The organism is Paenibacillus vandeheii (genome assembly GCF_030433635.1).
Lineage (GTDB): Bacteria > Bacillota > Bacilli > Paenibacillales > Paenibacillaceae > Paenibacillus > Paenibacillus vandeheii.
Genome location: NZ_JAROCD010000004.1, coordinates 1 through 57,671 on the forward strand (window position 1 = coordinate 1; position 57,671 = coordinate 57,671).

The following is a 57,671-nucleotide window of genomic DNA, read 5'->3' on the forward strand; positions in this document are numbered from 1 at the left end:
GCGCGCACCGATTGAATATCGATGCGCACTGGCAGCATAGCTTTTTTCATCTGTCTACTTGACAGGGGTATGACCACGATGGATCGTGAAGGATACGGCTTTTTTATAGGAACTTATAGATGCCCTTTGTATGGTGTACTCATGATATGGCGCAAATAGGACGCAGTCGATCTAATCCGGATCTGCAGCTCCGTGTTACACGGATGCCCTGGCTGCTCCTTTGGCTGAACGTACCTCCGTACGAATTAGATTGAAGATCATCAAAATCAGCACAACCAATTGTGGGATGAATGTCTCCCATGTCGGATACATGCCAAGCCAGCCAATCGTCGGCAGACTCGGTGCGACATGCGCACCAAGCGTTGCCGAGACTTGAAGGGAATGAATGCTCTCACCAAGGAATCGAAAGACCAGATAATAAATCAGCAGCGTAGCGGTCAGGAAGAACCAACGTACAGGCAGACGTACACTGAACTGAATGATCGCCACAGCCAATATAATCAGGATGAGCAACGCTGCTCCCATACCAATCAACATCTGCGAGGTCTCAATTGCAGGCGCCATACCGATATAAAAGATTGCTGTCTCCGCACCTTCACGCAATATGGCGAGACCCGCCACAGCGAAGAGTGACCACAGACTGCCCCGGGCAAGTGCACCGCCTACCTGTCGCTGTACATAGCTATTCCAGGAGCGGGTATTCGATTTGCTATGCATCCATTGTCCAACCGTCAACATCAGTACAACCGCTGCAAGCCCTGTATACCCCTCAATCATCTCCCGTGTGCTGCCCGAAGATGCCACTGCCAGGGTCAGCGACAGTACAATGGCCAGCGCCGCGCTGAGCAGCAGACCACTACCCGCTCCAGCCCAAATCCAGCGCCGGGCCGCAGTCTCTCCACTCTTCTTGGCATAAGCTAACAATGCAGCCAGTACCAGAATGGCCTCCAATCCTTCGCGAAGCAGGATCAAAGCCGCGTCCCAAGCCGTATATGAGGTGGTAGCCGTTAACGGCTCCAGACGATTGATCATTCGGGATACAACCTCGGCTGCCTTCGCCGTGTTTGGCGGGTTCGAGACGACGTATCCGGATGCTTCCGCCATTTCATTCTCAATGGCCGTATATGAGGCCGGAGATGATATCTGCACCTGACCTTCAACCAAAGGCCAGGCAACAATGAACTGCTCCAGCCCCGTCGCAGCAGAAGTGGTGTCCCCCGCCTGAATTTGCTGCTTTATTTGCTCCAACAATTTCAGCAGGTCGGACAATGAAGAAGCACCTGACGATGCCACCGCATCCTCAACTTCCCCTTCCTTGAGCGTCCCTGCACTGTAGTCTGTAAGCAACGTAACTAGATCCTGCATACGCTCTGTTGCCTGCTCTTCCTTGCGTGGCTCCGCCTGCATGGATATACGAACCAGACTGATGTCTTTCTCCAACTGGCTGTAAACACCAAAATGATCCTGACGGATCGGAGCTTCGGTGCTTTTCCAGGCTGTAACGATCCGTTTATAGGCAAGCTCTGCCTGTGTCCAGTCACCCTGTTCCATTGCACTCAAGCTTTTACGTGCATCCGGCAATAGCTTTTCGGCTGCTTTACGGCCTGCGCCACTGCTCTCTTCCGCACCCTGAAACGCCTCAATATACTGATTGGTCGCACGGGCCAGATCGGCCAGTGCTTTCTTGGCTGCATCAGAATCATTGCCAGACAGTGCCTGTTCCGCTTTGGACAAGGCATCGCCTACACTACTTACGGCCGTGTCAACCTGATCTGCGTTCTGCTCAGGCTCCAACGTGCTGGCACTATCCCACAGTTGCCGGAATTCGGCAACGTCCTTCGTGGCTTCTGCCAGCTTGCCTTGTCCCGCTTCAACCAAGGCGCTGCCCACAGGCGGTAATAGACCATCTAGTTGCTTTTGCACAGACAGCTCATGGTTTTGCAGCCCCTCGGCAGAAGCGTGTGGGACTCCCTGTAAACGCATCACCCCGGACCCCACCATCAGGAACACCAGCAGCATCAGCAAGGAGCGCATAAGCCCTCCTTTGTACTGCCGCTTTTGCGCCTTCCGCTCTGTGATCCTGCCCATCATTTCATCCTCCCCATTTCTCTGAAACCGTTCATTGCCATCTATATAAATTGAACAAAAGAATATTTACACTTGCCACTTCGATGACAGAACAACCTTCCGATCGCTGTTATCCCCAGTTTTTTTATTTCTATTTTCCATCGGGAAAAATCCGGGGATAAAGGCGAACGCTCCGCTTCTTCAGGTTATTTCTGTCCCCTACGTTCTCGTGTAAATGTTTAGTTCAATCTATATAGCTATTTATTAAATTAAGGTGTCCCCAATATATCCGCCATTGGTAGTCCCAGGGAAACAGGCAAATACAGCACTGCCTGTGTGCACGGTATATTCATTCAGCTTATCGTTCTTTGCCAGTCGTTCCTGAATCGGAATAAACTGCTTCTCCAGGTCCCGTTGATAGCTAATGAAAAGCAAGCCTGCATCCAGCTGTCCGGTCTTGGCATCGAGTCCACTCGAATACGAGTAGGAGCGGCGTAAAATCTGCTGGCTGCCGTCACCCTTCGCTAGACGCAGATGTGATGTTGCCGGAATGACAGGCTGTCCATCGGCGGACTTGGCCTTCAGATCTACCGGATCGAACTCGCCGCGGCTGCCGAGCGGCGCACCGCTGTCCCGGTGGCGTCCAAAAGTCGCCTCCTGGTCTTTGAGTGTGGAGCGGTCCCACACCTCCACACGCATGCGAACCCGGCGGACGGCCATATAGCTGCCGCCGGCCATCCACCCCGGACCGTCAGCCGGCTGTGCCCAGACGGTCTGGTCCATCAGCACCGCATCCGTGGTATCCGGATTGCCGGTGCCATCCTTGAAGCCGAGCAAGTTGCGCGGTGTTCCACCCGCAGGATCAGCTCGGCCCGTGCGCTGGAAGCCTTCCTGCGTCCAGCGCAATACCGCATGCCCGCGAGCGATGCGCGCGAGATTGCGGATGGCATGGAAGGCGACCTGCATATCGTCTGCGCAGACTTGTACGCACAGGTCGCCACCACACCACTGCGGGTCCAGCGCATCTCCGGTGAATGCCGGCAGATCGCGCAGGCCCTTGGGCTTCCGGCCCTGCAGCCCGAAGCGCCCGTCAAACAAAGAGGGCCCCACACCAAACGTCAACGTGGTACGTGACGGTGTCAGGCCTGCCGCTTCACCCGTATCGGTGGGCGGCGTATTCAGCGTTGTATTATGTTCGCCGATCATCTCTCCGGCGGCCATGGCAGCGGAAGCCGCCGTCCAGTTCTTGAACAGGCGGCGAAGATCATCCGCACTTCCCGCCGTTACATCAAAGGCGGCAAAGCAGATGAAATCCTGAGCCGGGGTAATAATGCCCGCCTGGTGCTTGCCATAGAAGGGCAGTGCCTTGTCCGGCGTGTTCACGTCCACACCCAATGTCGCCGGACTGCTTTTGCGGCCCAGCGCCATCAGACCGCTGGCACCGCCTCCACCCAAGAGCAGACCCAGCCCGGCCACGCCGGTCAGCTTCAGCATTTCACGCCGTGACAACGGCTTTTTCAGCGAATCCTTTTTCTGATCAGTCATCGTTCTACACTCCCAGTACCTGTCCCATGTTCGACAGTGGCTCGGCCAATGCATCCAGGTTCTGGCTCAGTTTTTTCACGTCCTCATCCTTCAGCTTCTCATAGGAAACATACCCGTCTCCATCCTTGAATGGAGCAAGCTCTTTCTCGAGCGCATCGAATCGGTCCGCAATCTGTTGATTCAGATCTTTGTCCTGGGCAGCCAGATCATCCTTGACCAGGTTATAAATCTCGCGTGCTCCCTCTACATTCGCCGCAAAATCATACAGATCCGTATGGGAATAACGTTCCTCTTCACCGGTTACCTTGCTGGAGGAAACCTCATTCAGCAGTTCTACCGCACCCGTTACCATCAGGCTTGCATCAATGTCCATCGTCTCAACTTTGGCACGCAGCAGCTTCGCATCACTCAACAAGGCATCCGCAAAGTCAGTCATGCCTTCGGTCGTCTTATCTTCCCAAAGTGCTTTCTCAATCCGGTGGAATCCACGCCAATCAGCTGCCTCCACATCTCCGTCACGCGCATCAATATTCGGGTCCAGATCCCCAAGCGCCTCGGCTACCGGTTCAATTCGTTCATAATACATACGAGCTGGTGCATATAATGATTTGGCAGTCTCCAGATCACCGGCTTTCACGGCATCCGTGAACTTCTCCGTTTGCTTCACGAATTCATCAATCTGCTCGATTGCAAATGAGCGATAGCCATCCACTGCAGTTGTATAATCGTCCCCGGTCACTTCCTGATCTGCTGTATCCGCAGTTTCGGTGGAAGTTTGATTTTCGCTTTGAGCAGCAGGTTGTTCTACCTGCTTGTCCGAAGCTGCTTCATTGTTGCCGCAAGCGGCGAGTAAAACCGAAGTTGCCAGCACAACGGCTGGCAATGCCAATATTTTTTTCAACGCGATGCACTCCCTATTGGTTAAACTGATTTGCCTGTACGTACACCGCACATATTATGTCGATGAGTACAAAGCTTGGATTAACGTTCACTTTGTGATAATGATTATCAATTTCGGTAATGACATCATAATTCCAGCGTATACTTATGTCAATATGAAAATAAGGGACCGGTTTAGCCGCATACTCATGTGGAAAATACCGGATACTATTTCCTTTGAAAACATAGACAAACTTCGTCATCAACCGTTAAAATGAGACAAAATGTCTATATGATCTTAATTAATGAAATTGGAGGCTCATGTCATGAAATGCCCAGTATGTAATCATGAAAATGGAAATGCCAGTTTTTGCGAGAGGTGCGGCTCTAATCTGACTCCTTCCTCCCCTAATACAAATAACGCTCAGGATCAACATTCTGCTGCTGCCGAACCTGAATATACCCGTTGGTCCAGCACACAGGCGACACCGTCCCATACTCCCGTTTCATCCAGCACACCTTCTCCTCCCAGACATGTACAGCACGTATCTGATTCTTCCAGCTCAGACGGCCATACGTCTTCGGAAGACAACAACACCAATCAGTGGAACAACATCGTACAAAATGAGAAAGTTCAGCAAGCCAAAGAAGTAAGCAAACAGTATCTATCCTATTTCCTTAGCGTTCTCACCCGTCCTTATCAAACCATGAAAACCGTTGGAGAACAGCATTCACTTAATGGTTGGATCACGATGGCTCTGATCGCAGTTCTATCCTCTACATACTTTTTAATCACATTTAGCCGGATGGAAATGGACGGATTGTTCATTGGCGGGTATATCAGACCGCTATTGTTCACCGCCATTTCTCTGGTCGTAGCTGTCGCATTGATCTATGCCATATTGAAGATTGAAAAAATAACGTTTCGTCCCAAAATACTGGTTGCCCAGTTCGGTACATTACTCGTACCTGCTATAGCGTCGCTTGTTCTGGCGAACCTGTTTATTGTTATCTCGTATTCCATCGCCATCTTCTTCCTTGTTGTTTCATATGTAATTATCTTTGTATCTCTTAACGCGGTGCTGTTCCAGTATCCGCTTAATCGTACCAAGGCAGCCATCGACAGCATGTACAGCGTGCTGATTGCCAACGTTGTTTTGTTTTATATGTTATATCGCTTGATCGGCGGAACGATCATTGGAATGATTAGCCTGATGTTTTCTCCATACGGTCGTATCTAGTATCTAGTTCAAAAAACTTTTACGATGACTCTCCCTGCTTTTACAAGGAGGGTCTTTTTTTGTGCTTACACCGTCGCAGATTGCACTCGTTGCGTTTTATACACTATAATGTGTAGTGTAAAAGGTATGTTCTTTTTTACGTAAGGATCGGAGGCAAGAAACACTCCATACTCACACGGACTATTACTTTTACTATTGCCAATAACACTACACAATGTAGTGTTTTGCTCATCCAATTTTACTAAGGAAGGAAGAGGAAATCGATATGGATATGGATATGAATATGAATCATATGCAAATGGAGCATGATGCAGGGACATCTTACCTTTGGCTTATCGTTGGTGCAATCGTTCTGTTGCTCTCCATCGCAGCTTATATCTGGTCTTCACGCACCCGGAAGTCTGTACTGGCACATATGAAGAAGAATGAACGAGCTGTGATTAAAAAGAAAACCCGGTCCATCCGCCTGGCTGCTCATGCACTACTGGGGGTGTCGATCGTTGCTTTTGTTCTTTTCTTCATGCAGGGCGCACTCACCAAGTATGATGTAGCAGATCTGAATGCTGGTGCTGCCATCGACGTGACGGACGATAAATACTACGGGGCAGATCATACGGAAGAACCAATCCAATATGAGATGACCATCCCAACGTCTGGACCTCATAACCCGCATGATATCAAGTTTGGATTTTACACCGATTTCCCCGGCTATCCTTATCTGGTACATAATCTGGAACACGGTGATATCATCATTTATTACCGTGAGAATGCAAGTGATGAACTGAAGGAGCATCTGAAATACCTTGCCAAGTTCCGCAAAGCTGGATCAGGTATCCTCGCTGTACCGAACAAGGACATCCCCGAGGGCAGTGAGGTCGTTGTGACGGCATGGACCAAAACCATGAAGCTGGACCAATTCGATGATGCCAAAGTAGGCACTTTTATTAATAAATATATTAATCAGGGACCGGAAAAGATCCCTGCTTCCATTCGTCAGGGCGGTGGAACGATGTAACGAGCACTTCCGCTGATTGCTTCAACATTTGAACACGAGAAATCACCCATCTCGTTGTAGAGCGGGGCGAGTTGAATAGGCACCAGGGTAACATAACAAAGCCGCATGGCGGAAACCGGGGTATCCCCGGCTACTCTGCCTGCGGCTTTATTTTGTTGCCATCTTCATGGAGGCTGGCCTCGCGGCTGCCTGAATTAGTAGCGCTGCGGAGCAGCTTTTTTGCCCAAATCCGTCATGTACGTGAAGAACGCTTCCGGATCAGTATCATACACGAGCTGTACTGGACGTCCGTCTGCTTGTTCCACTGTACGGCCTTGGCTTGGACCATCCGGGATAACGATACAGTTCACCGTTTTCTTCTTCACGATGTCCTCACGCCCAACCGAAGCTGTAGTCAGCACATCCCACAGGTAGTATGTGGAATTCGTTTCACTGTACACCAGTGGCGGACATCCTGCGTAACAGTTGCCCAGGAAGTCAACGCCTTCGAAGCGACGCTCTGCAGCCCAACGGTTACGCACAGCAGGTGTCAGAGGTACTTTATTCGTACTTTCCAGCGCAACCAGATCAATCTGGATGCCGCTCTGCCATACACGGTAAGCCGCTTCCGGGTCCCAGAATACGTTCCATTCTGCTGTACCATCGTGCTCAGGCTCTTCGACGTTCCCTCTTTCGAACGTACCACCCATCCACACGAGCTTGTCGATTTTCTCTTCAATATCTGGTGCTTCGTCCAGTGCACGCGCGAGGTCCGTCAGCGGTCCTGTGAACAGGAGCAGCGTTTTGCCTTCGGTGCTGCGCACTTTCTCAATCAGATGCTGGTGAGCCGGAACGGCAGACAGAGGAGCGTCCATTTTGCCGGATTCATTCAGTACTGGAAGTGCATCTACATAGAAGGAATGCAATCTCCACGCCGCAGGAAATGGATTTTTCCCTCTGGAGTTGGATTTTGATACCTCTACGGAATATGTGCCGAAGCGATCGATAATTTTACGGCTGGCATCTGTAGCTGGCTCCAGATATCCGTCTGCCGGAATAACCGATACACCGGTTACATTTACATTGTCCATTTGCAGAAGCATGAACAGCGATACGAGGTCATCCACGCCGCCGTCATGGTTAAAATACACATTAAGTTGGTTCGTCATGCTTGTTTTCATCCTTCCCCCTGGTTGTCCCATTGATGTTCATCCCGTCCGTCTGCCTGTGGCTGACGTTACCTCTATTATGTCCCAAAACCCTTCGCTACGTAAACCTTCCACATCTAAAGAAAGCAGGAAAAACGCCTTGCTCTGCGGATATTTTACAGTTCCACCATTCCATCTCAGGCCTTCCCGTTCCAATCTCCAATTTTGAAAATGGTAAAAAGATAAGGACAGCAGGCTTGAGGCCCCACTGTCCTTGTCTGAATCCATCCATCGATTACATGGATTGATTTTGTTTCTCTTTGGATTTCTCTGCAACAGGCATGTACTTGCCTGGCCAGAAAGCCCATTTGCCCAGCAGAGCTGTAATGGCTGGCACCATGAACGGTCGAACGAGGAACGTATCGAGCAAGACACCCGCAGCCGTGATGATCCCGAACTGCACTAGCACCTGAATCGGCAGTGTTGCCAGTACGGCAAACGTACCTGCGAGAATCAGACCCGCGGAAGTAATAACCGATCCGGTTTCACCCACACCTTCCTTGATCGCTTGGCGAAGCGGCATCGTTTTGCGTTTTTGCCAGATGCTTGAGATCATGAAGATGTTGTAGTCCTCTCCCAGTGCCACGAGGAATACGAAGGAATACAGCGGAATCGCTCCCTGAATGGCATCTGCGCCGAGTCCATAGTGAATGATAAGCCATCCCAGGCCTAGCGCCGAGAAATAGGACAAGACTACTGTGGCAATCAGATACGCCGTCGCTACAACCGAGCGCAAATATAACAGCAGCAATAATGTGATCATCCCGATCACCACCGGAATAATGATGCTGGCATCCCGCTCTCCAGTGACTTCGATGTCATACTGCTCAGCCGTCTGACCGTCGATCCAGACATGGCTGTCCACACCTGTAATCCCTGCGTCTGTTAACGCCTGTTCGGCCGTTGCCCGCAGATCCGGGATATGCTGCATCGCTTCCATGGAGTATGGATTGAGATTGAACTCTACATCGTAAGCAGTGATGTTCGCATTCTCGGCACCCTGCTGCGCTTCACCTACCTTACTTACGTAATCCAGCGATTCCAGACGCTGTTTCAGATCCGTTTCTTTGCCCTCGGTGTCGATCATTACTTTGGCAGGAGCCAATTCACCTTCCGAGAACTGTTCCCCAATGACCTTGAAGCCTTCGCGAGAAGACACATTCTCGGGGAAGGACGATAGCAAGTCATACGTGAATTTGATTTGGCTAGAGAAAGCAGCCAGTCCACCCAACAACACCAGCGTAATCGCAAGAACTGTCCAAGGTTTGGTTACCACCGTACGGCCAATCCAGCTTTCCTTGATTTTGCGCGGTGCAGGAGCCGGTTTGCCTTTTTTCTTGGCACGCTCCACTTCCATCTCGTGTGTACGCGGTACAAACGGGTAGAAGGAACCCCGACCGAAGATCGCCAGCAATGCCGGAACCAGGGTCAGGCTCGCAATAAACATGATGAAGATGGATAAACTGAATGGTACGGCAAAACGGTGATACGCACCGTATTCAGCGAACAGCAGCACCAGCAGCGCTGCTACAACTGTAAATCCACTCATGGCAATTGCACCGGACGATCCGGTAATCGCCTGGAAGAGTGCTTTCTTTTTATCCGGCTCATGATAGAGAATTTGACGGAATCTGGAGATCATGAACAGGCAGTAGTCCGTTCCTGCACCGAATAACAATACCGTCATAATAGAGATGGACTGCGCGTCCACTGTAATCCAGCCCTGATCCGCCATAAATCCGAGAATCGGACTGGTGACCATATAGGCGAACCCAACTGCAATAATCGGGATAATCGCCAGTACTGGCGAACGATAGATCAACAGCAACAGCACAAGTACCAGCACAACGGTTGCAATCAGCAGGGATACATCCGCGGATGAGAACAGTCCACTCGCATCAATCGATATCCCAACCGGACCCGTGACCCGTGCACTTAGTGCGCTGGCATCATCGATGGCAACGTCAAATGGGTTGGAACCGAAAATATCTTTCGTTTTCTGCTCCAGTGCTTTAATGCCTTCCTTCAACTGTGACGAATCAGCTTCCTTATTAAAAAAGAGCGGCATAACCAAGGTGCTTCCGTCCTCCGAAAGCTGACCTTTCAGAGCCTGTGGCGGCAGCTGATATAGAGGTACCACAGATTGCTGCTGCTCGACCGGATCCTGATCCAGTCGCTCCGTTAACGCTTGAATGTTCTCAATCTGTTCATCCGTCAGCCCGCCGGCTTGACGCCATACGATGAGCGCGGGAATGCCTTCGCCGCCGGGAAATTCTTTCTGGGCAACTGCTGCCGCCTGCACCGATGGCTTGGAATCACTCAGATCCTGAGCGTTATTCGTTTCACGGTCACCTACAGCAGGCCACACCACACCAAGAACAACCGCGATGATGATCCATACCAACAGTGTAATCCATTTGCTTCGTTTGCCGGCAACCCAGCGGCCGTAGCCCGAACCTTCTTGCATTGTCTCTTCATCTCCCTATTCTGGTTCTATGAAGCCGTTTTTATGTGATAAATATAGAAATGAACCACGGGTCATAGTATAATTGATTTAATTATATATACCGGAAGGTTAATATTGCAAATACTAATTTTGTGAACACTTTTAGTACAGCCAACATGAATAAGTAAAGAGGTATGCAGCCATGAGCAATAAAACGAACCCTCCCCGCTCGCCGGGCAGACCCAAAGCCGGTGCCGATCAGGCATCAGCTCAGTCAAAAATTTTGATGACCGCCTCGCGGTTATTTATGGAATACGGGTATGAACCCGTCTCCCTTCAGCAAATTGCCTCGCTATGCGGTGTGACCAAGGCATCGATCTATTATCATTTTTCCAGCAAACCGCAGTTATTCACCGTCGCCATCACCAGCATGATGGCCATGGGCATGCAGCAAACAGCTCTTCGTATGGATGAACCCGGTACATTGCAAGAGAGGCTGGAGAAAGTCGCAGAAGGACGGATGCAGCAATCCCATGTCGATACCGAGACCATGATGCGTGAAGCCAATATGTATCTGGATGCAGATCAGCTAGCCCAGATCCGGGAAGCCGAGGTCCGCATCTATGAAGTCCTCGCCACCCACTTCAAACGGGAGATGGATAGCGGATATTTACGTTCAGCCAATCCCATGTTGCTTGCTCACGCATTCACGTCCTTGCTGATGCTGGCAAATCGAGAAGGCGTGCGCGACATGCATGAAACGATTGCCGATCTGGCACGTGAGCTGGTCGCTTTATTTTTGGACGGAGCCGCTCACAAGGTATAAACATCTTTCCAGGCCTTTGCCAATGCGGCGATCCGCTCAATCGTCTCGCGTCTCGGCAGCAATTTGAACTCACAGGAGGAAAAACCCATGTCCCAACCAACACCATCCCCACGCATTCCACGTCTAATGGAAACGAAGCGCATCTATCTGCGTCCTTTTGAATCGACAGACGTTGATGGCTATTTCCCCGGATTGTTTGACGCCGAGATGCGCAGACTCACCGGGACACAAAACAGCTTCACCCGTTCCCAAGTAGAACGTTACATCGAAAACGCAGCACAAGATGACTCGCGACTAATGATGCTAATTGCCTTGCAGGAAAATGACCAGGTCATCGGGGATATTGCCCTAATGGACATGCATACCAAAAATCGGAGTGCGCACATTCGGATCGCTATCGATAACACAGAGCACCAAGGCAAAGGCTATGGAAGCGAGGCTTTGCTACTCATGCTGGATTATGGCTTTGGTATCTGCAATCTGCACCGAATCGAGCTTGAAGTGTATGCCTTCAATCAGCGTGCAATTCGTACATATGAGAAGCTCGGATTTCAACGCGAAGGTGTACGGCGAGATGCCTTGTTTTACAATCATCAATATCACGATGCCATTCAGATGAGCATACTTGAGGATGAATTCCGGGAACGGCACGTCAGTAATGCTAGCAATCAGGTAGCGGAGAGCTAACGATTAGTCCATTTACCTGTTCAAAAAGAAAAAACCGCGGATCCACAACCATCCCCGGTTAGAAAAGATGACCCGCCTGCATCAACGCTCGGCGGTCGGGTGTCTTTATATTCAAGTCCCATTCATATTGTCTGCCCCCATCCCATCCATCTTATCAAAGAACGATTTGGAAGGAATGCTTCGGGCTGCGCTTAATTCTCCTCAAGCGGGTCCGGGTTGTAAATAGATCCTGCAAATACCCATGCATCTGTAGACTCATCTACTACAGCGATCATAAATGGACGATTCACATTCATCTTCACCGGATCTGTTGGCGGAGCACTTCCAGCCTCCATTCCCACCATTGTTGCAGCAGCGGCTACAGTACCTTGCTCGTTAACCTCCATCACGGCGCGATGCTGTATCTGACCAATGTATGCCTGCAAGTTCGGCCCGGGAGAAATCATTTCCGTGAAATTAGCAGCATAAGGGTCAAAGGCCATTTCCATACCCAGCTGTTGCAATGTTTCTCTTAGGTTCACGCCATACTCCGCACGAAAACGCGGCAAGGACAGATCAACTAGGCTGTATTCGGAGCCACGATCAATCCGTTTCGGAGCATCCAGCAACTGCTGCTGAACCTGATCCAGCGTACGTCCCTCTCGCGGCAAGACGACGAGCAGATGCATCTGCCCTTCTCCGTAAGGAAGCCTAACCGCCTGCCAGTCCTTATTCTCCGAGTATTGGAACTGCTTCTTCTGATGCATCATCGGCACAGATAGTGCCTTTCCATTTGCCAGCTTGAACTCGTCGTCCGTCGTGTACTCCGGGTCAAACTCATCCATCCAGTTGCCATCAAATGCAATAGCATTCACGAGAATCATCAGCGCTTCTTTTTCAGGCGGCTCCTGCATCAAGTTTAAAATCATGCCTTCGGTGTGCTGCTTCACCCATTGATTGATCTCTTCTTTTGCTTGTGTTGGTTGTCCATTGAGTGTCCTGAGCTCAGCTTCATAGGTTTGCTGTATGGTAGTTTTATACGTTTCCTCTACCGGAATTCCGTCCTTCATCCACATAGAGTTGGCGATGCCAATCTCAATTCCATTACCCGGATGGGTCAACAACTGCTGTAAAGCAGCCTGAGAAGCATTCACGCGCTCCATTTCTAGCCCCGACCAACCCATCACCTCCGCCATCTCTTGCCTAGTCTCACCTACGCTACCGTTATAGGCCATGCCAATCGCCGCCGCAATGCTGTAAGGGGAGATCAGCAGATTATTTCCGTCACCCTTCTCTTTTGCGCTCATCTGTTGAAGGATGTGCAGCCCCATGGTGTTCATCGCTTGAATTCTTTCGGGCTCGATCTCTTTCAGAGCAGCATTTCGTTCTGACTCGAATAGCTCCTGATCCGAATTGAATTGCATCTTATTTGGGTCCTCCTTTGCCGAACAGCTTGTAATGATTAGCCCACATATCCAACATACTAACAGTAGCGCTCCTAACCTTGTATGCATCGTAATCCCCCCTCATCCGTAATACTCAGATACCCGTCATAGCGATTCAGTGATTTCCTTTTTTTACTAGACGTACGGTTGAGAAAAAAGGTTACTTTACACTCATATGCCAAGGTCATCAATTTCTACTGTAGAAAACACCATTCAAAACGACTCAAAACGGTTATATCTATACCATATACGAATGGAGGGATTCCCTATGATTCCGGCAACGTTGGAACAATTGGAGCAAGTTCGCAAGGAATGCCGCACCATGGTCAAAAAGAGAGCTACCGCTTCCGCTGGTACAACACTCGTTCCTCTTCCCGGTACAGACGTACTGGCCGATGTGGGGATGCTCATGCAGCTATTGCCTGCCATTAACAATAAATTTGGATTATCTCAAAAGCAGCTCGATGGTATGGACCCTGAGACCAAATCCATGATTTACGGATTCGTCATGTCGATTGGAAGCAAAATCATCGGACGTATGGTCACCAAGGAATTGGTGGTACAGGTACTGAAAAGAGTCGGGATACGCGTAGCCACCAAATCGGTCGCCAAATTTGTTCCGTTTGCAGGGCAGGGATTGGCTGCCGCGCTCAGCTTCACAGCCATGCGTTATGTCGGCAACAAACATGTTGATGACTGTTATGAGGTCGTGAAACGCATGATCGAGCAGCGTGAACTGATACCGGGCGAGCCGGCACCTTCTGCGCTTGAGGAGTCAAACGAAGATCCAAAGCTGGAAGTAAAGACGTCATCCGGCGACAACGCAGATGCACCTGCGAAGGAGTCTGACGATCAGTAAGAAATAAATAAATAATTTATGATAGTAGTGGATAAACGTCTAACGAATCGAGCACGCTCTATTTCGTCCAATTCCACCATTCCAGTGTTGTAACGAACCTCAGACACTTTATTTCGCCATTCGGTGCGACTTTCGCTGCTTTTTTACTACTCTTCTGCGAGTTAGCGTGTCTCCAGTTCGTTAGCTTTGACATTCCACGCTAATCACCAATATAAGCCGTCCTCGATTCGTTAGCGTCGGGAGACAAGACACCATACCTTGCACCGTGCATTGCATCGCATGATACACTGCCTGCTGCCCACAAATCACACCATTGGGCAGACAAATAGCCGGGATCACCCAGAGGGTGCCCGGCTATTTTTAACGCTGCCTGCAATCAGATCGCCTGTGGCTGCTGCTCACTAAACTGACTGTTGTACAGATCAGCATAGAAACCCTGTTTCTCCATCAGTTCCTCATGATTGCCCTGCTCAATTACGTTACCATGATCCATGACAAGAATCAGGTCGGCTCCGCGAATGGTGGACAATCTGTGGGCGATGACAAAACTGGTGCGATCCTTCATCAGATCATTCATCGCTTTCTGGATGAACACTTCGGTCCGTGTATCAACACTGCTCGTGGCTTCATCCAGAATCAGAATGGCCGGATTCGCCAGAATCGCTCTAGCAATCGTTAGCAATTGCTTCTGACCCTGGGAAATGTTCGATGCTTCTTCATTCAGCACCGTGTCATATCCATCAGGCAAGGTACGAATAAAGTGATCGGCATGGGCCGCATCGGCTGCCTTGATGACTTCCTCTTCCGTTGCGCCTTCTCGGCCGTAGGCAATGTTGTCACGGATCGTTCCGTTGAACAGCCAGGTGTCCTGAAGCACCATCCCAAACAGGCTGCGCAGCTTGCCGCGTTCCATGTCCACGATATTCACACCGTCAATCGTAATTTGACCATCCTGAATTTCGTAGAAACGCATCAGGAGATTGATCAGCGTTGTTTTACCCGCTCCAGTCGGCCCAACAATGGCTACCGTCTGTCCAGGTTTCACATCAATATTCATATTTTGAATGAGTAACTCATCCGCTTTATATCCAAAATTCACACCATGGAATACAACCGCACCCTGTGGCTGCTGCAATTGTACCGGTTTCGAAGACTCTGGAACCTCTTCCTCTTCGTCCAGCAATTCAAATACCCGCTCCGCCGAAGCGATCGTGGATTGAATGATATTTGAGATGTTGGCAATCTGGTTAATCGGCTGCGTGAACTGACGGGAGTACTGAGTGAATGCAAGAATATCCCCGATGGAGATGGCACCACGCGTAACAAAGATCCCGCCGACCACACAGATCAGCACGTAACCAATGTTACCTACAAACGTCATCAGCGGCATGATAATCCCCGAGATAAACTGGGCTTTCCAACCGGACTCATACAGTTCTTCGTTGACTTTTTCGAACTGCTCTACCGAATGTTCTTCCCGGCCAAAGGCTTTAACCACCTTGTGTCCGGTGTACATTTCCTCAACATGACCATTCAATTCACCAAGTGATTTCTGCTGGCCGGCAAAGTGTTTTTGCGAACGGGATGCCACCAGCATCACAACAACTACGCTTAACGGCAGTGTCAAAATGGTAATGAGGGTCATCCATGGACTAATGGTCAGCATCATGATGATAACCCCGACAATGGTGACGACAGACGTAATGAACTGCGCCAAACTTTGCTGGAGTGTATTACTGATGTTGTCCACATCGTTTGTCGCCCGGCTTAATGTTTCCCCGTGGGTACGGGAGTCAAAATATTTCAGTGGCAGACGCCCAACCTTGGCACTGATCTGCTCACGCATGTCATACACAACTCGCTGAGCTACACCAGCCATCAGGTACTGCTGAATGTACATGAAAGCTGCACTAAACAGATAGAGCCCCACCAGCAGATACAAGACTTTCATCAACGCAGGAAAATCAATTCCGGCCCCCTGCACACCCCGAAGGATGGCAATAGCGCCTTGACTGAGAATATCCGTTCCTTCCGCCATGACCTTCGGACTGATGATGCTGAACACGGTGCTTAGAATGGCTGCGACCAGCACACCCAGCAAACGATAGCTGTGAGGCTGAAGATACCGCATCAAGCGCCGCATTGTACCTTTGAAATCCTTCGCTTTTTCCACCGGAGGCCGCATGCCCATTCCGCCTCCCGGATGACCCGGTCCGCCAGGGGGACGAGGTGACTTGCGTTCTGTACGTTCACTCATGCGATCTCCTCCTCTGTCAGCTGGGAGGATACAATCTCGCGATACACTTCATTGTGCTCCAGCAGCTCTTTATGTGTTCCTGAACCGACAATCCGTCCTTCATCCATAACCAGAATGCGATCGGCATTCATAACCGTACTTACGCGCTGTGCCACAATAAGCACTGCTGCTTCCGTCGTTTCGGACTTCAGGGCAGCACGAAGTTTGGCATCCGTTTTGAAATCGAGAGCCGAGAAGCTGTCGTCAAAAATATATACTTCCGGACGGCGTACAAGTGCGCGTGCAATGGACAAACGCTGCTTCTGTCCACCAGATACGTTGTTGCCTCCCTGCGCAATGACGCTGTCGTAACCGTCTTTCATTTCCGTAATGAAGTTCTCTGCCTGGGCCGTTTGAGCGGCATGAACAATTTCCTCCATTGTGGCGTCATCCTTCCCGTGGCGGATATTCTCCGCAATTGTTCCGGTGAAAAGGACCGCCTTTTGCGGTACAAACCCGATTTTGGCCCGCAGATCTTCCTGCCGAAGCTCACGGACATCTGTTCCATTCAACCGTACACTGCCCTCCGTTACATCATAGAAACGTGGGATGAGACTGAGCAATGTAGATTTCCCTGAGCCCGTACCCCCAATAATGGCCGTGGTCTCACCTGGATGTGCTGTAAATGAAATGCCTGACAACGCAGCATTTTCTGCACCCGGGTAACGGAATGTCACATTATCGAACTCGATCGTACCTTGCAATGCACTCATGCTGCGAGGCTGATCAGGGTTACTCAGATCCGGCTGCATATCCAATACTTCGTTGATCCGCTCTGCCGAAGCTGAAGCTCTTGGAATCATGACAAAGATAATGGAGACCATAATGAGAGAGAACATGATCTGCATCGCATACTGAATAAACGCAATCAGTGAACCGATATCCATATGCCCGCTGTCGATACGCTGTCCACCGAAATAAAGGATGGCTATCATCGAAAAGTTCATGACCAGCATCATGACAGGCATTAATGTCGCCATGAGCACATTCACTTTAATGGAAACGTCCCGCAGATCCGTATTGGCTCCATTAAAGCGGGCACGTTCATGTTCCCCACGATTAAAGGAACGAACGACACGAATCCCTGTTAATTGCTCACGTAGGACCAGGTTGAGTCGGTCCAGCTTTTTCTGAATTTGTTTGAACAAAGGCAGACCCTTCGCACCAATCAGTGCAATGGCTCCCGCCAGCACAGGCAAAACAACCAGGAAGATGGTCGATAATTTGGCATCCTGGGATACCGCCATGAAGATACCACCGATACACATCATTGGAGCCATAACCATCATGCGCAGCATCATCGTTAATACGTTCTGAACCTGTGTAATATCATTTGTGGTACGGGTAATCAACGAGGCTGTACCTAATTTATCAAATTCCTGCAGTGAAAAGTTCTCCACATGGCGGAACACTCTGCTGCGCAGTTTTTTGGCAAAACCGCCCGCTGTGCGGGAAGAAAGATAACTGGCTGTTATGGAACAGGCTGTACCTGCAATCGCGATCAACAGCATCCAACCGCCAATCTGCCAAATATATGGCACATCCCCTTTTACTATACCGTGATTCACGATATCCGCCATCAGGGTCGGCAAGTACAGTTCAGCTAATGACTGTAACAGCACCAGACCCAATATGAAGAAAATGGGGATTCGGTATGGCTTAAGCATGCGAAACAGTTTCATCATGGCTTATCATCTCCTTCTGTAGACGTATCTGTCTGTTGAGAAACTCGTGTATCAAAAAAGGTGTACACCTTGGTTAACAACTCCGCTAATTGAAGACTGTCTTCCTCACCCAGATGCTCAACAAGCTTATTGAAAATCTCCATGCGCTCCTGATGAGCCGCCCGAATAATTTCACGGCCTGCTTCAGTAATCGTAATCCGAACTGCGCGGCGATCCTCCGGGTCCATGGTTCGTTCAACCAGTCCCTCGTCTTCAAGGCCCCGAATGACAGGCGTAATCGTCGGTGATTTTACACGTAATAAAGCACTAATTTCCGATACTTTCAATCCTGGATGATTCGAGTGTAGTGTATCGTTAAAATTTGGAGGATTATCCTGCCAATTCAGTCGTTCTCCCGGATGCACGCCGTGAAGCAAACAACCTAGAACCATAATTTCATTATGATTGCGCCCATGAGGTTTATGCTGTCTCCATTTGCCTTTACTAAACTGCATGATGGAGTATAAAACCTTCTGGGCGACCGGATTTATACCAGTCATCGATGTCCCCCCCTTTTTTTTATTATCATTCCATAGAGACCCAACATCATAGGATATCTATTAAATAGTATTCCAATTAAATAGCCAATCAATTAATTAGGTGTACTAAGTATATTCCTGTGCAAATTGAAAGTCAAACAACAAATTCACACCAAAAAACCGTGACTTGAAAGCCACGGTTTCGAACCCAATATAGACGAATCAGGACTGCGAAGCAGAGACCGTTTTCAATGCGGATGCAAAAGGGAAATACTCCTTCGCATTGTTGTAGGCAATGCCTTGAACGATTTGTCCAAGTAGTTCCATATCATGCGGTACCTCGCCTTGTTCGGCCCATTCACCGATGAGGTTGCAGACCAGACGGCGGAAATACTCATGTCTTGTGTACGAGAGAAAACTGCGGGAATCGGTCAGCATGCCAACAAAGCGGCTGATTAGACCTACATTCGCCAGCGCCTTCATTTGAGCGAGCATGCCGTCCTTCGTATCGTTAAACCACCAGGCCGCACCAAGCTGAATTTTGCCTGGAATGCCGCCGCCCTGGAAGCTGCCCATAATCGCTGCGAGCACTTCATTGTCCCGAGGATTCAGGGAATACAGGATTGTTTTTGGTAACGCCTGCTCCTGATCAAGTGCATCCAGCAGGCCGATGACGGCTGAGGAAAGTGGCGTATCATTCACCGCATCATATCCGGTATCCGGGCCAAGCTGGGCGAACATCCGACTGTTATTGTTGCGGGCAGCATTAATATGGAACTGCATCACCCAGCCACGATCTGCATACAGTTTACCGAGGAAAGTCAACGTTACCGTCTTGTACTTGTCCTCTTCTTCCCGGCTAACCTTCTGCCCCGCGAGAGCCTTGGCAAATATAGCCCCTGCTTCCTCTCGTGTAGCCACACCGAAAGGTACATAATCCAGTGCATGATCCGATACTCTGCCTCCTACAGAATGGAAGAACTCCACCCGTGATTCAAGGGCAGCAAGAAATGAATCATAATCGGAGATCGCCGTTCCAGCTGCCTGTGATAGCTTGCCCACCCATTCCGTGAAGGTATCCCGGTTCAATTCGAGTCCTTTATCTGGGCGGAATGAAGGCAGTACGGCCGTATCAAATCTTTCAATCTCCTGAATCTTCAGGTGATATTCCAGGGAATCACATGGATCATCGGTTGTGCATACCACGGTGACATTGGATTTGGTAATGAGATCACGTGCACCGAATCCGTCACTGTTCAGCTTCGCATTTACTTTTTCCCAGATGGCGGGGGCGCTCGTCTCATTCAACACTTCATAGACACCGAAATAACGCTGTAATTCCAGATGAGACCACGCGTACAGCGGGTTACCAATCATCATGGGTACGGTTTTGGCATACGCCAGAAAACGATCGTAATCCGTTACGCCTTCTCCTCCCGTAATGTATTGCTCCTCAATTCCGTTTGCGCGCATCAGCCGCCATTTGTAGTGATCACCGTATAACCAAGCCTCTGTAATATTGCCAAAGGTCTTATTCTCGTAGATTTCCTGTGGACTGAGATGGCAATGATAGTCAATAATCGGCATGTCTTTTGCATAATCTTCATATAACTTGATCGCCGTTTCATTATGCAGTAAAAATTGTTCATCCAGAAAAGATTTCATTCGCCTCGCACGCTCCCTTTAGGTGAGTTTACGTTCATATGGGTTCACTTCCCAATCTTTACGCTACACTGTTTGCCCACAAAGTTCAATATAAAATGATAGCGTTATCACAAAAGGTTGATTTAGGCATATATCCTGGAACAAGGTATACTGTTTTTAATTGCAATTATACTGATTTGAAGATTGTGAGAAGGAGATGAATTCAATGAAAATTACATTTCTCGGTACAGGAGACATGTTCAGCGTAGAGCAGCACCACAACAGTATGCTGGCTGAATTCGGCGATACCCATCTGGTGATTGATTTTCCAGAGTCGAATGCGAAAGCATTGAAAGAATACGGGTTTCCAATGACGAATATTCACAATGTGTTTATTACCCATCTGCATGAAGACCATATTAACGGGGTACAGATGCTCGGATATTATTCACAGATTGTGGGCGACCGCAAGCCACGTCTGTTTATCCACGAAGAGCTGGTTGATCCGTTATGGAATATTTTATCCCCAGGTATGCGTTATACAACCGATGGAGAGCGTACGATGAGCGACTATTACTATATCGTACCTTTACCGGATGGAGGCACATTTGAGCTGGGGGGCGTGACGTTTGAGACTTTTCGAACACAACACGTGCCGGGCATGATCAGCAATGGCCTGCTTGCGAAGCCCTACTTCTACTATAGCGCGGATAGCACGCTGGATCAGGAAAGGGTAGAACAGGCCGCCGCAAACGTACAGCTGATTTTCCATGAATGTCATATGCATGACCTGGTGATCAAATCACACACCTCACTAAAAGATCTGCAACAGCTGCCTTCCGAAATAAGACAGAAAACCGTGCTGATGCATTATCATGATGAATACGCCGATGCGGACAAACGGGCACAGTTCAATCAAGAGCATGATCTAAGAATGGCTGGCACGCTGGAGTCATTTGAATTGGGAGTGTAGTTCTGTTTTTGAACGAGAACGAAACATGGGGAACCATTTCCTAATAACCAAATTAACCCAAAGAGGGTATCCCGGAGCCATTTCCACGGCAATGAGACACCCTCTTTGATTAGTGCTGTATATTTTATTCTCCCTGCTCACCCTGATCCGGGAGCGCCCATACGGAGACACCCCCGCCACATACATGAAAGGTAGCCCAGCCATCTTTCTCAATCATAATACTATCCTCACAGCTGTTCGTCAGATCGGTCCAGACTTCGCCAGCGCGGTGTTCGCCAACAAACATCCTTTTCTCACCATCATCACCATTCGAGATAACTACTGCACAACCGGAGCCTTCGATTTCTTCCACCCCACGACGTACCCATCCAATCGTGTTCGCGTGGTCGAAGTAATCCTCCTGCTCTCCATACGCTTTGTCGTAACGGGCGGACATCAGAATGTCCAGAATGTCCTTCTTGCCCTCAACAGGTTCGGGACCCCCAATGCCGTAGTAATCACCGTAAAAGACTACTGGGTAACCGTCACGACGCAGCAGCGTCAGCGCATATGCACTCGGCTTGAACCAATCGCCTACCCAGGATTCCAGCGCTTCATGCGGCTGGGAATCATGGTTATCAACAAACGTTACGGCATGTGTTGGATGCGTCTGTACCAGGGTATCATCAAAAATCTTGGAAAGATCAAAGTCCCGGCCAGCCAGAGAGGCTTCATGAAGTTTATAATGCAGGGACACATCGAACAGATCAATCTGATAGTCCACCGTATCCAGAAATTCACGGCATGCATCGAGATTGGAGTTCCAGAACTCACCTACAATGTAGAAATCCTGCCCCCGTTTGCGGAGCATCTCAGCAGCGAATTCCTTAATGAATTCGTGGTTGATGTGTTTGATCGCATCCAGACGAAAACCGCTGCATTGCAGTGTATCGATGAGCCATTTTCCCCATTGGAGCATTTCCTGCCTTACATCCGGGTGATTGTAATCAATATTGGCGAACATCAGGTAGTCATAGTTGCCGAACTCATCGTCGACATTTTGATTCCAGTTCTTGTTCTCCCCTGCAATGCGGAACACACCGCTCCGTTCTTCCTTTGCATCATAGTCAGTGCCGTTGAAGTGTTCAGCGTTCCATTTGAAAGAGGAATATTGATCCCCGCGGCCCGGAAAAGTGAATTTCGTCCAGCCCTCAATCTCGAACGGTTTGGAGATTTCCTTCAATCGATCATTGGGATCGACCTCAATCACCTTGAAGACTTCCGTCTCATCCGCACCGGCCTTATGGTTCATTACCAGATCCACATAAACGGCAACACCATTCTTCTGGCACTCGGCGATCGCCTCGACCAGTTCCTGCTTGGTGCCATATTTGGTGCGTACGCTGCCTTTCTGGTCAAATTCACCCAGATCGTACAGGTCATAGACGCCATAACCGGTATCCTCGGCAGATACGGCTTTGGTCACCGGAGGCACCCACACGGAGTCGAAGCCTTTGGCTTTCAGCTCTGGCGCCATTTCAGCTAATCGCTTCCAGTGGTTTCCGTCTGCGGCCAGGTGCCATTCAAAAAATTGCATCATCGTATGATTTCTCTTCATTCCCAACCGACCTCCTTGATTGCTTTCGAAGCGGACCATGGCACGGATCTCTATCGTCCTTGTTCGTTCTTCGTATGCTATCCAAGTAATACCCTTTTCGGCCTATGCTTCAATCATGCACAGAAAAGAAAGCTGAAAAATTCTCGGTTGTTCTTTGGCTATAAATTGTTATTAGGGTGAAATCCGTGTGTAGTCCTGCCATTCCTCAGGCAGCAATGAGCGATACGGCTCCTCGGTGAAACGATCATCCACCAGTACCAACACGCCCTTGTCCTCTTCCGTACGAATCAGCCTGCCGCCTGCCTGCAATACCTTGTTCATACCGGGGAAAACATAGGCATAATTGAATCCGTTTCTCCCTGTCCGACTATAATAATCGCGGAGTACGTTGTTCTCCAGACCAATCTGGGGAAGTCCGGCCCCGACGACCACAACTCCATTCAGACGATCACCCGGCAGATCCACACCTTCGGAAAACACACCACCCATAACAGCAAACACCAATCGTGTTCGTTCAGGATGGGGCTGGAATGCGTTCAGAAACGCCTCCCGTTCCTCTTCACTCATACCCTGCTCCTGCATTACGACTTCTGCCTCCCCCGGCTGTTCCATATACGTCCCGTGCACTTCCCGCATATACGGATAGGATGGGAAAAAGACGAGCAGGTTGCTATGGGGCCACTCTGCAACCAACTGGCGCAGCATATTGGCAATAGGCTGTCTGGAACGTTCACGGTCCCGATAGCGAATCGATAATGGCAGCAATCTTACATCCAGCTGCTCCCGCTGGAAAGGCGAAGGAATACGCAAAGTATAATCTTCTTCCTCCGCACCTAGCATATCCCGGTAATAACCAAGGGGTGACAATGTCGCAGAGAAATGAATCGTGGAACGGAACCCTTTGGCAGTCTGTCGCAGCAGCACGGATGGATCAAGGCAGAACAGCTTCACTCGTACTTCACTTCGCACACATTCCGCATAGGTAATGAAGCGTTCATCGTAGAGCTTGGCAATGCGCAGGAAATTCTGTGCGGTGAAATAGGCTTCCAGCAGCAATTCATCCGTCTCAGCATTTCCCGAACCGCCTTCAACAAGGCATTGCTCCGCAACCATGACAAAAGGCTCCAGCAGTTCAATCAGCTCCTCTGGCGCCTCTTGCTGCAGCAATTTGCCCTCTTCCCCGCCATTCTTGCGAAGCGTGATCAAATATTTATCGATGGCACCCGTACGATCAGCAATGGCTTTAGCAGCGGTCACACTATTGCCCAGCGTCTGGAATTCCCTTTTGACATCCAGAAAGACCGCCTTCTCCAGCTCTGCCGAAAACATCATTCGGCCCCGATCGACCAGATTATGCGCCTCATCGACCAGTAGAACCGTCTTACGCTTCTGCTCCTCCAACATGCGTTTGAGAGAGATGCGCGGATCGAAAATATAGTTATAGTCGCAGATCACCGCATCGGCTGCATACGCAGCATCCAGTGAAAATTCAAAAGGACACACCCGATGCTTGCGCGCGTACTGTTCAATAACCGGACGTGTCATTAACGTCTCATGCTCCAGCATATCCAGCACAGCTCCATTAATACGGTCATAGTATCCTTCACACATGCCACATTGTCCCGTATCACAGGCTTCCTCTTCCTTGAAACAGATCTTGTCCTTCGCGGTCAGACTGATCACATGCATCTTCAACCCTTCCGCCTGCATCCGGGCAAACGCCTCTTCTGCCGCAACACGCGTCGTTGTTCTTGCGGTCAGATAGAACAATCGTTTGGCTTCCCCTTCACCAATCGCCTTGACCGTGGGAAAGAGTACCGACATCGTTTTGCCAATACCCGTTGGCGCCTTCGCCATCAGTCCCTGCCCCTCGCGAATCGTCTTATATACCGCTCCTGCCAGTTTGCGCTGTCCCTCCCTGTATTTGCGAAAAGGAAAAGGCAGTTCTCGCACGCTTATATCGCGCTTCTCTTCATAGGCCACAATCATCTCAGCATATGGCGCATAGCCAGCGACCAGCTCTGCTGCAAACTGCTCAAGCTCCTGCCGTTCCAGCATCCGCCGAAAACGTCTTTCTTCATTGTTCACAGTGTTCACGTACGTAAGCTGTACCTGCATACGGGGTTCATCATGCTGAACCGCGTACATATAGGCATACATCATGGCTTGAGCCCAGTGTACCGGGGCCCCATCGCCCAGATCGTCCAGATTTCCCGCAGTGGATTTGATCTCATCCACCGTCAGTTGACCATCCAGACGAATCAGCCCGTCACAACGTCCCTCCACCACGTAGGTCAAATCTCCATGCTGCAGCTCCACTTCGAGAACCACTTCTTTCAGATCCTCTTCTGTGTAATCCTTCTGCACCCGCTGGTGTATCCGGGTTCCCTCCTGCATCGATGCATTGGTGCGAAACCCTGGACGTATGCTACCACTGCGGTACACATATTCCACCAAAGGCCTGACTGATATTCGAATTGCGGTTGTCATGCGATCACCCGTTCTGTTTGTAGTGACTATACTTTATCATGAAATATGCTTTTGGACACAGCATCACCTTGAAGAAGTGGAAAATATTATGAAGAAAGATTGACATCCCATCGCCCCATAAGTAAAGTTAACTTTACGTAAAGCGAACTTTACTTATGGGAGGATATACTTGCACAATTTAATCAGAGACAAACGAATACATATGCACATCACACAGGAAGAACTGTCTCAACGACTAAAGGTCTCCAGGCAGACCATCATATCGCTGGAATCCGGAAAGTACAAACCTTCTCTTGTGCTTGCTCACAAGCTTGCCCAATTATTTGGCTGTCAGATCGAGGAATTATTTATTTTTGAAGGAGATGAGAATATTGAGTTCTGAATTACTGAATCGGATGATCGGGATCGGTGGAATTGTAGCTGGTTTGTTATTTGCAATACTCATTATTTTTTTCACAAGGTTGATTGCAAAAAAGCACAACGGACTGGATGAGCGGTACCTTTATTGTATCACGAGAGCAAAGGCCTTCTCCTGGAATGCAACAACCATCAGTCTTGCTCTGGCGTGGATCCTCGTAGTTATGCTAGACGGGATATCGCTTTCCTTTTTCATTATTACTGCAGTGTTTGTCATTCATTGTTTATCTTCTATTGTAGCAAACCTATACTACTCAGCTCAGAATTAGCCCACCTGTCCGATACATGTGAACCGATTGGACTCGCCCCCTCCCATATGCTATCTTGAGGAAGAATGTACGTAAATAAGGAGGCAGCTTCTATGTATATCTATTTGGTCCCTTCACCGATTCCGGATGCACTTGCTGCATATCCGCATCTGACTTTGCGCAGCGAGGAACAGGTTCGTTTGGCCATTGAATCGACAGAACGTTTGATGAACATCGAGTCCGATGACAACGTAGCGGCATATGAGGCCTTCGATGCCGCAGGCTCCTGGACAGGCGGCGGTTACGCTGTTCTGAACAACATACCCGTAACAGAAGATGGACGGAACGACTTCGAGGAACGCTTCAAAAACCGTGCACGCAAAGTGGAAGACGAACCCGGTTTTGTCGGTATTCGTGTGCTTCGTCCGCTGAAGGATGATACGTATGTAGTACTTACCCTTTGGCAGTCCGAAGATCATTTCAAAAACTGGCAGCAGTCCCAAGCCTATAACCATGCTCACCGCAACCGCAGCAGTAGTGAAGGGCTGACAGCACAGAAGCCCAGCATGTTTCCAAGACCATCATTCGTCACGACATTCACCATAGAGTAAATGAACGGGGAGCAAACCTGATACGGTGCTCCACGATGTACAAGTTTCAAATGTATTGCGATCATGCTTTGGGCAGGTTCATTTGCACTTCAAAATGACAGCCCTTCCCGCCTCTTTCTTAATGGAAGGGGCTTTTTTGTGTCTGGGTGGTACGGAATGACTCCGAGTCCACCTCTATTTTTCCAATAATTACTAGCTGCGAGAGGTTAAGAAGTCAGGTGCTTTTGACACGACATGCCATAAGATAGCATAATACTTGTTAAATGAAACTTCGGAAAGGAAGGAAGGCGATATCTTGTCACGCAATTCACTCACCCGGTTTCTAAGCGGACCGTTTATAGTGTTCACCGTTATTATGATGATCAAAAGCTCTCTGGCCTGGATTGTGATCTTCGATGACATCCCCGTCTGGAAACCGCTGCTGACAGAGTTGCCGCTGATCTGGATCTGCTTCTGTCTGATTGAGTGGTTCGCAGCCAAACGCCGGATGTGGCTGTATCTCGGACTAAATCTGGTGCTATCGGGCATCTTCTTCGCAGCCATCATGTATTACAAATATTATGGTGTTATCGTCAATTATCACGCGCTCGCACAGGTTAATCAGGTAACTTCGGTCAAGAGCAGCATGTTCTCTTTGCTTGACCCATATTATTTGTTTATTTTTGCAGATATTCTGGTTATCGCAGCGATATTGATTCGTCGCCGAATCAAGCTCGGCGGGACTGAACGTCCAGGCAGAGTGCCGCTTGAACGAAGCGCCAGAAGACGAATTGCCTCTGTCATTCTGATCCTGTCGATGATACTGTGCATGCTCAATATATACCCCAATCGCGCAAGCATGAGCGAGATCACACAAGCGGAGCAAATGGGGATTCTCGGATATGAAGCATACACCATCCTGGCGGATCGGCCGGATAAACCCGTGCCCCTTGATCAAATTGATCAGAAACATATCGACGAGATTAAACAAACGACCGCATTACCTTCTGTTGTGGAGCAGGGCGCAGCCAAGGGGCGCAACGTCATTGTCCTCCAGCTCGAATCATTCCAGAACTTTCTGATCGGATTGCAGGTGGACGGACAGGAAGTTACACCCCATCTGAATGAGCTGGCCGCACAAAGCCTGTATTTCCCCAACTTTTATCAGCAAGTGGGACAGGGAAATACGTCGGATGCCGAGTTTGTGGTGAATACGTCGTTTTATACACCACCCAACGGAGCCGCAACTACAGTCTATGCCAATAAGGAGCTGCCAAGTCTGCCCAGACTAATGTCCGCGAACGGTTACCAGACAGCCACATTCCATACGAATGATGTGCACTTCTGGAATCGCGATCAGTTATACAGGGCGCTCGGATTCGACCATTATTATGATATTAAATATTTCGGAACAGAGGATTCCATCGCCTTCTCAGCATCGGATGAAGTGTTGTACAGCAAGACACTCGATAAACTCGAGGCCATGCAGGACACAGGGTCACCCTTCTATGCACAAATTATTTCCATGTCAGCGCATCACCCTTACCATTTACCAAAAGATAAGGTCAGTCTGACGCTGCCAGAACGGTTCAATAATACGTTGCCTGGGGATTATCTTGTATCCCAGCATTATGCCGATCAGGCGGTGGGGCAATTTATTGAGGGACTGAAAGAACGCGGATTATGGGAAAATAGCTTGCTTGTTGTTTACGGTGACCATCTGGGTCTACCTATCTACTCACTGGATCGGACCGATGAGACACTGATGCAGGAAATTTACGGTCGGGAGTACACGTCCGCAGACATGATCAATATTCCACTGATTGTAACGGCTCCTGGCATCACGCCGGCAGCTCAGCTGGAGCAGATCGGAGGACAGGTGGATATTCTGCCTACGATCGCCGGGTTAACCGGTGCCTCTCTCCAGAACCAACTGTATTTTGGGCAGGATTTGCTGCGTGAGGGAAATAATCTGCTGCCAGAGCGCTATTATCTGCCCTCCGGTTCCGTATTAAACGATGCTTCACTATTCGTTCCTGAGACGGGATACGGTGATGGTACGCATTACTCTCTTGCCGATGCCGGGAGACAGGATTTCGTTTCAGCAGATCGTGATCAGGAGACGCATTCGAACAGTCTGAAGGATGAACCCGCAGAACCGGCATCCGTCATGCCAACAGAAGAGAACGAGAAATCGACCGCTTCCGAATATATTACGAAGGAACAGTACGAACGAGCATTGGATCTTCTACACTTGTCCAACAGTTACTTGAGTCAGTTACCGGATCGAAATGCAGTGAAATGATTCATCATGCATAATGAACTTATATTTTAACTATTCAATCCAATGATAAAAAAGACAAGAGCCCATGGAAAGGTCTAATACGGCCTGATTCATGGGCTCTTTCCATTCCATCTAACCTCAGAAATAATTCCAGTTGGTCAGCTATTTTTTTATAATCTAACACTTCCTCCCCCAATCCTCTAACAAAAAGACACCTATAATCACTCAAGTATTCCTCTGCCAACAAATTCCCCTCTTTAGTGAAGACACCTGGACGTTCCTGTTCCTTGAGCAGCGGTTTACAATGAAAGCGTATTATTCCTTGTTGAAGGAGGAGCATTATGAAATTTGACCTGAACTTTGTACCTTTCAGCCGCAGAGAATCGTTCCTTGCTGTCTCTCTTCTACCTGAAAGCAAAAATAGACAGCAGGGCCTCTACCTACGAACTGTGCGGGGTGGAGATGATAAATTTGGTGAGGCGTTCCGCATTGAACTGTTGGATCAGCAGAATCAGACGATTCCATTCACGGCAGAAGCTTCTCCCGAAATCGTCCGGCTGAATTCACCAGTGACGCCGATCTTTGCCGAAATCTGTATTTCGGATAGTCATACCGTCCGATTCCGATCAATAGGCTGCGGGATCCGGTTAACCTTTATCCCGGCAGCCTATGATTATGCATATGAAGTGAATAAGAATAGCTGGGAAGTGAACAGCTTTACTCATGAATGCCGTTTTATGCTGACTGGACTTGTGGGCAGAATGAAGATGGAAGTGCCGTGGGATAAGATCAAGAGCTCACGGGTGATTGCAGAGTTCACCGTGGATATGGACACAAATACGACGGAGTTTGCCGTTGAGGAGTTCCGCACAGTATGGGAGCCTCGGCCAAATTGGGAGTCCTTTGATGATGACGTAGAGGCGATCCGTACTGAATTTAACCAGTGGCTTGACAGTAGTCTTGCGATCCCTGATCGCTGGCAGGATGCACGGGAGCTCGCGGCTTACATTACTTGGTCCTGCCTTGTTCCAGCGGAGGGATGCCTGACGCGTCCAGCCATGTATATGTCGAAGAACTGGATGACGAATATATGGAGCTGGGACCACTGCTTCAATGCGATGGCGCTTGTTCGCCATGATCCAAAGCTTGCATGGGACCAATTCATGATCTTTTTTGATCGACAAGATGAGAGTGGCTTAATTCCTGACTTTGTGAACGATAAATATGAACTTTGGAACTGTAACAAACCTCCTATTCATGGATGGACACTGGCCTGGATGATGAAACGTACGGACTATATCCGCGAGGCACAGCTTCGTGAAGTGTATGGTCCATTGTCCAAGTGGACGAAATGGTGGTTCCGGTATCGTGATGATGATGGTGACGGGATTCCCCAATATAACCACGGTAATGATTCCGGCTGGGATAACAGTACAGCATTTAATAATGGAATTCCCGTAGAAAGTCCGGATTTAGCTGCCTTTCTGATTATCCAGACAGAGCTTCTTGCTGAAATTGCTGGGTTGCTTGGACTTACCGAGGAATCCTCTGAATGGAGAAAGCTGGCGGATGATACATTGGAGAAGATGATCAGCCACTTCTGGAAAGATGGAAGATTTATCTCCTTACGTTCAGGTACACATGAGCCTTCAGCTGGAGACAGTCTGCTGTTATTCGTTCCGATTCTACTTGGTAAACGCCTGCCGGAACCAATCAGAGATGTTCTTCTGAAAGGGCTCGGGGAGGAGAATCGCTTCCTGACGGAAAATGGTTGGGCGACCGAGAGCATAAGCAGCCCTTACTATATACCAGACGGGTACTGGCGCGGACCGATCTGGGCACCCTCGACCATGCTGCTCGTGGAAGGCGTAGCCGCAGCTGGCGACCTGGAGCTTGCTCAGGAAGTATCACGCCGCTTCTGCAATATGCTTAGCCGGAGTGGTATGGCGGAGAACTTCGACGCGCTGAGTGGTGAAGGCCTACGCGACAGGGCATTCACATGGACATCAAGTGTGTTCCTGATCCTTGGGCACGAGTACACAACCTAAAACGAATAATGCACGTCTTCGGCTGCTGTTTTAAACAGCTTTCCGGGGAGGTGCTTTTCCCTTTTCCCCGAAAAATTTTATTGCACACAGCAATTTGAAAGCGTTACCATGAAATGATTGGATTCTTCTATAGACTATCTGTCCATGCTAGAATGCAGGTAGATATAGTTATAGCGAGAGGGGAAGTCGTTTATGAACGTCCAGTGGATCAGGCAGCTTAATAAACGTATTTTCTCTGGTTCCTACCGCAGTATACGAACCAAGCTGCTCTTCTGTTTTCTCATCGTCACTCTGATTCCTCTGCTCTCTCTTGGTGCGTTGTCCTATTACCAATCTGCCAAAATTATTAATTCCCAGTTTGGCAAATATGGAGAAAATGCCGTAGCACAGTTGGAGCAACAAACAAGTTCATCTTTAAGCCGAATGAAACAAATGAGTGAAACGATCTACTCGTATTTACTTGATCCCGCCCATACAGATTTAAGGAATCAGGCCCCTGTGAGCTATAGTGAAATCATTGAGAAGAATGACTTTGAAGCCCTACTCAAATCGCTGCGGACGGATCTAACCGCAGGAATCTATATCATTACACCCTCTGGCTATTATTATGGAGAGAACAATTTGAATGTTGAGAAACTAAAAAATATTCCAGAATGGAAAACAAAACCTGCTTCTTATAAAGGAATATACTGGCTCGGCTTTTATATGCAAAATCACGCAATGAGCAGCACAGGCGATTCGAATCTCCCCGTCCTTGGTCTCGCTGTTCCGATCCATAATTCCAACGGAACGCAAAACGGCAGTACCATACTCATAGAGGAGAATGCGCAGGAACTGATTCATATGTTCAAACTATTTGAGACAGATACGAAGTCACATCTGACCATTAAAGCTTCGGACGGAAGGCTTGTATATGAGAGCGCTTCAGCTTTTACGAAGCAGGATAGTGACATTACATGGAACCGGACCCTTGCCGTGAACCAGTGGACCATAGAAGCAAGATTGCCTGCCAAAGCCTTCTACCTGTCCTCGAGCATTATTCGGTCGAATACCATTGTCGTGGCAGTTATTTCATGTCTGCTTGCTTTTGGACTCGCCTATCTGTTCTCATCGAGGTTTACAGCGCGTATTCGTACGCTAAAGGATTCAATGCAGAAGGTCAGCTTCGGTAAACTGGATACACGAATGCCAATCGAAGGTAGAGATGAGCTGGGCAGCCTTGATATGAGCTTTAACCGGATGGTAAGCGGTGTCCAATCGCTCGTGCAAGAAGTGGAACAGAGCGAACGACTCAAGAAGGAAGCGGAGCTGAAGGCTTTCCATTATCAGATTAACCCCCATCTGCTGTTCAATACGTTGAACTCCATTCAGTGGAAGGCCCGTCTGGAAGGTGCTGATGATATTCGTCAGATGTTATATCACTTAACGATGGTGCTGGAAGGAAATCTGGATATATCGCAGGAACTGATCACGTTGGGCAGAGAACTACGCATGATTGAGCATTTCCTGAAAATTCAGGAGATCAGGTACGGAAATGTTTTCAGCTATGAGCTAAGTTGTGAAGACTCGCTGAAGCAATATCTGATCCCGCGTATGACGCTGCAGCCTCTGTTTGAAAATATTTTTTTCCATGGCTTCACGGACGGGATAGGTAAAATCGAGCTGGATGTCATCGTAGAAAAGGATGAGCTTCTGCTGACTCTCAGGGATGATGGAGCGGGTATGACGGAAGAAAAACGGGAGCGTCTGCTTTTGCCAGACCCGAAACGGCGTGGACGCGGAGGATTAGGCGTACAGAACGCAGACCAGAAGTTCAAACTGCATTTCGGCCCACAGTACGGGCTTACGGTACATTCGACTAAGGGTGAGGGCACAGCGATTGTCATTCATTGGCCCAAAGAGGAGGAGCGTCCGGATGGATACAGCAAAGAGAATTAAGGTGCTGATTGCAGATGATGAGAGCATTGTACGGAAAGGTCTACGCTCGACCGTACCTTGGGAGAAATTCGGAATGGAAGTTGTAGCTGACGCACCCAATGGACAAAAAGCCTGGGAAGCCTTTCTGGAGCATAGGCCTGAAATTGTCATTACAGATATTGTAATGCCTGAGATGGATGGGATTGAGCTGTCTCGCAAGATAAAGGAGATGTCGGCAAAAACCAAAATAATTCTGCTCAGCTGCCACCGGGATTTTGAATACGCACAACAGGGGATTCAACTTGGGGCATCCGGATATCTCTTGAAGACCGCTTTTGAGGACGAAGAACTTGAAGAAATGTTAAATAAGTTCCAGCAGGAGCTGTCGGTCTCCCCTCCGCCCTCTCCAAAGGATCAAGAACGCATGGAAACGCTGCTCTTTGCATGGCTGAACGGGCATAGCTGTAAATTTCCAGAGGAGCTGGAGAAGCTGCATGGCGGTCTATGGCATTTTAATGGTGAGCCGCTGTTGATATATCTGATTCGAACAATAGAATGCGGAGCCTCTTGGACCGGTCTACTACAGGGTGCTGAGAAGAATGACCGTAGTATGTGCGAGGGTACGATCATTCCATATGGAGAAGAATACTGTTATTGGATCGTTCCTGATTCGCTGCGAGGGTCTGCAGACAGCCTTTTGGTAGAGAGCAAGAGCAAATTCAGTCAGCTGAAATGGACTCGCAAAGAATCGTTGCTCCACAGTGATGATCTGAAGCAGGCGTTCCAGAACCTTCATAAAGAAGCTGAGCTAGAGAGGCTGTATGGGATATCCGTAAATCATTGGCCAGATCCGATCTGGAAAGCCGTGAATCTACTATATGCTAATCCCGCAGCAGATTGGTCAGCCAGCGAACTGGCGGAAGAGGTTGGGCTCAGCCGCAGTCATTTCTCCATTCTGTTTAAGAAGGCTGTCGGTGATAGCTTCATTGCCTTCCAATATAAACGTAAATTGCGCCTTGCTTATGGTTTACTGCGGGATACACATCTAACCATGCAGGAAATTGCGGAGCGGACAGGACTTGGAGATAGCAAATATTTTAGCAAATGGTTCAAACGCTGTACGGGTCAGACACCGAGCCATTACCGTGCCCAACAAAAAGACGACGAGTCCCGAACAGATTGACACCTGCTTCAATAAATCGAACAAAATCACAACAACATTCAAATAGATACACGTTTTGAACCGCTTTCATTCGAGTTACGATGAAAGCGGTTCAATTATTATAAACCTCATTGACAGGGGAGCTGACAATATGAAAAAGAGAACTTTACTCATTGTCCTTACAACGACGCTGATGGTATCTATGCTGTCTGCATGCAGCGGTAACGCTGGAACAGCCAATCCGGAGAACGGCGGTTCGGATCAGACGAAGACGCTTCGTTTTGCAACCTGGGATACGGGGGACGCGCTCAAGATTGAGCAGGATATAGCCAAAAAGTTTGAAGCGGAACATCCCGGCACAAAGGTGCAGGTTGAGGCCTATGCGGACGGATTTGACCAGAAGCTTGCCGCAGGATTTGGAGCCGGTAACCCGCCAGACGTCATGTATATGTGGGACTTCCCTACCTACCATCAATCTCTTGAACCCCTGGATAACTTCGCAGAAAAGGACAAAGACCTGAAGATAGATGATTTTTACAAAGGATTGTTCAACTACGGAAAAATTGACGATAAGCTGTACGGCATTCCGGCAGGCTTCACGACTCGTGTCGTCTACTATAACAAGAAGCTCTTTGATGCTGCTGGTGTCCCTTATCCCAAAGACGGATGGGAATGGAGTGAATTTCAGGATATCGCGAAGAAGTTGACGGACAATTCCAAGAAGCAGTACGGCTTTGGTGCCCGTGCCGAGAATGATACGTATGACTTGCAGGGCTTCGTCTGGAGCAACGGTGGCTCCTTTATTTCCCCGGATGGTAAAACCATTGAAGGCTACATGAACAGTAAGGAAACTGCTGAAGCTATCCAAATGTTTGGTGATATGGTGAAGAACGGCACCGCCGTGCTCACAGGTGGTAAAGGCCAGCAAAGCGGTGATGATATTTTTAAAGGCGGTAAGATTGCTATGTGGGAGAGCGGAATCTGGCCACTCGAATCTTTCAAACAAGCGGGAATTGATGTAGGTACGGTCGAAATTCCAGCTTTCCCAGGCAAACCGGTTAAAGGTGTATTGGCCGAATCTGCGCTGTCTATTGCCAAAGACTCCAAGCACAAAGATCTGGCATGGGAATTCGTTAAATTTTATGTCTCTAATGAATCGATCAAAATGCGCGTTGCTGACCTGCCGGTACGACAAAGTGTTGTAAATGAGCTCAAGAAGGATCAGGACCCACTCTACAAACCTTATTACACGATGCTTGAGCGCTCGGACAACACACCTGCATTTCTACTCAATCCGAAGTGGAATGAAGTGAACCGACAGCTGTCGGCTGCGGTGGAAGCCGTCATGCACGGTAGCAATGCCCAAGAAGCGCTGAATCAGGCGGTTAAGGACAGCGAGCGATATTTGAAATAACACTTGTAGAAAGAAGGTTGGGAGATGGCTCAGACCTACCTGCAGAATACATCGGAACCGACAGCTACCCTTAAGGCCTTAAAAAAACGAAAATGGGGTGGGCTTGCCCCCTACCTCTTTATCTTCCCATGGATATTTGGATTTGTTTTCTTCACTTTAGGACCTCTGCTATTTTCACTGGTCATTTCATTTTTTGATTGGCCAATCGTCGGTAAAGTAACTTTTATCGGGATAGACAACTACGTAGAGATGTTTTCGAATGATCCCCTTTTTTGGAAATCTTTATTTGTAACACTGAAATTTGCAGCCCTATTCGTCCCGCTCAATATTGTAGTTGCACTTGGACTTGCCATGCTGCTAAATCAAAGGGTTAGAGGAAGCGCCATTTTTCGTACGGCATTTTATCTCCCCTCTGTAATCTCAGGTGTGGCGCTTGCTATGATCTGGTCCTGGGTATACAGCGGAGACTATGGAATCCTCAACTATTTCTTATCTGTCCTTGGCATTCAGGGGCCCGATTGGCTGAATGATACAAACTGGTCACTCGTTGCGATGGTCGTCGCCAGTCTCTGGGGACAAGGATCCATGATGCTTATTTTCCTAGCTGGACTTAAAGGCATCCCTAAGGACCTGTACGAATCGGCTTCAATCGACGGAGCAGGTAAAATCCGAAAGTTCTTGAGTGTAACCATTCCGATGATTACGCCAACCATTCTGTTCAATCTCATCACATCGATTATTGCAGCATTCCAGCAGCTAACCCTGGCTCTTCTACTCACGGGAGGCGGGCCAATGAAATCAACCTATTTCTATGCGATGTATATGTATGAGAACGCTTTCAAATATTTCAAGATGGGTTACTCTGCCGCCAACGCCTGGTTTATGTTCCTGATTGTGCTTACCTTGACGTTTCTGGTATTCAAATCTTCGGAAGCCTGGGTGTTCTATGAAGGTGAAATGAAAAAGAACCCGCAGAAGAAGCTTAAAGCCAGTAAAAGGGGGCGGTCCTGATGAAAAAAGTATTTGCTTACGCGTTGCTGATTTTGTTCTCACTGCTGTTCATCGCGCCACTCTTCTGGGCGGTGACCACGGCGCTGAAATCACCGCAGGAGCTTTATCTGTTTCCTCCCAAATGGATTCCGTCCGAATGGAAATTCAGTAACTTCGCAGAAGCATGGAACATCCAGCCCTTTAATCTATTTTTGAAAAATACACTGCTCGTTACGGTTTTATCCACCATAGGTCAGCTGATATCCTGCACACTCGTCGCTTACGGCTTCGCCAGATTCCAGTTCAAAGGGCGTGATTTCCTGTTTCTTGTCGTCCTGGCGACTATGATGATCCCGTGGGAAGTAACGATGATTCCGCAGTATATGGAGTTCAACTATTTGGGTTGGATCAACACACTCAAACCGCTGATTATTCCGTCGTGGTTCGGCTCTGCCTATTATATCTTTTTGTTACGGCAGTTCATTATGACCCTGCCCCGGGAGCTGGATGAAGCAGCGACGATTGACGGCGCTAGTAAAATGACGATTCTGCTTCGAATCATCGTGCCGCTAATGGGACCTTCACTGATTCTGGTCTCCGTATTCCAGTTCATGAGTTGTTGGAATGACTATCTGGGACCGCTCATTTTCCTGAATGATCAGACGAAATATACGTTAACGCTTGGCCTATCTCAATTCAAGGGCATGTACGGTGTTGATATGCAGTCCATTATGGCCATCACCTGCTTAATTTCGATTCCTCCGCTTGCCATTTTCTTCTTCGCCCAGCGTTACATTGTCGGCGGAATTGCCACGACAGGTATTAAAGGATAGGACACATAGATAGATGAAGGGGATGACGATCATGAATGTTATAAACATTGAGCGCGACTGGGATAACCTCAGCGTGCTGGAGAGAAACCGTGCGAAGAGTCGCTCCTATTTTATTCCTCATTCTAATGCAGAAAGTGCTCTGAGCTATGACAGAGGAAGCTCTCCGTGGTTCAAATCGTTGAATGGCATTTGGAAATTCCAATTTGCTGAGGGGCCAGAGCTGGCACCCCCGGATTTTCATCAAAATGAATACGACACCTCAGGTTGGGATGATATCCCTGTCCCTGGCCACTGGCAGTTGCAAGGCTACGGAAATCCGCATTACACGGACCTGTACTATCCATTCCCTGTCGATCCTCCTCATGTACCTAATGATAATCCAACGGGTAGCTACGTAAGGGAATTCACGCTGCCAGACCATTGGGACGGAAGAGTTATTTCACTTAAGTTCGACGGTGTAGATAGCGCATTTCATGTATGGCTGAATGGTTCGTTTGTCGGGTACAGCCAAGGCAGCCGTCTGACATCAGAATTTGATCTGACCCCTCACCTGCAGACAGGAGTTAACCGTTTGGCAGTCCGGGTTTACCAGTGGTCCGACGGTAGTTATTTGGAGGACCAGGATATGTGGTGGATGAGTGGCATTTTCCGCGATGTCTATCTGGTCTCCGAGCCTTCAGCGTTACGCATTACAGATTATCGAGTTATAACCGAGCTAGATACCGAGTTTACAAATGCCGTACTGTCCGTTCGCTTAGACCTTAATGGAGAAGAAGTTCAGGGCAAGGTACAGTTGCAACTGCTGAATAAAGTTGGAACGCAGATCCTGTCTGCTGAGAAGAATCTAAGCCATTCTTCAAGCGTTGAGTTCAATCTGCCGGTGGCGAAGCCTTCCTTATGGAATGCCGAATCTCCTTATTTATATCATCTGATCATTTCATTAGTCGATTCGAACAATCAGGTTATAGAAACTGTTGCCCAACGTGTCGGGTTCCGCCGCGTGGAGGTCAGGGATGGGCAGTTCTTGGTGAATGGCGTAGCGCTCCTTCTCAAAGGTGTGAACCGACATGATCATCATCCAGATACGGGACGAACCGTTACGGTATCCACCATGCGCGAAGATATCCAAATGATGAAGCAGCACAATATCAATGCGGTGCGGACGGCACATTATCCGAATGACCCGCGGTTCTATGATCTATGTGATGAGTATGGGCTATACGTTATGGAAGAGACGGACCTGGAAACGCACGGCTTCGAGCCACTCGGCAATATTTCACGCCTTAGCGACGACCCGGCTTGGAAGGATGCCTATGTTGACCGCATCCGCCGTATGGTGGAGCGCGACAAAAATCACCCTTCCGTGATTTTCTGGTCGCTTGGCAATGAATCGGGCTTCGGCTGCAATTTCCGCGCGATGTCTGAGTGGTGCAAAGCCAATGATTCCACACGACTTATTCATTATGAAGAAGACCGTGAAGCGGAAGTATGTGATGTGGTGAGCACGATGTATTCTTCTGTGGAGAAAATGGAAGGCTTCGGCCAACTGACCGATCATCCGAAGCCGCATATCCTATGTGAGTTTGCCCATGCGATGGGCAATGGACCCGGAGGGTTACGAACGTATTTTGACACCTTTGATGCTTATCGGCGCCTTCAAGGCGGATTTGTCTGGGAATGGATCGACCATGGGCTTAGCAGAACAACAATCGATGGCAAGGCTGATTATGCTTACGGCGGCGATTACGGTGATGTACCGAATAACAGTAATTTTGTTATTGATGGGCTGGTTCGTCCAGACCGCACCCCCTCTCCGGGGCTCATTGAATATAAGAAAATTATCGAGCCTGTGAAGGTAGAAATGATAGACGCAGGAAAGATTCGCGTAACGAATCGGTATGATTTCGTAACACTGGATCATCTGCAGGTCCACTACAGTGTCACGGCTGATGGACGAACGGTTAACAGCGGTGTACTCATACTTCCACAGGTTGGCCCAAGTGATAGCGCAGACTTGTTCATTCCAAATTTGATAGATCAGCAGTCGGCCCTTCTCGTCTTTGCTACAGAGATGTGGCTGAATGTCGGCTTCACGCTGGCAGCTGACTGTGCTTGGGCGGCGCAAGGGCATGAGGTAGCCTGGGCACAGTTTGCACTGCCAAGTCATTCAAGCTCGGCTGTCTCTTCCCCATCGCAACTGCCTGCAGAGCAGAAATTGTCAGTCACCGAAGAAGGACGCCAGCTAGTCCTTGCGAATGACAGTTTCCGCATTTCTTTTAATCGTCTACGTGCAGGGTTTACGTCCCTTCGCCTGAACGGAAAGGAACTCATTCAACAGGGACCACGTCTGAATTTCTGGCGCGCTCCGATTGATAACGATATGTATGTGCTCCCGGATTGGCGAAAGGCACACCTCGATCGACTGACCGAGCGGATAGACGATTTCCGCTGGGATCGATTGGATGAAACGTCTGTGCGTATGACTTGGACTTCACGTATAGCACCCCCTGTCTACGATTGGGGCTTCCGCTGTGAAACGTCCTATACAGTTACTGCAAGTGGACTAATCATTATAGATGTGAAGGGAATGCCGAAAGGAACACCACCCGCTATGCTCCCGAAAATCGGTCTTCAAATGGAAGTTCCCGGTGATATAGACCGGGTGAAATGGTATGGCCGTGGACCGGGTGAGAGCTATTCGGATAGCCGGGAGGCTGGACGCTTTGGCGTATATCAGACCAGTGTAGATGGATTATTCACGTCATATATTTATCCTCAGGAGAACGGAAATCGGACAGATGTAAGGTGGATGTCGATAGTCGATGGAGCAGGAATCGGTCTCCTGGCAGCAGGAGCCCCAACGCTTGATTTCAGCGCCAGACGTTACACCGACAGTGATCTGGAGAAGGCGCAGCATATGAGCGATTTGGCACCTCGTGATTTCATCACACTGAATCTGGATTACAGACAGAATGGACTGGGAAGCAACAGCTGCGGCCCAGCACAGTCCCCAGAGAATACGGTTACGCCGGAAGCGTTCCAGTTCCGCATCTTGCTTCAGGCGTATATGGCGGAGGATAGCTCTCCTGCAAGGCTTAGCCACCGAATGGGTACAGAAGCGATGCAATATGAAATGGAGGAAGATCAACATGCTTAATACACAGGATGTTTTGAATTTATCAGGCAAAGTAGCCGTCATTACGGGCGGAGCATCAGGCATTGGGCTGGCCACCGCCGAGCTTCTGGCGAGCTTCGGGGCACATGCTGTCTTGATTGATATTAATGAGGCGGCGGGTAACGAGGCCGTCGCCAGTATCCGTGAACAGGGAGGTCAGGCCAGCTTTTACTGCTGCAACGTGACCTCTGCTGCAGACTGCGAACGTACAGCCTCAGAGATCAAATCAGTTCTTGGAGGAATTCATGTCCTGTTCAATAATGCAGGGGTTATCCGCCGCAAAACGGTTACCGAGTTGGATGAAAGAGACTGGGATCTTGTATTAGATGTTTCACTCAAAGGCGTCTTCCTGCTCTCTAAATATGTCATTCCCATTATGGAGCAAAGCGGTGGCGGCAGCATTATTAACACAGGCTCAGGTTGGGGACTGAAAGGTGGAGACCGCGCAGCAGCTTATTGCGCAGCAAAGGCAGGCGTTGTCAATTTGACGCGTGCTATGGCTATCGACCATGGTACGGCGAACATTCGAGTCAACTGTGTATCACCAGGAGATACGGATACACCGCTCCTGCGTGACGAAGCGAAGCAGCTGCAGCAAGATGAGTCCGCATTTCTGGTTGCCTCTGCAGGAGGCAGACCACTGGAGCGTCTAGGCACACCGCGTGATATCGCGAATGCCGTATTATTCCTGGCGAGTGATTTGTCCTCATGGGTAACGGGTAGTGTGCTCGTTGTTGACGGAGGCGGAATCGCTTAGGGCGGGTAAGAAAGAATATTTTCTCAACATATGAACGGAGGCGTTAATTGTGGCTCACAACAAAACATATGCCCATCCCTATATTCCAAATACCGTGCCGGAGGTCCGGGACGCGATGCTAAAAGAAATTGGTTTAACGTCTATGGAGCAGCTCCATGACGCGATTCCTGACAGCCTGAAGCTACAGCGGGAGATGGACCTTCCGCCAGCCATGAACGAGTATGAACTGCGCCGACATATTGATGGACTACTAGCGAAGAACAAGCACGGTGCTGATTATCTTAATTTTCTGGGCGCAGGATGCTGGCAGCATTTCATCCCGGCTGTATGCGACGAGATCAATCAGCGTTCTGAATTCGTGACAGCCTATGCTGGAGAACCTTACGAGGACCATGGTCGGTTCCAGGCCCTGTTCGAATATCAGAGCCTGCTTGCCGAACTCGTGGATATGGATGTCGTAAACGTTCCAACCTTCGACTGGGCTCAGGCGACTTCCACCGCGATCCGCATGGCGGGACGTATTACAGGGCGCAAAATCGTGCTGCTCCCTCGTTCTGTAGATCCCGATAAGGCAGCAATTATTCGAAATTACTGCACTCCGGTCATGGATATCCAGTATGTTGACATCGATCAGGTGACAGGACGAATGGATCTGAATGATCTGCGTAGCAAACTAAGTGACGATACGGCAGCGATATATTTTGAAAATCCCGGTTACCTTGGAATCATTGAGGATCAGGGAGCTGAGATTGCTGAGCTGGCTCATAAAATAAATGCGGTTTCTATTGTAGGTGTTGATCCCATTTCACTTGGCGTTCTGGAGCCTCCGGGCCGCTACGGGGCGGATATCATTTGCGGAGATTTGCAGCCGCTGGGTATGCATATGAACTTTGGCGGTGGGCAGGCTGGCTTTATCGCAACACGTGATGAGGAAAAATACGTAATGGAATACCCTTCGCGACTATTTGGCATCGTGCCAACTGAGGTGGAAGGCGAATATGGCTTCGGGGATGTTGCCTATGAACGTACCTCATTCGCTCTTCGGGAGAAAGGCAAGGAATCGGTAGGAACCCAGACCGCTTTATGGGGTATTACGGCAGGTGTATATCTAGCCCTCCTCGGTCCCGTTGGAATGCAGGAGGTTGGCAGCACCATTATTCAGAAATCGCATTACGCTGCGAAACAGATATCACGAATTCCAGGTGTGTCTCTTCGCTTCGAAAATGGCACCTTTTTCAAAGAGTTTGTTGTTGATTTTAATGATACAGGTCTAACCGTTGACGAGATCAACCAGAGATTAATGGAGACAGGGATTTTTGGAGGCAAGGATTTATCTTCATCCTACCCTGCGTGGGGTCAATGTGCGCTCTACTGCGTCACGGAAACGCATACCCAGGCGGATTTGGACCGACTTGTCGATGCTCTTCGTTCCATTGTCAGCACATCATAGTGATCATATAGAGGAGGACTGAACGCCATGAAACGGATTCGCAGAGACCATAAGGTTCGTAAGTTTCACCAAGCGAAATGGGATGAGCCCGTTATCTTTGAACTTCATCGGCAAGGAGAGCGGGGCGTCATCCCGCCGGGGACGGAAGCAGCTGTAGCCACTGAAGTAGGTAGCGCGGAAGACAGCATACCGGCGTCCATGTGGCGGCGCAATACGCCAGCTTTGCCGGAAATCGGTCAGGCCAAGGTACTGCGGCATTATTTGAGATTATCCCAGGAAACGCTGGGATCGGATATGAATGTGGAAATTGGCCAGGGAACCTGCACGATGAAATATATTCCCCGGATTAACGAAATGCTTATCCGCAATCCACGTATGACTGAGCTTCATCCGCTGCAGAATGTGGATTCTGTTCAGGGTATTCTCGAAATATTCCATAATCTCGATCTGGCAATGCGAGAGATTTCCGGTATGGATGCATTCTCCTTTCAGCCGAGCAGCGGAACCCAGGCACTTCTGGCTATGGCCTCCATCGTCCGCGCCTATCATGATTCGCGTGGTGAAGGGGAGCAGCGTGATGAGATCATTACAACCATCTTCTCTCATCCTTCCCAGGCCGCTACAGCTGCCGTCAAGGGATATAAGATTATTACGCTACATCCAGACGAAGACGGATTCCCGGACCTTGAGAAGCTGAAGAACGTTGTCTCCGAACGGACAGCCGGATTCGTCGTGGCTAATCCAGAGGACACAGGCATCTATAACCATCGTATCCGCGAGTTTACGGATGTGGTGCACGCAGCTGGTGGTGTTTGCTACTATGATCAGGCTAACGCCAATGGCCTGCTCGGGATAACACGAGCAAAGGAAGCGGGTTTTGATATGTGCTTCTTCAATCTCCACAAAACCTTTGCTGCGCCCCATATGTGTGGCGGTCCTGCAACGGGCGCTCTCGGGGTGACAGACGCCCTGAAGAGTTTCTTGCCTGGACCACTGGTGGATAAAGAAGAAGGCGGACGTTATATCCTGAGAAATCAAACTGAAGTCAGCATCGGAAAGGTGCGCAGTTTTCACGGTGTAGCCCAAACCGTCCTCCGCTCCTACGCCTGGATTATGAGCCTCGGACCGGATGGTCTGAAGGATGTTGCCCAGGTAGCGGTGCTGAATAACAACTATCTATATCATAAAATTGTTCAAATACGTGGAGCGAGTGCCCCGTATGTTCAAGGACGTCGTTTGGAACAGGTCCGCTACAGCTGGAAACAGCTCACGGATGAGACTGGAGTGACGACGGAGGATATTACGCGAAGAATGTGTGATTTTGGCTTGCATTACTGGACCTCTCATCATCCATATATTGTTCCGCAGCCGTTCACACTGGAGCCAACGGAATCCTATTCCAAGGAGGATCTCGACGAATATATCCATGCGCTGGAGCATATCTCGAATGAAGCCTATACTCAGCCAGATATCGTCAAATCGGCTCCGCACAGCAGCACGGTGCACCGCAATGATGAATCATCTTTGGACGATCCGAAACAGTGGTGTATTACTTGGCGTGCATATTTGAAGAAAACACAACCCGAACTTCAGGAACAGCATTAGCTTGTACACAGCACCCTACTTTAGTGTTCATATATAGGAGCATTAATATTACAAGTTCTATAAATAGACAGTAAAAAGACCCTCAACACGTGTTGAGGGTCTTTTTACTATAGATTCCAAAGCTTTAAGTTGGAGTTAAGATCGGAATTCCTATTCACTCAGCATGGACTGTGTAAAACTGATCCACTCGCGGGTTGCGAAGGATAAGTATCGATCCCTCCGCCAGATCATGCCAAGCTGCCACGGAATTACGGGCTCCATCACGGGTATAATGCGTACACGCATATGATCCACCTCACGGCAGATTGTCTCTGGCAGCAACGCCACGCCCAAATTAGCCGCTACCATCGCACTGAGCAGATCCCACTGCGAGCTCTCATACACTACCCGGGGTTGAAATCCTACATGCTGGCAGGCTGCAATAATCCGGTCATGCAGTGCAAAATCTTCCCGAAACAGCACAAATGCATCATGCTCCAGTTCGCGCAGAGCGACCGACTCTTTACCCGCAAGCGGGTGCGAAGGGTGTACGAGCAGATTCAGCTTCTCTTTCACAAAAACAAAATGATCCACCAGTTCATCCACTGTTGGCAGTACAGCAACACCAATATCCAGTGCACCGCTGATGACATCAGCCTCCACTTTTTTGGCACCATCCTCAAATAGCTGAATGGTTACCTGAGGGTAAGCTTTATGGAATTCACCGATAATCATTGGAAAAAAGCTGGACCCCACCATCGGTGGCAGACCAATTCGAAGATGTCCCTTCTTCAGGTTCATCAGATCGTCCAGCTCGGACGACAGACTGCGAAATGATTTTTCAATCTCCAGCGCCTGTCGGAAAAAGACATGCCCCGCATCCGTCAGCGCAACCTTCTTGCCATAACGATCCAACAGAGTTACGCCCAATTCATCTTCAAGGCTTTTGACCGTTTTGCTAATCGTCGGTTGTGTAATGAACAACACTTCGGCTGCTTTGGTGAAGCTTTGCTGCCGGGCAACTTCCAGAAAATATTGCAAATGGCGGATATCCATCGTCTGATCCCCATCCTTCATAGATAAATGGAATGGTAAACATTCTTAATATGCATTTTACTCATGAAAGAATGCGATGTAAAATTTGTGATACCAAACAATGTTTCCATTCATTTTCATAAACATTTCAAAATCATCACGTTAATTATACAAGGAGGGATTAAAGTGAAGAAATGGGGCCTTGGCATTTTGCAAGTTGCACTCTTAATGGCCTTTTCACTGCTCATGGACCAGTTGGCCCGTGCTCTCCATCTACCTATACCCGGTTCCATACTTGGCATGGTCGTGCTGTTCATTTTGCTTCAGACCGGGGTCGTGAAGCTGCGTTGGATTGAAATTGGAGCTGCCTGGCTGCTCGGTGAGCTACTGCTGTTTTTTATCCCCTCAGCCGTCGGTATTATGAACTACATGCCCATGTTGGAGCAAGACGGACTGCAAATTCTGTTTATTGTTCTGCTTAGCACATTTTTGGTCATGGCCTGCACGGGACTTGTAGCCACCCGAATCGCCAAACGAAAGGAGCGTCACACCGGATGATTGGATTTCTCTGTCTCTTGTTAACCGTCGGTATATATTGGGTCGCCAAACGCATGTATCGTAATCTGCCCAAAGTTTATCTCTCTCCGCTGCTGATTACGCCGCTACTTGTCGTTGGCGTGCTGCTTGCAACAGGTACGGATTACGCAGCCTACAGCAGTGGCGGCAAATGGCTAAGTCTTCTGCTTCAACCGGCTACGGTGGCTTTTGCCATACCGCTTTATACGTTTTTCCATGTACTCAAAAAACATATTTCCGAGATCGTCTTCAGTGTTATGACAGGCTCTGTGGTGGCGGTCCTCTCTTCTGCCCTGCTCGCCAAATGGCTGCGTCTGGATTCCGGACTCATTCATAGTCTGATCCCGAGATCGATTACGACTCCCATTGCGATGAACGTATCGGCTACGATTGGCGGCATTCCGGCTATTACAGCGGTTTTTGTCATCATGACTGGTCTGCTGGGGGCAATTATGGGGCCGTCCATTGTGAAAATGCTGCGTATTGATGGCGAGATCGCACGTGGAACGCTGTTTGGAACCGGTGCCCACGGAACAGGCACATCCAAGGCATTTGAGCTCAGTTCGCTGACAGGAACGATCTCCAGCATCTCCATGGTACTGGCTGCGTTGTTCACTTTAGCAGTTGCACCTATACTTTCTAAACTTATTTTCCCATAATAGCTGGAAAGATCCCTTTTTTTTGAAATATTATTGTTGTATTAAAGCCCTTTCTTCCTTACAATAAGGACAGGTTTTAATTGAGAATATTGCGGGGGAGATGCGATGAAAAGAACCGGAATGAAGAGATCTCTGGACCGCCTTGGACGAATTGTCCTTCCCAAAGAAATGCGGGATACGATGGAAATCCATATCGGCGATCCGCTTGAGTTTTTCATTGAAGGGAAAGAGTTGATTTTGAGAAAGTACAAATCAACGTTGTGTGTGTTTTGCGGTGATGTGGATACGGAAATGTATTTCAAAGAGCAATTCATCTGCCGGACTTGTGCAATTCAATTAAAACACCCGGATGACACTCCCGAATGGTTCGTTCCTCAGAACAAACAGGCTCCTGCACCCGTGGAGCGTCCTGCTACTGAATCCGCCACAGTCTCGTCTCCCGTATTGGAAGAAGGGGCTACAGCTGCCAACCAAGAGTACCCGGACCTGCGGCCGAAAACGGCACGAATGTTGCAACAGATGAAGGAAATTGTTGAACAGAATCCCGGTTTGGCTCAACAGCAAATTGCGGAAAAGCTTGGCATCAGCCAAGGACGCGTCTCCCAATTAAAAAAATTGCTATAAGAAAAACGTCTTTCGAGTGACTTTTTTGATTATCTATAATCAGGAGATCTTCCGAACGAAGGAAGTCCTACTGCAAGAGAACCCTTTGATCACTGTGGGTTCTTCTTTTTTTTATATTCATACGTTAATAATGGAAAGGAGTTCTATGGATAAAATCCGGTATTTGTCACAATTTAACCTCATGTCCTGCCTGTCAGAAGCAGACCTAGCGGAAATGGACAGCATGACGTCCATTACAACCATGCCGAAGAATACAATCATCCAGACACCCGATACATTTGCAGAAGGCTTCTATTTTGTCAAAAAGGGAAGAGTCCGTCTGTATACGTTAAATGAAGAGGGAAAACAGTTTACATTTGATATTTTGGGAGAAGGGAATGTGTTTGGAGAAATGAACGGCATTTCACTCGGCACACGTACCGTTTATATCGATACCATGGAAGAATGCGACATTTGTCTGATGGACAGGCAGCGTTTTGAACAGTTTCTGATTGAACATCCCCAGTTTATGATGAATCTGATGAGAGTGCTGAGTGAGCGAATCATGGGAATGAGTGAGTTGACACAGAAGCTGGCACTCGGCAACCTGCATGACAAAATTATGCATAATCTCGTTCGACTGGCCAATCAGATCGGATGGTTGGAAGAGGAAGAGTATTGTCGAATCAATCTTGCGCTCACCCATCAGGAGATTGCCTGGATGGCTGGAGCAACACGAGAATCCGTTAGTGCTGCTTTGCAAGTGCTTACGAGAACCGGACGCATTCGCACTGGATTCAAGTCATTATCCCTGCATCACGATGAAATGTTCGTATCAAACAGGTTAAACGGTCAGTTGTAAGGTGCATTACATCTTGTTTCTGCTGCTAATTGTATCGTGTAGATGAATGAATCTACATAATATCAGCATTTTTCACAATCCCAAAGAATTATGCAAAATGCTGATAAACAAGGAGGAGTACGGTAATGGATGCAAAGACAGACCTAGATATATCCGAGGACGTTCTTCTACGCAAAGGCGCACGCAAAGCAGCTGACATTCCGGATCAGATACACAGCCTGCTTCAAGCCGGACATATCGAATCGGTGAATCTGACGGAATGGCTCGCTGTGGACCACATTCTCCTTTTTCAGCAGGTCGCCCAGGAACTGCGAATGGATGCCGAAACCCGCGAGATTACGGAGCAGTTAACACAGATGAATGAACAGCGAATTATGAAAATCATCCCCGCTATCGCCAATCAGTGGCTCGCACTTCTGGAGCGCCTGGGAGACAATGAGCGAATGCATCATTTCCGATTCCTTGCAGATCATAGATCAGATAGTGTACGCTGCTGGGCAGCCTATATCATCGGATTGGATTCCCGCTTGAATCTGAATGAAAAGTTGAATCGGATCAGACCTTTCGCAGCAGATCATCACTTTGGTGTAAGAGAGATCGCCTGGATGGCTGTTCGTGAGCCAATTACTGCTGAGCTATTAGACGCTGTAGCGCTTCTGGTGGAATGGACGATAGATCCTGACCCGCTGATCCGCCGGTTTGCCATAGAATCAACAAGACCGCACGGTGTGTGGGCCAAGCATATTCAGCAGTTAAAAGAAAATCCAGCCATGGCTCTCCCCCTGCTCGATCATGTGAAATCCGATGCTCATAAATATGTGCAGGACTCTGTCAGCAACTGGCTGAATGACGCTGGCAAAACCAACCCGGAGTGGGTTCGTCAGGTGTGTGACACCTGGATTCAGCAATCGGATACTAAGCATACACTGCGGATCGTCGCACGTGGTCAACGAAGCCTTTAATCTTTAAGCAATCCTTATACAGGGTACCCCCCGGCAACTTAAAAGACGAAAAAAAGATGACTATCGCTACATCACAATGGTCATCTTTTTCAATATCTGCACTCCACAGAGTTCTGCCCTTAGACCTGCACGAGATCCATATCCAATTCTTCTGCTTCCAGTTTACGCATGCCCATAATCAGAACGACAATGTTAGCAACCAATAACACCGCCGGGAAAGGAACAGCCGTATATTGTCCATAAATCAGATGACTTCCCACAGCCCCAATCAGAATGAACGTCAGTACTCCTGAAGCCAGAAGACGAGTACGCGGAATCAACAATCCCACCGCACTGAGCAGCTCCACTGCACCAATGAGATACATCGTCCATGTAGGATAGGAGAACCCTTCGAAAGTCTGTATCATCATCTCTGCTCCACTAACCTTGTTAAACCCTGCCATTACGAACACACCTGCAAGCACAACCAACGCAATATACCCCGAAATTCTTAAACCTTTGTTCATATGTATAATCCTCCTGAAAATGAATGTCCATATCCATCTGTTGTATAAAAAGCAATCTATGTAAAAGTTACAACGTAACTCTATTTTTAAAAAATAGCCGTTTTGCACTGCGAAATTAGTATGTGCTGATATTATGTATATTAATAATCATTAACTTACTTTTGTGAAGTGAGTATATAATAATAACATTATTTATTCAAGTAATTTTTTGACGAATAGTGTATAATACATTACAAAAGGTATGTTACAGTACAATTTGTAGTAACAGGTTGACTTCATTGTCCCTTACTTTGGTCAGAGCGGCAGAAAGCCACGCACTTTTATATATACGAAAAAAACCTTAATACTTGAATCGAGGTGAACACGTTGAAGCTGAGAAAAGTAAAATCGCCAAGTCCCTGTATGATTACTCAAGCCATGGATATCATTGGTAAGAAGTGGGTGCTGCTTATCATGTACCAACTGTTATCTGGACCCAAACGATTCACTGAGCTGGAAGCAGAAATGGCGATTAGCGGTCGCTTGTTGTCCGAACGTCTGAAGGAAATGGAAATGGAAGGTATCGTAACCCGGCATATGTATCCTGAAATTCCACCCCGCGTAGAGTATGAATTGACGCCCAAAGGCAGAGCCATTGAACCTGTCATTAATCAGATATACAACTGGTCCTCCGACTGGTTGAAACAGCAGCAGTCTACTAAGTAGCTATATTCTGATTCATGCTCAACACAAAGACGCCTGAATTGAACTGATCTTCGGATCAGTCCAGATTCAGGCGTCTTTGTCATGGATTTATAGTTCTTGTTACGTCATACAAGGATTAATGAGAGAGATGTTTGGAGCGCTGAAGCTGTACCGGCAAACCCGAATCTGCCGAAACCAATGCCGCCGTTGTAATCTCTTGTGTGCGACAGGCATCTGCATAATCGGACAAAATCCGTGAGCGATCCCCGGTACGAAGGGCGTGAATAAACGCTTCATTTTCCCGCTCATACGGGTTATGTCCTGCTGGAATCTCCAGACCTGCCATCGCATGAGGGGCAGCACTTGGCAGAAGAAGACGTTCAGGCGTCCAATCCCAGACTCCGGCATCCGTGTAGAACTGGAGCCCTGCGCCACCCTCACCATCTGGCAGCAGGCAAGTGTTGGCAATGCTTGCGATGGCCCCACTCTCCAGCTTAAGCGTTACATTCGCTACATCAGCTACCGTGACATGTTCATGCTTCTCATGCATGCTGCGCTGGGCCGCTACTGCGTATACCTCTGTTACTTCGCCAGCACAGTACCGCAGCAGATCCACGATATGAGTCGTCTGTTCCACAAACTGTCCCCCGGAGCCTTCCTGACGACGCCACCAGGCGACTCCTGGCATTCCGCCCATCCAGCGCCCAAGCGCCATACCGACGGTCTGCTCCTTCATCGCTTGTTGCAGCACCTGTGCGGCCTCCTGATAACGGAAATGATAACCTACAGACGTCAACAATCCGGACTTCTGTATCTGGTCCAGCACCTGACGGGGAATATCCATGCCTGTACTTAGCGGTTTCTCTACCAGGAACGGGATACCCCGACGAATCAATTCGGTTTCAATCGTTCCGTGAGACATCGGAGGAACACAGATATAGACTGCATCCAACTTCTCACCATCTAACATATGTTCAAGTTCACCGTAGCCAACAGCATCATAGACGGAAGCCATGGCCTCCGCCTTCTCCAGCGCTGTTCCACAAACAGCTGCTACACGAACGCCTTCCATTCGTGCCAGAATATCCGCATGTACCTTGCTGAACCAACCTGTTCCAATGATTCCGATCTGTAAAGTCATAGATGTAATCCCCTCTCCTGTTACACACTTACATGTTCCATTCGACCCCCAGATGCGAATTCCTGCATTAAATTTGGCCCGATGCCTCCAAGAGCAACTGATCCAGCTCCTGCGTATACCATGTCACTTGCTCCTCAAGCCAATCCATGCGTTCAGCCATATACTGAATTACCGCTGCTTTATACTGACGTACTTCGTCAATGCGGAAAAACAGGTCCCCGGTACGTCTCACAAAAAGGTCTGCCGGTGTTACAGTCATCTCCTCGTCGATCGCATAACTCAGCATCAGCAGCAGCTCCTGGGGCAGAGCATGCAGCTCGGCCTTAGCCCGCGGATCAGGCATCCGCTCGTACAGTGCATCCACATTAGACCCATATACTCGGGCTAATCGCTCCGCAGCAGATCGATCAAGTCCAAGTGCGACGCCGTCCTTAATCTTGCGTTCAGCATACGCACCAAAGTTAGCAGAACCTCCGACATCTCCCCCTGAGATTGGCATTTCTTTCGTTATACATGGCCCAACGGATCTTCCCGTCTCCTGCTCCAACTGGCGGGCAGCCAGATCAACTACCATCTCGGCCATTTTGCGATACCCTGTTAATTTGCCCCCGGCAATCGTAATTAACCCCGAAGGGGCTACCCAGACTTCGTCCTTGCGTGAAATTTCAGAAGGCCCCTTGCCTTCTTCATGAATCAGCGGACGCACACCCGCCCAACCGGACTCCACATCCTCAGCACGAATCCGTACGTCCGGGAACATCCCGTTGACGGCATCGATGACATAATCCCGATCTGCCTGGGAGATTAACGGGTGTGCGGGATCATCTTCAAACACGGTATCTGTGGTTCCTACATAGGTTTTACCCTCCCGCGGGACAGCAAAGACCATTCGTCCATCCGGTGTATCAAAATATACAGCCTGCCTTAACGGAAAACGTGTGCCGTCGAATACCAGATGAATACCTTTCGTCATCTGCAATGTTTTGCCTTGGCGGGACCCATCGATCTTGCGCAGCTCGTCCACCCATGGACCGGAGGCATTAATCACTTTGGTTGCCCGCAGATCATACGATTGACCGCTAATCTGATCCACCGCCTGAATGCCTGTAACCAACCCATTCTCCTTCAGGAATGCGGCTGCCTTTACATAGTTGACGGCCTGAACGCCGCACCGTACCGCTTCCTTCATTACTTCAATGGTAAGCCGGGCATCGTCCGTCCGGTACTCCACATAGCGTCCACCACCCAGCAGCCCATCTTTGCGAAGCAAAGGCTCATTGTCCAAGACAGCTCCGGCATTTAACATTTGACGTCGTTCACTACGCTTAACTCCAGCGAGACGGTCATACACCATCAGGCCAATGGATGTGCTGAAGCGGCCAAAGGTACCCGCCGTATAGATGGGAAGCAGCATCGGTTCGGGTGTCGTCACATGGGGCCCATTCTCGTACACCACTGCTCGCTCCCGTCCCACCTCAGCAACCATCTTCACTTCAAGCTGCTTCAGATACCGCAGACCGCCATGCACCAGCTTGGTGGATCGACTTGAAGTTCCTGCCGCAAAATCCTGCATTTCCACCAGTGCTGTCTTCAATCCACGGGATGCTGCATCCAGTGCAATACCAGCTCCCGTGATTCCTCCGCCAATAATCAATATGTCAAAATGTGCATTCGCCATACGATCCAAATATTCGGTACGTTTTTCTGCCGAGAACGATGCTGTCATCCCGATTCCTCCCATTCCTTACCTTTGTTTTACTCACAAAAGCACAAAAAAAAGACCACGTCATTCGCTGCAGCAATTGCTGAGCGGTACGTGGTCTCTCCCGATCTCCAGACATCATTTTTTAACTTGTGAGTTAATCCTATCACACATTTCCGGCGGCGTGAAGGCCTGAAATGACACATTATTCAAAAAAATTTCAAAAAGTTGTTCTGCCTGCGGAGGGAATTTCAAGCTGATCCATTAATCATTTATTTTCCCTTAAAGTGGATAGTTGTTTTCTCTTCTCCAGGAAAATAAACCCTGTAAGTTATGCATCATTTTCCACCAATAAATATCATTTATTGTATAAGTTTAACGAAAAAGTACAAATGCCCATTTCACGTATTCTCTAGTCATTTGAAAACCATCGCTGCCTTCACGGCACGTTGCCACCCTGCATACAGTTCTGATCGCTCTCCTTCAGCCATAACCGGATGGAAGACACGTTCCGTATTCTCGTGATCCATCACTTCATCCGCGCTATTCCAATATCCGACTGCAAGTCCTGCCAAATAAGCCGCACCTAATGCCGTCGTTTCGTTCACAGTGGGACGCTCAACAGGGATATTCAGAATGTCACTCTGGAATTGCATCAGAAAATCATTGGCCGCCGCTCCCCCATCCACGCGCAAGGCATTGACCGAAATACCTGAATCGGATTCCATTGCCGCCAGTACATCCTTGGTTTGGTAAGCCAGTGCTTCCAGCGTTGCACGGATTAAATGTTCTTTGGTCGTTCCTCGCGTCAAGCCAAATACCGCTCCCTTAACCTCACTGTCCCAATAAGGGCTTCCCAGACCGACAAATGCTGGCACCATATAAACGCCGTCTGTAGAGGGTACGCGTGCCGCATAGTCCTCACTATCTTTGGAGGAACGAAGCATCCTTAAACCGTCACGCAGCCACTGTACCGCCGAACCCGCAACAAAAATGCTGCCTTCCAATGCATACTCGATTTTGCCATTCATTCCCCAGGCAATGGTTGTGATCAGCCCGTGATCGGACTGCACTGGCTGATCTCCGGTATTCATGAGCATGAAACATCCGGTGCCGTACGTATTTTTCATGCTTCCCTTTGTGTAACAGCCTTGACCGAATAAGGCCGACTGCTGATCTCCTGCTGCTCCGGCAATCGGAATCCGATGACCGAAGAAGTGATAGTCAACCGTATGTGCATACACCTCGGATGAACCGCGTACTTCCGGCAGCATCGCTTTGGGAATGTCCAGAATCTGCAGCAATTCGTCATCCCATTGCAGATCATAGATGTTGTACATTAAGGTTCGGGAAGCATTGGATACATCGGTGACATGTGTACCGCCGCTCAGCTTCCAGATTAGCCAGCTATCGATCGTACCAAACAGAAGCTCACCCTTCTCTGCACGCTCCCGGGCACCAGGCACATGATCCAGAATCCACTTTACCTTTGTTCCCGAGAAATAAGGGTCAATGAGCAGTCCCGTTTTGCGATGAAAAAGGTCACCCAGTCCCTTCCCCTTCAACTCATCACAAATTCCAGCCGTTTGTCTGGACTGCCAAACTACAGCATTATAGATGGGGCGGCCTGTTTCTTTGTCCCATACCACAACCGTTTCCCGCTGGTTCGTAATGCCGATGCCGGCAATCTGAACCGGCTTGATTCCACTTTCGGCCAGACATGAAGCCATCACTGCCAGAATGGAGCTCCAGATTTCATTGGCGTTCTGCTCCACCCAGCCCGGCTTGGGAAAGTATTGCGGAAATTCCTGCTGTGCAATATGCACAATCTCCCCGCTCCGGTTAAACAGAATAGCCCGGGAACTCGTCGTTCCCTGATCAAGGGCCAATATATATTTTTCCATACAGACAACCTCCTGTTGTGGGATTACTGCTTTTACGCTGTATGCGATTTCTTGTAGTGCCGAATCAGGTCCACGTTGGAAGTGGTTACTGCGGTAGCTCCGGCTTCCAAAGCCAGTTCAACCTCTTCCGGTGAGCGGATCAACCCACCTGCAATGATGGGGATACCTGTCCGTATGGATACTTCTGCAATAATATGCGAAATAACACCAGGCAGTACTTCAATATAATCCGGCTGGGTCTTGGACAGCAAAAGATAACTTTTCTCCAGCGCATTGGTATCCAGCAAAAAAATGCGCTGAATGGCTGTAATCCCTTTCTGCTTTGCCTTCTGAATTATACTGGCTCGCGTTGAGATCAGTCCTGCCGGACGAATATGCTGGCATAAATACTCTGCGGCATATTCATCGTTCTTCAGCCCCTGCACCAGATCGGCATGCAGTAATATTTTCTTGTCACGCCGCCGTGCTTCCTCCATCACACTGTGAAGCTGCGCGATGTGTGTATCCAGCACAACCCCATAGGTGTAAGGGCCTTCAATCATTGCTTCGAACTGCTTCATGCTCTTGGCAGCCGGTAACACATACTGTCCCTCAAATGGCACCTTCGTTCCTCCCGCATAAATCAGATGCCTATATTGTATAGTTCACATGGTGGAACGGCAAGGGAAGTCAGGGTCGAAAGAACATTTCTTGACGTAAGAATGGACTATTTCGTTGTCTAAACTCAAAAAAGCTGTTCATGTAACCCCGGAAGGAGCATACACGAACAGCTTAAATTATCCTGTCTATTGAACAGTAGGAGAAACCGACTTCATGGCAAATTTATGCTGAATGATCCATCAGGATCATCCTTTTAAGCCTGGGCATGCGGAAGCAAGGTTTCTTCTCCAGCCCAGCCATCCTTTTCTGCCAAGTGGCCGGAACGGCTCACTTTGGTCTGCAAATATTTTTCGTTGAAGGCCGAACGATCTCCCCACAGCGGTACACGTCCACCCACATTCAATCCCGCTTCCTGCAAAGCAGCGAGCTTCCGTGGATTGTTGGTGATCAATGTAACGGGTGCTGAACGCAATGCACGCAATACGGCAATGGCATCATCATAATTACGCGCATCATCTGTGAATCCAAGTTGCAGGTTCGCATCAACGGTATCCAAACCTTCCTCTTGCAGCAGGTATGCCATCGCTTTGCTGAACAGACCGATACCACGGCCCTCATGGTTTGCCAAGTAGAACAGCGCGCCTGCTCCGTGGGCAGCAATCATTTTCATCGATTGCTCCAGCTGGAAGCCGCAGTCACAACGTTTGCTGCCAAAAATGTCGCCTGTATGACAGATGCTGTGCATCCGAATCAGCGCTTCCTGTGCTTCGGCAAAGTCACCGTATACCAATACACTGGATTGCTGGCGTTCAGCCAGTTCGGCAGTAGCGAGCGATTCAATCAGCTCACCGCTTTCCATGGCCTTCTCCGATTTCATCCAGCTGTACCACTGGAAGGTACGTGTCTCTCCATCGAGATTCACCGGGAGCTTAATCGGACCCACGAGGTATATGAATTCTTTTCCACTCGGAAAAGTCTGAATTTTGGGGGCAAGCAGTTGAATAATATGTGAATTAATCATTAGTAAGTTCCTCCTGTTAGGCCATCTTTGGTTAGGAATGGATTCGCATCTTGACGGAAAATGGATCACTGAACGGCATATCGTACGTATCTATATTATTGTCATCATCATTAGTTACTTTATGTAAGCAAGTTTAAAATAAAAATTATGTTGTGTCAAGTAACTTTTGTTTTTAAAGTAACTACTAAATTCATGATACGTAACCGACAAGAATTTGTGTTTCATTTCAGGAATATTGGGTATGAGTTTATAAACTGCTCATACACTTATGTTGTAGTCCATCGCACTTCATGCCTCGAACTTAACGATGAGGGGGTTATCACATGATCCGCCGGAAAAGAACATGCTGGACAGCCATTCTGCTAGTCTGTGTCATGCTGGTGAGCGGATGCTCCATCTGGCCGGGACAGAACGATTCAGCGAGCAACAAAAAGGTAGCGCTTACATTATGGTACTGGAACCGTTCCATCGATGATAAGCTGATTGCCAAGGCCAAGGAAAAGTTCCCCAATATTGAACTGACCGCCCAGAAAATCGGCGGTGATTTCAAAGCAAAACTCAAAACGACACTCGCTGCGCGCTCCGGTGAGCCCGACATTGTCGCATTGAACGATTGGATCATGGAGCTTTTTCCCAGCGAGGACCGTTTCTATAATCTGTATGATCTCGGCGCAGGTGACGTCGAAGACCAATATCTGGATTGGAAATGGAAGCAAGGTGTTACGCCAGACGGGCAGATGATCGGCTTCCCCATGGATACGGGACCGACAGCTCTCTTCTACCGTGCAGATCTGTTTAAGGAGGCCGGATTGCCCTCCGAGCCTGAAGAAGTGGCTCTACAGATCAACAACTGGGATGCTTATTCTGCTGCCGGAGAAAAGATCAAGGAGAAGTTCGGAGGAAAGGTATTTCTAACCGATAATATTGGAACCGTTTACAATCAAGTATTGTCGCAAGGAACCGAACGGTATTTCCGTCCGGACGGCTCGTTTATCGGCATGGATTCGCCACTCGTCAAGCAGAGCTGGGATACCGCCGTATCCTTCAAGCAAAAAGGGCTGCTCGCCAATGCAGACGGCTGGACCCCAGGGTGGAATGCAGCGATGAATAATGGTGAGATTGCTTCCTTTGTGGGAGCGGTCTGGATGAAGCAGGTATTGCAGGAAGC

At 48.8% G+C, this 57,671-nt stretch carries 47 protein-coding genes (1 of these 47 running past the window's edge); 27 read left to right on the plus strand and 20 right to left on the minus strand.

What is annotated here, in order from left to right; translation table 11 throughout:
* Window positions 1-195: 195 nt before the first annotated feature.
* The 3 genes from P5G61_RS08085 to efeO all read right to left on the minus strand — a co-directional run bounded on the left by P5G61_RS08085 (window position 196) and on the right by efeO (window position 4,513).
* Complete coding sequence (locus P5G61_RS08085) at window positions 196-2,088, minus strand: FTR1 family iron permease (protein ID WP_301246008.1); 1,893 nt, start codon at window positions 2,086-2,088, stop codon at window positions 196-198.
* A 243-nt stretch (window positions 2,089-2,331) separates the two neighbouring features.
* Complete coding sequence (gene efeB / locus P5G61_RS08090; protein WP_301246009.1) at window positions 2,332-3,612, minus strand: iron uptake transporter deferrochelatase/peroxidase subunit; 1,281 nt, start codon at window positions 3,610-3,612, stop codon at window positions 2,332-2,334.
* Window positions 3,613-3,616: 4 nt separating this feature from the next.
* Entirely contained in the window at window positions 3,617-4,513 is an 897-nt protein-coding gene (gene efeO, locus P5G61_RS08095) for an iron uptake system protein EfeO (protein ID WP_301246010.1), read from the minus strand.
* A gap of 304 nt (window positions 4,514-4,817) precedes the next feature.
* Between efeO and P5G61_RS08100 the strand changes: the two genes are divergently transcribed.
* Together P5G61_RS08100 and P5G61_RS08105 are read left to right on the plus strand one after the other, a co-directional pair.
* Window positions 4,818-5,732 (plus strand): hypothetical protein, encoded by a 915-nt coding sequence (locus P5G61_RS08100; protein WP_301246011.1) that lies wholly within the window; start codon window positions 4,818-4,820, stop codon window positions 5,730-5,732.
* A 283-nt stretch (window positions 5,733-6,015) separates the two neighbouring features.
* Window positions 6,016-6,747 carry a DUF3105 domain-containing protein gene (locus tag P5G61_RS08105; protein WP_301246012.1) on the plus strand — a complete coding sequence of 244 codons (732 nt, stop codon included), beginning with the start codon at window positions 6,016-6,018 and terminating at the stop codon, window positions 6,745-6,747.
* Between the two features lie 194 nt (window positions 6,748-6,941).
* Here P5G61_RS08105 and P5G61_RS08110 read toward each other — a convergent pair whose 3' ends face one another.
* Entirely contained in the window at window positions 6,942-7,895 is a 954-nt protein-coding gene (locus tag P5G61_RS08110) for a nucleoside hydrolase (protein ID WP_024629901.1), read from the minus strand.
* A 274-nt stretch (window positions 7,896-8,169) separates the two neighbouring features.
* Window positions 8,170-10,401 (minus strand): MMPL family transporter, encoded by a 2,232-nt coding sequence (locus P5G61_RS08115; RefSeq protein ID WP_301246013.1) that lies wholly within the window; start codon window positions 10,399-10,401, stop codon window positions 8,170-8,172.
* Between the two features lie 181 nt (window positions 10,402-10,582).
* Between P5G61_RS08115 and P5G61_RS08120 the strand changes: the two genes are divergently transcribed.
* Both P5G61_RS08120 and P5G61_RS08125 read left to right on the plus strand, forming a co-directional pair.
* Window positions 10,583-11,206 (plus strand): TetR/AcrR family transcriptional regulator, encoded by a 624-nt coding sequence (locus P5G61_RS08120; protein ID WP_301246014.1) that lies wholly within the window; start codon window positions 10,583-10,585, stop codon window positions 11,204-11,206.
* Window positions 11,207-11,293: 87 nt separating this feature from the next.
* Window positions 11,294-11,893: a GNAT family N-acetyltransferase gene (locus P5G61_RS08125; protein WP_301246015.1), complete on the plus strand. Its 600-nt coding sequence runs from the start codon at window positions 11,294-11,296 to the stop codon at window positions 11,891-11,893.
* Between the two features lie 191 nt (window positions 11,894-12,084).
* On the opposite strand, the gene P5G61_RS08130 is transcribed toward P5G61_RS08125, so the two are convergent.
* A complete protein-coding gene (locus P5G61_RS08130; protein ID WP_301246016.1) occupies window positions 12,085-13,296 on the minus strand; it encodes a serpin family protein in 1,212 nt (403 codons plus the stop codon).
* Between the two features lie 289 nt (window positions 13,297-13,585).
* On the opposite strand from P5G61_RS08130, the gene P5G61_RS08135 reads away from it, so the two are divergent.
* Window positions 13,586-14,176: a hypothetical protein gene (locus P5G61_RS08135; protein ID WP_301246017.1), complete on the plus strand. Its 591-nt coding sequence runs from the start codon at window positions 13,586-13,588 to the stop codon at window positions 14,174-14,176.
* A gap of 199 nt (window positions 14,177-14,375) precedes the next feature.
* Here P5G61_RS08135 and P5G61_RS08140 read toward each other — a convergent pair whose 3' ends face one another.
* From P5G61_RS08140 to uxaC, 5 genes are all read right to left on the minus strand, one after another.
* Window positions 14,376-14,552 (minus strand): hypothetical protein, encoded by a 177-nt coding sequence (locus P5G61_RS08140; RefSeq protein ID WP_301246018.1) that lies wholly within the window; start codon window positions 14,550-14,552, stop codon window positions 14,376-14,378.
* Complete coding sequence (locus tag P5G61_RS08145) at window positions 14,553-16,433, minus strand: ABC transporter ATP-binding protein (RefSeq protein WP_301246019.1); 1,881 nt, start codon at window positions 16,431-16,433, stop codon at window positions 14,553-14,555.
* A complete protein-coding gene (locus P5G61_RS08150; protein WP_301246020.1) occupies window positions 16,430-18,157 on the minus strand; it encodes an ABC transporter ATP-binding protein in 1,728 nt (575 codons plus the stop codon). The genes P5G61_RS08145 and P5G61_RS08150 overlap by 4 nt, the downstream gene beginning before the upstream one ends.
* Entirely contained in the window at window positions 18,154-18,696 is a 543-nt protein-coding gene (locus tag P5G61_RS08155) for a MarR family winged helix-turn-helix transcriptional regulator (RefSeq protein ID WP_301246021.1), read from the minus strand. Before P5G61_RS08155 ends, P5G61_RS08150 begins: the two co-directional genes overlap by 4 nt.
* Before the next feature lie 201 nt (window positions 18,697-18,897).
* Entirely contained in the window at window positions 18,898-20,340 is a 1,443-nt protein-coding gene (gene uxaC, locus P5G61_RS08160) for a glucuronate isomerase (protein WP_301246022.1), read from the minus strand.
* Between the two features lie 205 nt (window positions 20,341-20,545).
* Between uxaC and P5G61_RS08165 the strand changes: the two genes are divergently transcribed.
* On the plus strand, window positions 20,546-21,292 hold the full coding sequence (locus P5G61_RS08165; protein ID WP_301246023.1) for an MBL fold metallo-hydrolase: 747 nt from the start codon (window positions 20,546-20,548) through the stop codon (window positions 21,290-21,292).
* 124 nt (window positions 21,293-21,416) lie between these two features.
* Here P5G61_RS08165 and P5G61_RS08170 read toward each other — a convergent pair whose 3' ends face one another.
* Both P5G61_RS08170 and P5G61_RS08175 read right to left on the minus strand, forming a co-directional pair.
* Window positions 21,417-22,889: an alpha-amylase gene (locus tag P5G61_RS08170; RefSeq protein ID WP_301246024.1), complete on the minus strand. Its 1,473-nt coding sequence runs from the start codon at window positions 22,887-22,889 to the stop codon at window positions 21,417-21,419.
* A gap of 171 nt (window positions 22,890-23,060) precedes the next feature.
* The gene (locus tag P5G61_RS08175; protein ID WP_301246025.1) at window positions 23,061-25,379 is read right to left on the minus strand and encodes a helicase C-terminal domain-containing protein; all 2,319 of its coding nucleotides are present in this window, start codon (window positions 25,377-25,379) and stop codon (window positions 23,061-23,063) included.
* Between the two features lie 169 nt (window positions 25,380-25,548).
* Here P5G61_RS08175 and P5G61_RS08180 point away from each other — a divergent pair, with 169 nt between their 5' ends.
* The 14 genes from P5G61_RS08180 (at window position 25,549) to gcvPB (ending at window position 44,269) form a co-directional block, all read left to right on the plus strand.
* Window positions 25,549-25,761, plus strand: coding sequence for a helix-turn-helix transcriptional regulator (locus P5G61_RS08180; protein ID WP_024629888.1), 213 nt, complete (start codon window positions 25,549-25,551; stop codon window positions 25,759-25,761).
* On the plus strand, window positions 25,751-26,065 hold the full coding sequence (locus P5G61_RS08185; protein ID WP_024629887.1) for a hypothetical protein: 315 nt from the start codon (window positions 25,751-25,753) through the stop codon (window positions 26,063-26,065). The genes P5G61_RS08180 and P5G61_RS08185 overlap by 11 nt, the downstream gene beginning before the upstream one ends.
* Before the next feature lie 92 nt (window positions 26,066-26,157).
* Window positions 26,158-26,655, plus strand: a complete 498-nt coding sequence (locus tag P5G61_RS08190) for an antibiotic biosynthesis monooxygenase family protein (RefSeq protein WP_301246026.1) — start codon at window positions 26,158-26,160, stop codon at window positions 26,653-26,655.
* 295 nt (window positions 26,656-26,950) lie between these two features.
* Window positions 26,951-28,939, plus strand: coding sequence for an LTA synthase family protein (locus P5G61_RS08195; RefSeq protein ID WP_301246027.1), 1,989 nt, complete (start codon window positions 26,951-26,953; stop codon window positions 28,937-28,939).
* A gap of 320 nt (window positions 28,940-29,259) precedes the next feature.
* Window positions 29,260-30,966, plus strand: a complete 1,707-nt coding sequence (locus P5G61_RS08200; protein WP_301246028.1) for an amylo-alpha-1,6-glucosidase — start codon at window positions 29,260-29,262, stop codon at window positions 30,964-30,966.
* 192 nt (window positions 30,967-31,158) lie between these two features.
* On the plus strand, window positions 31,159-32,904 hold the full coding sequence (locus P5G61_RS08205; RefSeq protein ID WP_301246029.1) for a sensor histidine kinase: 1,746 nt from the start codon (window positions 31,159-31,161) through the stop codon (window positions 32,902-32,904).
* Complete coding sequence (locus tag P5G61_RS08210) at window positions 32,882-34,066, plus strand: response regulator transcription factor (RefSeq protein WP_301246030.1); 1,185 nt, start codon at window positions 32,882-32,884, stop codon at window positions 34,064-34,066. Before P5G61_RS08205 ends, P5G61_RS08210 begins: the two co-directional genes overlap by 23 nt.
* 130 nt (window positions 34,067-34,196) lie before the next feature.
* A complete protein-coding gene (locus P5G61_RS08215; RefSeq protein ID WP_301246031.1) occupies window positions 34,197-35,459 on the plus strand; it encodes an ABC transporter substrate-binding protein in 1,263 nt (420 codons plus the stop codon).
* 24 nt (window positions 35,460-35,483) lie between these two features.
* Window positions 35,484-36,470, plus strand: coding sequence for a carbohydrate ABC transporter permease (locus P5G61_RS08220; protein WP_301246032.1), 987 nt, complete (start codon window positions 35,484-35,486; stop codon window positions 36,468-36,470).
* Window positions 36,470-37,282, plus strand: a complete 813-nt coding sequence (locus tag P5G61_RS08225; RefSeq protein WP_024629878.1) for a carbohydrate ABC transporter permease — start codon at window positions 36,470-36,472, stop codon at window positions 37,280-37,282. The genes P5G61_RS08220 and P5G61_RS08225 overlap by 1 nt, the downstream gene beginning before the upstream one ends.
* A gap of 31 nt (window positions 37,283-37,313) precedes the next feature.
* Window positions 37,314-40,439, plus strand: a complete 3,126-nt coding sequence (gene ebgA, locus P5G61_RS08230) for a beta-galactosidase subunit alpha (RefSeq protein WP_301246033.1) — start codon at window positions 37,314-37,316, stop codon at window positions 40,437-40,439.
* A complete protein-coding gene (locus P5G61_RS08235; RefSeq protein ID WP_301246034.1) occupies window positions 40,432-41,214 on the plus strand; it encodes an SDR family NAD(P)-dependent oxidoreductase in 783 nt (260 codons plus the stop codon). The genes ebgA and P5G61_RS08235 overlap by 8 nt, the downstream gene beginning before the upstream one ends.
* Before the next feature lie 49 nt (window positions 41,215-41,263).
* Window positions 41,264-42,664 (plus strand): aminomethyl-transferring glycine dehydrogenase subunit GcvPA, encoded by a 1,401-nt coding sequence (gene gcvPA, locus P5G61_RS08240; RefSeq protein WP_301246035.1) that lies wholly within the window; start codon window positions 41,264-41,266, stop codon window positions 42,662-42,664.
* 27 nt (window positions 42,665-42,691) lie between these two features.
* A complete protein-coding gene (gene gcvPB / locus P5G61_RS08245; RefSeq protein WP_301246036.1) occupies window positions 42,692-44,269 on the plus strand; it encodes an aminomethyl-transferring glycine dehydrogenase subunit GcvPB in 1,578 nt (525 codons plus the stop codon).
* Between the two features lie 150 nt (window positions 44,270-44,419).
* On the opposite strand, the gene cidR is transcribed toward gcvPB, so the two are convergent.
* Window positions 44,420-45,304 carry a cidABC operon transcriptional activator CidR gene (gene cidR, locus P5G61_RS08250; RefSeq protein WP_024629873.1) on the minus strand — a complete coding sequence of 295 codons (885 nt, stop codon included), beginning with the start codon at window positions 45,302-45,304 and terminating at the stop codon, window positions 44,420-44,422.
* Between the two features lie 165 nt (window positions 45,305-45,469).
* On the opposite strand from cidR, the gene P5G61_RS08255 reads away from it, so the two are divergent.
* From P5G61_RS08255 to P5G61_RS08275, 5 genes are all read left to right on the plus strand, one after another.
* Complete coding sequence (locus P5G61_RS08255; RefSeq protein WP_024629872.1) at window positions 45,470-45,841, plus strand: CidA/LrgA family protein; 372 nt, start codon at window positions 45,470-45,472, stop codon at window positions 45,839-45,841.
* The gene (locus P5G61_RS08260; RefSeq protein ID WP_024629871.1) at window positions 45,838-46,518 is read left to right on the plus strand and encodes a CidB/LrgB family autolysis modulator; all 681 of its coding nucleotides are present in this window, start codon (window positions 45,838-45,840) and stop codon (window positions 46,516-46,518) included. The genes P5G61_RS08255 and P5G61_RS08260 overlap by 4 nt, the downstream gene beginning before the upstream one ends.
* Window positions 46,519-46,623: 105 nt before the next feature.
* Window positions 46,624-47,142 (plus strand): AbrB/MazE/SpoVT family DNA-binding domain-containing protein, encoded by a 519-nt coding sequence (locus P5G61_RS08265; protein WP_079347904.1) that lies wholly within the window; start codon window positions 46,624-46,626, stop codon window positions 47,140-47,142.
* A gap of 145 nt (window positions 47,143-47,287) precedes the next feature.
* Window positions 47,288-47,983 (plus strand): Crp/Fnr family transcriptional regulator, encoded by a 696-nt coding sequence (locus tag P5G61_RS08270; protein ID WP_301246037.1) that lies wholly within the window; start codon window positions 47,288-47,290, stop codon window positions 47,981-47,983.
* 125 nt (window positions 47,984-48,108) lie between these two features.
* The gene (locus P5G61_RS08275; protein ID WP_301246038.1) at window positions 48,109-48,945 is read left to right on the plus strand and encodes a DNA alkylation repair protein; all 837 of its coding nucleotides are present in this window, start codon (window positions 48,109-48,111) and stop codon (window positions 48,943-48,945) included.
* A 119-nt stretch (window positions 48,946-49,064) separates the two neighbouring features.
* Here the strand turns inward: P5G61_RS08275 and P5G61_RS08280 are convergent, their stop codons facing one another.
* Window positions 49,065-49,451: a DoxX family protein gene (locus P5G61_RS08280; protein ID WP_301246039.1), complete on the minus strand. Its 387-nt coding sequence runs from the start codon at window positions 49,449-49,451 to the stop codon at window positions 49,065-49,067.
* 402 nt (window positions 49,452-49,853) lie between these two features.
* On the opposite strand from P5G61_RS08280, the gene P5G61_RS08285 reads away from it, so the two are divergent.
* The gene (locus tag P5G61_RS08285) at window positions 49,854-50,156 is read left to right on the plus strand and encodes a winged helix-turn-helix transcriptional regulator (protein WP_029880866.1); all 303 of its coding nucleotides are present in this window, start codon (window positions 49,854-49,856) and stop codon (window positions 50,154-50,156) included.
* Window positions 50,157-50,271: 115 nt separating this feature from the next.
* Here the strand turns inward: P5G61_RS08285 and P5G61_RS08290 are convergent, their stop codons facing one another.
* From P5G61_RS08290 to P5G61_RS08310, 5 genes are all read right to left on the minus strand, one after another.
* A complete protein-coding gene (locus P5G61_RS08290; RefSeq protein WP_301246040.1) occupies window positions 50,272-51,276 on the minus strand; it encodes a Gfo/Idh/MocA family protein in 1,005 nt (334 codons plus the stop codon).
* Window positions 51,277-51,343: 67 nt separating this feature from the next.
* Window positions 51,344-53,002 (minus strand): glycerol-3-phosphate dehydrogenase/oxidase, encoded by a 1,659-nt coding sequence (locus tag P5G61_RS08295; protein ID WP_301246041.1) that lies wholly within the window; start codon window positions 53,000-53,002, stop codon window positions 51,344-51,346.
* A gap of 392 nt (window positions 53,003-53,394) precedes the next feature.
* Window positions 53,395-54,882 carry a glycerol kinase GlpK gene (gene glpK, locus P5G61_RS08300; protein ID WP_301246042.1) on the minus strand — a complete coding sequence of 496 codons (1,488 nt, stop codon included), beginning with the start codon at window positions 54,880-54,882 and terminating at the stop codon, window positions 53,395-53,397.
* Between the two features lie 32 nt (window positions 54,883-54,914).
* Window positions 54,915-55,484, minus strand: a complete 570-nt coding sequence (locus P5G61_RS08305) for a glycerol-3-phosphate responsive antiterminator (protein ID WP_301246043.1) — start codon at window positions 55,482-55,484, stop codon at window positions 54,915-54,917.
* Window positions 55,485-55,735: 251 nt separating this feature from the next.
* The gene (locus P5G61_RS08310) at window positions 55,736-56,503 is read right to left on the minus strand and encodes a GTP cyclohydrolase II (protein ID WP_024629861.1); all 768 of its coding nucleotides are present in this window, start codon (window positions 56,501-56,503) and stop codon (window positions 55,736-55,738) included.
* A gap of 323 nt (window positions 56,504-56,826) precedes the next feature.
* On the opposite strand from P5G61_RS08310, the gene P5G61_RS08315 reads away from it, so the two are divergent.
* Window positions 56,827-57,671: the 5' portion of an ABC transporter substrate-binding protein gene (locus P5G61_RS08315; RefSeq protein WP_079347916.1), read on the plus strand. It continues 430 nt past the right edge of the window; only the first 845 of its 1,275 coding nucleotides appear in the window; its start codon is at window positions 56,827-56,829; the stop codon falls past the right edge of the window.

Coding starts and splice junctions, on each gene's coding strand:
- P5G61_RS08125 (WP_301246015.1), top strand. CDS start 11,294: ATGTCCCAACCAACACCATCCCCACGCATTCCACGTCTAATGGAAACG.
- P5G61_RS08175 (WP_301246025.1), bottom strand. CDS start 25,379: ATGACAACCGCAATTCGAATATCAGTCAGGCCTTTGGTGGAATATGTG.
- P5G61_RS08085 (WP_301246008.1), bottom strand. CDS start 2,088: ATGGGCAGGATCACAGAGCGGAAGGCGCAAAAGCGGCAGTACAAAGGA.
- P5G61_RS08155 (WP_301246021.1), bottom strand. CDS start 18,696: ATGACTGGTATAAATCCGGTCGCCCAGAAGGTTTTATACTCCATCATG.
- P5G61_RS08285 (WP_029880866.1), top strand. CDS start 49,854: ATGATTACTCAAGCCATGGATATCATTGGTAAGAAGTGGGTGCTGCTT.
- P5G61_RS08265 (WP_079347904.1), top strand. CDS start 46,624: ATGAAAAGAACCGGAATGAAGAGATCTCTGGACCGCCTTGGACGAATT.
- P5G61_RS08130 (WP_301246016.1), bottom strand. CDS start 13,296: ATGCAATTCAATTCGGATCAGGAGCTATTCGAGTCAGAACGAAATGCT.
- P5G61_RS08100 (WP_301246011.1), top strand. CDS start 4,818: ATGAAATGCCCAGTATGTAATCATGAAAATGGAAATGCCAGTTTTTGC.
- P5G61_RS08115 (WP_301246013.1), bottom strand. CDS start 10,401: ATGCAAGAAGGTTCGGGCTACGGCCGCTGGGTTGCCGGCAAACGAAGC.
- P5G61_RS08260 (WP_024629871.1), top strand. CDS start 45,838: ATGATTGGATTTCTCTGTCTCTTGTTAACCGTCGGTATATATTGGGTC.
- P5G61_RS08190 (WP_301246026.1), top strand. CDS start 26,158: ATGTATATCTATTTGGTCCCTTCACCGATTCCGGATGCACTTGCTGCA.
- P5G61_RS08145 (WP_301246019.1), bottom strand. CDS start 16,433: ATGAGTGAACGTACAGAACGCAAGTCACCTCGTCCCCCTGGCGGACCG.
- uxaC (WP_301246022.1), bottom strand. CDS start 20,340: ATGAAATCTTTTCTGGATGAACAATTTTTACTGCATAATGAAACGGCG.
- P5G61_RS08225 (WP_024629878.1), top strand. CDS start 36,470: ATGAAAAAAGTATTTGCTTACGCGTTGCTGATTTTGTTCTCACTGCTG.
- P5G61_RS08150 (WP_301246020.1), bottom strand. CDS start 18,157: ATGATGAAACTGTTTCGCATGCTTAAGCCATACCGAATCCCCATTTTC.
- P5G61_RS08295 (WP_301246041.1), bottom strand. CDS start 53,002: ATGACAGCATCGTTCTCGGCAGAAAAACGTACCGAATATTTGGATCGT.
- glpK (WP_301246042.1), bottom strand. CDS start 54,882: ATGGAAAAATATATATTGGCCCTTGATCAGGGAACGACGAGTTCCCGG.
- P5G61_RS08110 (WP_024629901.1), bottom strand. CDS start 7,895: ATGACGAACCAACTTAATGTGTATTTTAACCATGACGGCGGCGTGGAT.
- P5G61_RS08270 (WP_301246037.1), top strand. CDS start 47,288: ATGGATAAAATCCGGTATTTGTCACAATTTAACCTCATGTCCTGCCTG.
- P5G61_RS08120 (WP_301246014.1), top strand. CDS start 10,583: ATGAGCAATAAAACGAACCCTCCCCGCTCGCCGGGCAGACCCAAAGCC.
- P5G61_RS08210 (WP_301246030.1), top strand. CDS start 32,882: ATGGATACAGCAAAGAGAATTAAGGTGCTGATTGCAGATGATGAGAGC.
- P5G61_RS08135 (WP_301246017.1), top strand. CDS start 13,586: ATGATTCCGGCAACGTTGGAACAATTGGAGCAAGTTCGCAAGGAATGC.
- P5G61_RS08170 (WP_301246024.1), bottom strand. CDS start 22,889: ATGAAGAGAAATCATACGATGATGCAATTTTTTGAATGGCACCTGGCC.
- efeB (WP_301246009.1), bottom strand. CDS start 3,612: ATGACTGATCAGAAAAAGGATTCGCTGAAAAAGCCGTTGTCACGGCGT.
- P5G61_RS08165 (WP_301246023.1), top strand. CDS start 20,546: ATGAAAATTACATTTCTCGGTACAGGAGACATGTTCAGCGTAGAGCAG.
- P5G61_RS08275 (WP_301246038.1), top strand. CDS start 48,109: ATGGATGCAAAGACAGACCTAGATATATCCGAGGACGTTCTTCTACGC.
- P5G61_RS08280 (WP_301246039.1), bottom strand. CDS start 49,451: ATGAACAAAGGTTTAAGAATTTCGGGGTATATTGCGTTGGTTGTGCTT.
- gcvPB (WP_301246036.1), top strand. CDS start 42,692: ATGAAACGGATTCGCAGAGACCATAAGGTTCGTAAGTTTCACCAAGCG.
- P5G61_RS08235 (WP_301246034.1), top strand. CDS start 40,432: ATGCTTAATACACAGGATGTTTTGAATTTATCAGGCAAAGTAGCCGTC.
- ebgA (WP_301246033.1), top strand. CDS start 37,314: ATGAATGTTATAAACATTGAGCGCGACTGGGATAACCTCAGCGTGCTG.
- cidR (WP_024629873.1), bottom strand. CDS start 45,304: ATGGATATCCGCCATTTGCAATATTTTCTGGAAGTTGCCCGGCAGCAA.
- P5G61_RS08105 (WP_301246012.1), top strand. CDS start 6,016: ATGAATCATATGCAAATGGAGCATGATGCAGGGACATCTTACCTTTGG.
- P5G61_RS08200 (WP_301246028.1), top strand. CDS start 29,260: ATGAAATTTGACCTGAACTTTGTACCTTTCAGCCGCAGAGAATCGTTC.
- P5G61_RS08290 (WP_301246040.1), bottom strand. CDS start 51,276: ATGACTTTACAGATCGGAATCATTGGAACAGGTTGGTTCAGCAAGGTA.
- P5G61_RS08205 (WP_301246029.1), top strand. CDS start 31,159: ATGAACGTCCAGTGGATCAGGCAGCTTAATAAACGTATTTTCTCTGGT.
- P5G61_RS08220 (WP_301246032.1), top strand. CDS start 35,484: ATGGCTCAGACCTACCTGCAGAATACATCGGAACCGACAGCTACCCTT.
- P5G61_RS08215 (WP_301246031.1), top strand. CDS start 34,197: ATGAAAAAGAGAACTTTACTCATTGTCCTTACAACGACGCTGATGGTA.
- P5G61_RS08310 (WP_024629861.1), bottom strand. CDS start 56,503: ATGATTAATTCACATATTATTCAACTGCTTGCCCCCAAAATTCAGACT.